Raw genomic sequence first — 57,092 nt, 5'->3', positions numbered from 1 at the left:
GGGCCGGTTGCCGGAGCAGGGGCCGCTGCGGCGGGGGCAGCGCTTGCAGCCGGGGCGGCCGCGGCTTTCGGCGCTGCGGTGGCGTTCTCCACATCGGCTTTGATGATCCGCCCGCGGGGGCCGGAGCCGGTGATTGCGGCCAGATCAAGCCCTTTGTCCGCCGCGATGCGGCGCGCCAGCGGAGAGGCAAAGATGCGGTTGCCATCTGCGGCCACAGGCGCGGCTGGGGCAGGGGAGGCAGGGGCTGCGCTCGACGCAGGAGCCTCCTTGGGGCCGCCATTGTCGTTGCCGACGCCGTTTGCCGGTGCAGACGCCTCCGGTTTCGGGGCAGGCTCTGCGGCCACATCATCGGCGCTCTCGCCATCGGCCAAGAGCACGGCAATGGGGCTGTTGACCTTTACCCCTTCGGTGCCTTCGGCCACCAGGATCTTGGCGATGACGCCTTCATCTACGGCTTCGAACTCCATGGTGGCCTTGTCGGTTTCGATCTCGGCCAGAAGATCACCGGAGGAGACGGTGTCCCCCTCCTTGACCAGCCATTTGGCCAGGGTGCCTTCCTCCATCGTCGGAGAGAGGGCGGGCATCAGGATTTCAGTGGGCATCGCTGTCTCTCCTTACCGGTAGGTCACTTGTTTCACCGCCGCGATCACCTCGTCGGTGGTGACCAGCGCGTGTTTTTCGAGGTTCGCGGCATAGGGCATGGGCACATCCTTGCCGGTGCAGGTGACCACAGGCGCATCGAGATAGTCGAACGCCTGCTGCATCACTTCGGAGGCGATGTAGCTGCCGACCGAGCCCTGCGGCCAGCCTTCTTCAACCGTCACAAGCCGGTTGGTCTTCATCACCGATTTGATCACCGTGGGCAGGTCCATCGGGCGCAGGGTGCGCAGGTCGATGACCTCGACCGAGATCCCCTCTTCGGCCAGCTTGTCCGCCGCTTCCAAAGCGTAGGTCATGCCGATCCCGAAGGAGACGATGGTGACATCGCGGCCTTCCCGCCAGATGCGGGCCTTGCCGAAGGGCACGGTGTAGTCGTCCACATCCGGCACATCGAAGGAGCGGCCATAAAGGATCTCGTTCTCAAGGAAAATCACCGGGTTGGGGTCGCGAATCGCCGATTTCAGCAGGCCCTTGGCGTCAGAGGCCGAGTAGGGCATCGCCACCTTGAGGCCGGGGATCTGCATGTACCATGCGGCATAATCCTGGCTGTGCTGGGCGCCGACACGGGCGGCCGCGCCATTCGGGCCGCGGAAGACAATGGGACAGCCCATCTGACCACCAGACATATAGAGTGTCTTGGCAGCCGAGTTGATGATCTGGTCAATCGCCTGCATGGCAAAGTTGAAGGTCATGAACTCCACGATCGGATGAAGGCCGCCAAAGGCAGACCCCACCGCGATCCCGGCAAAGCCGTGCTCGGTGATCGGGGTGTCAATCACGCGCTTGGCGCCGAATTCATCCAGCAGGCCTTGGGAGATCTTGTAGGCGCCCTGGTATTCGGCGACTTCCTCGCCCATCAGGTAGACTTCTTCGGTCCTGTGCATCTCTTCGGCCATGGCATCGCGCAGCGCTTCGCGCACGGTCTGCTGCTTGAGCGCGGTGCCTTCGGGCCAATCGGGTGTTTCATCCACTTCGGGAGCGTCTTGGGGCGCGGCAGCAGCGGCGGCCGGAGCGGGCGCCGCAGGTGCCTCTGCGGTCGGCGCTTCCTTGACTGCGGGCGCAGCGGCTGCGACATCATCGGCGCTTTCGCCCTCGGCCAGTAGGACGGCGATGGCGGTGTTGACCTTCACGCCGTCAGTGCCTTCGGCGATCAGGATTTTGCCGATCACGCCTTCGTCCACGGCCTCGAACTCCATCGTGGCCTTGTCGGTTTCGATCTCGGCGAGGATATCGCCGGAGTTCACGGTATCGCCTTCCTTGACCAGCCATTTGGCCAGGGTGCCTTCCTCCATGGTCGGCGACAGGGCGGGCATCAGAATTTCAGTTGCCATGATCTTGGGTCCCCTCAGGCGCTTTTCTGTTCTGTTGCTTCGGCGTAGACATCGGTCCACAGCTCATCGAGATGTGGCTCGGGGCTCTCTTTCGAGAATTCGGCCGATTTGTTCACGATGTCCTTGATTTCCTTGTCGATTGCCTTGAGATCATCTTCGGTGGCGTGTTTGCCGGTCAGCAGCATCTCGCGGACCTGTTCGATCGGGTCGCGCTCGCTGCGCATCTTTTGCACTTCTTCCCGGGTGCGGTATTTCGCAGGGTCCGACATTGAGTGGCCACGGTAGCGGTAGGTCTTGACCTCAAGGATATACGGCCCCTTGCCAGACCGGCAGTGGGCGACGGCGCGCTCACCTGCGTCCTTGACCGTCAGCACGTTCATGCCGTCCACCGCTTCACCGGGGATGCCAAAGGCCTCGCCGCGGGTGAATAGCTCGGGCGTGGAGGTAGACCGCGCCTGGGCGGTGCCCATGGCATACTGGTTGTTCTCGATCACAAAGATCACCGGCAGCTGCCAGAGCGCGGCCATGTTGAAGGTCTCGTAGATCTGCCCCTGGTTTGCGGCGCCATCACCGAAATAGGCAAAGGTCACGCGGCCATTGCCCTTGTATTTGTCCGCAAAGGCGAGGCCCGCGCCCAGAGGCACCTGCGCGCCAACGATGCCATGGCCGCCGTAGAAATGCTTCTCTTTCGAGAACATGTGCATCGAGCCGCCCTTGCCCTTGGAGTAGCCCCCTTCGCGGCCGGTGAGTTCGGCCATCACGCCGTCCGGGTCCATCCCGCAGGCCAGCATGTGACCGTGGTCGCGGTAAGAGGTAATGCGCTTGTCGCCTTCCTCGGCGGCGGCTTCCAGGCCGACGACGACCGCCTCCTGGCCGATGTAGAGGTGACAGAAGCCCCCGATCAGACCCATGCCATAAAGCTGGCCGGCCTTTTCCTCGAATCGGCGGATCAGAAGCATCTCCCGATAATGACTTGTCAGCTCTTCGGCAGAAACGTTTGGTTTCTTGGTGGTTTTCCTCGTGGCCATAGTGGCGGACTCCCCCTAAATGCCAGATAGTTTAGCGTTAAACTAATTCATATTCCATTTTCCGGCCTGTGGCGAGCGATTTTCTGGTCGCGCTTCGTTGCGATGCAGAAAATCCCCATAAAACCGGATGAATGCCCAATTCGAGGCGGTTCGAGGCAGGCTTGCATGAGGGCGCGCGCGCCACAAGCCCAAAGGATGTCACGCTTTGGCGAGGGGCGGTGGGCCTTGGGTGAGGTTTTGGTGTAGTCTTTCAGGGGAGGCTAGTGGATGACGATCTCATCCGCGCGCAAAAGGCCAAGGACCGAGCGCGCCTGCTGATCCAGCAGATCAAGATCAAGAAACTCGTCCGACAGGCGGCGAGTCTTGTTTTCCATCTGGCCAATATGCTGCTGCAGCAGAGCGAGATCCCGGCGAAGCTCTTCGGCTTCTGCCTGGATCTCGACCCTTCTGAACAACCCGAAATCGCCCTGCACCGCCGCAAAGGTGAAATACGCACTCAGTGCGAATGCGATGGAAAAGAAGACGAATGCGCCAATGGATGACGTGTTGCTTCGGGTCACGTTGAGATTGCCTGTATGCTACTGCTCAAGATATTGTTTTTGCACCGATTGTTTCGATGTCTTGGATGTTTATGCCACAAGCGAATCGCTCTGTGAATCCCCTAATGGGCTATTCGCGCAAGTTTCTTGCATTCGCCCTCACCTGTGATCTGATCGCAACGCTGTGACACGCCGTGACGCAACGGCGCGGCTGGCCTGTGGCCGCGCGCTTGGTAGGTTGGCGCCCGGATGGAGGAGAGAGCATGCAAAACGAAACGATTGACGCCCCCGCAGAGCGTGAGACCCGCTTCAGCGCGCCCCGGAGCAGTCTGGGCACCCATATGGTCGAGAACCAGCCCTCCCCCCGCAAGGACTGGCCGATTTGGAATGGCGACACGGCCCTGCGCGAGCAGGTGACCCGCTACGGTGGAGACACATTTGCCCTGGCACAGGCAGGTGAGATCTATGGCAGTGCCGAGATCCTGCAGGCGGCAGAGGATGCGCGCCGCGATCCGCCGCGCCTTACTCTCTTTGCGCGCTCGGGCCATCGGCTGGATGAGGTCCAGTTCAATTCGGGCTATCATCGTGTGATGGCGGCGGCCAAGGCGCAGGGCTATGCCCATAGCGCCTGGAGCGGGAAGCCGGGCGGTCATGTCACCCATGCGGCCCATGTCTATATGCTCAACCAGGTTGAGCCGGGCATCTGTTGCCCGATGACCATGACCTATGCCGCCGTGCCTGCGCTACAGGCGGATGCGGGCCTCGCGGACACCTGGGTGCCACGGCTTCTGAGCCCCGAATATGACGGCTCGACCCGCCCTGTGGAGCAGAAGGCTGGCGTGACCCTTGGCATGGCGATGACCGAGAAACAGGGCGGATCGGATGTCCGTGCCAACAGCACCCGTGCGCTGCGCGATGGCGACCATTACCGGCTGACCGGCCACAAGTGGTTCTGTTCGGCGCCAATGTCGGATGGTTTCCTGACGCTGGCCTATGCCGAAGGTGGCCTGACCTGCTTCCTGGTGCCGCGCTGGCTGGAAGGGGAGCGCAACGGCATCCGCCTGCAGCGCCTCAAAGACAAGCTTGGCAACCGGGCCAATGCCAGCTCGGAAATAGAATATGTCGATGCTCTGGCCTACCGGCTGGGCGATGAAGGGGCTGGGGTGCGCACCATCATCGAGATGGTCCACCATACCCGGCTCGATACGGCGCTGGCCCCAGCGGGCCTGATGCGCGCAGCGCTGGCAGAGGCTGCATGGTGGGTGCAGGGGCGTTCGGTGTTTCAGAAGAAGCTGATCGACCAGCCGCTGATGCGCTCGGTTCTGGCGGATCTGGCACTGGACACCGAGGGGGCACTGGCCTCTGGCATGGCGATGGCGGCGGCGTTTGATCGCCAGGATGACGAAAGCCGCGCGCTGGCCCGGATCGGTGTGGCGTTGGCCAAATACCTCAACAACAAGCGCTGTATCCCGGTGATCGGGGAGGCGATGGAGGTGCTGGGCGGCATGGGCTACATCGAGGAAACGCCGATGCCCATGCTTTATCGTGAGGCGCCCCTCAACGGCATCTGGGAAGGGTCCGGCAACGTGATCTGCCTTGATATCCTGCGCAGCCTGGCGCGGGAGCCGCGTGCGGGTGAGGCCCTGAACGCGATGCTGGATCGGGCGCGCGGCGGGGATCGCCGCTATGATGAAGCCCTCGCGGCGCATCAGGCACGCTGGCCTGGCCTCCCTGCGGAAGGAGAGGCGCGCTGGTTTGCCGAAAGCCTGGCGACCTTGATGACAGCTGCCTGCCTGATGGAAACCGCGCCCAATGCGGTGGCGGAAGGCTATGTCACCAGTCGCCTGTCGGGACTACGGGGATCGCTTCCGGGGTCCGTCGTGGGGCTCGATGAGAGGGCGATCCTGGAACGTCTTACCGGGTGACGCAGTGGAGGTCTCCCTGCCCGGAGAAACCGGTCGGGCAGGGTGCAAGCATGCAGGTCAGTTCTGTTCCAGGGCGGCCACGCCGGGCAGGGTTTTCCCTTCCATCCACTCAAGGAAGGCGCCGCCTGCGGTGGAAATGTAGGTGAAATCCCGAGCTGCGCCCGATGCATTGAGGGCTGCAACGGTATCGCCGCCGCCGGCCACCGAAGTCAGCTTGCCAGCACGGGTCAGCGCCGCTGCCTTTAGCGCGGTCGCATTGGTGGCCGCATCAAAGGGTTCCATCTCAAAGGCCCCCAACGGGCCATTCCAGATCAGGGTGCGGCTTTGCTCAAAGATCTCGTTGATCTTGGCAATGCTATCGGGGCCGGCATCCAGGATCAGACCGTTTTCGGGGCACTGGTCCGCAGGCAGCACCTGATGCGGCGCATGGGAGGCAAAGGTTTCCGCGACGACCACATCTGAGGGCAGGATGATCTTGCAGCCTGCGCCCTCGGCCTTGGCAATAATCTCGGCGGCGGTGTCTTTCATGATCCGCTCCGCCAGGGATTTGCCGACGTTCAGCCCCTTGGCTACGAGGAAGGTATTGGCCATACCGCCGCCGATCACCAGGTAGTCGACCTTGGTGATGAGGTTGCTGAGAAGCTCCAGCTTGGTCGAAACCTTGGCGCCGCCCACAACCGCCGTCACCGGACGGCTCGGCGCGCCAAGGGCGCTTTCTAGGGCCGAGAGTTCCGCCTGCATCAGACGGCCTGCGCAGGCGGGCAGCAGGCGGGCAATGCCCTCGGTCGAGCTGTGCGCGCGGTGGGCGGCGGAAAAGGCATCGTTGCAGTAAACATCGCCGAGGCGTGCCATCCCGGCAGCCAGCTCTGGGTCGTTCTTGGTTTCAGCTGCGTGGAAGCGGGTGTTTTCCAGCAGGAGCACTTCACCCGGTTGCAGCGCGGCCGCTGCGGCCTCGGCGCCGGGGCCGACGCAATCGGCGGCAAACAGCACACGGGTTTCAAAGGCACGCTCCAGGGTCGGGATCAGCTGGTTGAGCGACAGGTTCTCGCGGCGTTCTCCGCCGGGGCGGCCAAAATGGGCCAGCAGGATTGGTTTGCCCCCTGCGGCCAGGATGTCACGCACGGTCGGCGCGATGCGGCGGATGCGCGTGGAGTCGGTCACCACCCCATCCACGATCGGCACGTTGATATCCACGCGCACAAGGACGCGCTTGCCGCTGAGATCCATGTCATCAAGGGTATTCCAGCCCATGCTCAGGCTCCTTCCGGTCTTTGGCAAATGTCTTTTCTCGCTGTTTCGGAGCTTTTGCGCCCGCAGTCAATGCTCACGCTTGGCAATCCGGGCCTCTGGCCTTAGGTATCGGGCAAAGGATTGACGACAGGAGAGCCAGATGGCCGAGATCAAAGACCCGGAAAACACCATCATCATCGAGCTGAAAGACGGCAAGGTGGTGATCGAACTGCTGCCCGACGTGGCCCCCAAGCACAGCGAACGGATGAAGGAACTGGCCCGTGCCGGTGAATACGACAACGTCGCCTTTCACCGTGTGATCGACGGTTTCATGGCGCAGACCGGCGATGTGCAGCACGGCGATATGGAAGACGGTTTCAACCTGCGCATGGCGGGCACTGGCGGCTCCAGCCTGCCGAACGTTCCGGCCGAGTTTTCCAAACTGCCCCATGACCGCGGCACGCTGGGCGCGGCGCGCTCGGCCAACCCGGATTCGGCCAACTCGCAGTTCTTCATCAACTTCAAGGACAACCACTTCCTGAACGGTCAGTACACCGTCTATGGCCGCGTCATCGAAGGGATGGAGCATGTCGACGCCATCACCCGCGGCGAGCCACCCGCGAACCCCGACCGCATGATCAGCGTCAAGGTGGCCGCCGATGCTTAAACTAGCCGCAGCCCTGACCCTGGTTGCCGGGTCCGCCTTTGCCTCTGGCCTTGAAATCCAGATCGAGGGCGAGGGCGCCAATGGCACCGTCAAGATCGACCTTTTCGAGGATGTCGCCCCGAAACATGTGGAGCAGATCACTGCACTGGCTGGCGAAGGTCAGTATGATGGCGTGGTCTTTCACCGCGTGATCGAAGGTTTCATGGCGCAGACCGGCGATGTGCAATACGGCGAATTGGGCGGTGACATGAGCATGGCTGGCATGGGCGGGTCTGATCGCCCGGATCTTCCGGCCGAGTTTTCGGACGTGCCTTATGATCGTGGTGTCGTTGGCATGGCGCGCTCGCAGAACCCCAACAGCGCCAATTCGCAGTTCTTTATCATGTTTGCGCCCGGGTATTTTCTGAACGGCCAGTACACCGTGGTCGGAGAGGTCACCGAAGGTATGGATGTGGTGGATGCCATCAAGCGCGGCGCCGGGCCGAACGGTTCGGTGATCGGCCAGCCGGATGTGATGACCAAGGTCACCGTGACCGAGTGATCCGGCGCCCCGCGACCGGTATGCACAGTCTCAATACCGCCCGTGTGGTTCCCGCGCGGGCGGTTTTCTTTGGTGAAGAGAAATAGGTGGAAAACAAAAAACGCCGCGTGGTCGCGGCGTTTTCAGTTGTTTCTGATCCTCGAGGCTGGTGCCTCGGCCGGATTAGCCTTCGGCCTTTGCGGCTGCCGGAGCCGATGCAGCAGCCGGTGCGGCCTTCTTGGCGCCGGGGTTTAGAGGGTCGTCCTGACGCTGTACGGAGCCTTCGAAATGGGCGCCGCTCTCGATGGCGATGGTCTTGTGGATGATGTCGCCTTCAACCCGCGCGGTGGAGGTGAGGCGGACCTTGAGGCCTCGTACGCGGCCCACGATACGGCCGTTGATCACGACGTCATCGGCAGTGACTTCACCCTTGATCGTGGCGCTTTCGCCGATGGTCAGAAGGTGGGCGCGGATGTCGCCTTCGACGGTGCCTTCGACCTGGATGTCGCCGGTGGTTTTCAGGTTGCCGGTGATGTGCAGATCAGAGCTGAGCAGCGACGCGGGCGGTTTTGCCTTAGGCGGGGAGGCCTTGAAGTCGCTTGACGGTGCGGCGGGCGGTGCGCTTGGCGTCGCGGACGCAGGGGTTGCATCGGCCTGCTTGGGCCCGGGCTCGTTGATTTTGCTTTTAGAAAACATTTCTTGCAGCCTTGATGTAGATCATAGGGTTTACTGGTTTTCCGTTCACCCGCACCTCATAATGAAGGTGGGTCCCGGTAGACCGTCCGGTGTTACCCATATCAGCAATGTGATCCCCGCGCGAGACCCTTTGACCGACCTTCACGCGGAGTTTGGAGTTATGGGCATATTTCGTCTCGATTCCAAAGGCATGGCGGATCGTGACCAGCTTGCCATAGCCCGATTGCCAGCCTGCATGGGTGACAACACCGTCGGCGGTGGCATAGATGTCGGTGCCGGTACGGCCGGCAAAATCGGACCCTTTGTGGAGGCGACGCCCCCCCGTTTTGGGATCGCGGCGATAGCCAAAGCCTGACGTCTGGCGTACCAGCCCCAAGTTCACGGGCGTGGCAAAGGGCGCCTGTTGCGCTGCCATCCGGTAGAGATTGAGCTGGTCCAGCTCATTGAGAATCCTGTTGGCGCGCAACTCTTCGGCGGTGGGTTCTTCACCGCGCGTTGACAGGGCCAAAGGGGTCAGCGGACCGCCCTGGCCGTTATAGCCGCGCCGGACCTGCTCCAGAATGCGGTCGGGGGGCATGCCTGCACTGCGGAACATCTTGTCCAGGGGGGTGACGGATACGGTCACCGCCTCTTCAAGCTGGCGGAAGATCTGGTCGTTGCGCTCATCCATCAGCTTGAGTTCCATCTCAAGCGAATCTCGTTGTTCAAGCGCCGATTGCGCGTCGGCGCGCACCTGGTCACGCTCCGCAGCGGTTTCGGCAAGCGCGCTGGACAGAAACTCCATCTGCACCGGAGCAACGGACGCCAGCGATTGTGTGCCGCTGTCCTGAGCGGCCTCCTTGCGCAGCTCGGCCAGTTCGGTGCGCGCCGCATCGCGTTGGCTCATCGTCTCGCGCAGGGTGGCCTGAATGACTTCGATACCGGTTTCAAGTTCACGGCGGCGCGTTTCAGAGGCCAGCAGTTCGGATTGCATGTCAGAGATCTGCGCCAAAGCTGCGTTGAAACGGTTCTGCGCGGCCAAAGCCTCTTCTGCGCGGGCATCGCGTTCCAGGGAGAGCGCGTTGAGCCGTTCACGGTATGTGATCTGATCCCGTTTGGCCTGCTCCCGGAAATTACCCGCGCCGATGCTGTCCATCAGCACCACCGCGGTTGCAATCGCCGACCACCCCACAAACAGGGTCACGCCGATGAATGCAACAAGCTGGGTTTCCGAGCGCAGGCGGATGAACCTGGTGTCGTCATCCGATTTGAGGAAAACGCGCCGTTCGGGAAAGTGGCGTTCCAGAAAGGCGTGCATTCTAATAGTCAGACGTCTGCGCACGTGCTGATCCTTGTTCCATCCCATCAAGTCTGGCGCCTGTTGTTCCACCAGTGGACCGGGTGCGGAGCGCCATAGCCCATTTGAATAGCCAGAGGCTACCGTTTGGGCAAGTGCGTTGACCCATTGGAAACGAATTGCGGCCGGTCAGCCGGGTGATTGGCGAAAACTTGCCTGCACCGGGCGCGGCTCAACCCTCCGGGGCCTGCGCGCCGGTTTCGGTCAGGGGCCAGTAAAAGTCCGGCGGCAGTCCGGCCTCGGCGCGTTTTTCTTCGTTGAAGGGGGGCTTCAAGGCCCCATGGAAGTATTTGCGCACCAAGTCATGGAACACGTCCTTTGGATCGAGGTTCTCGCGCCCGCACAGGAAGTGAAACCATTTTGAACCGTAAGCCACGTGACCGACTTCCTCGGCATAGATCGTCTCGAGCGCCTCAAAGGCCTCGGTCAGCTTTGCCTTGCGAAATATCCCGATCATGCCGGGCGTCACATCCAGACCGCGGGCTTCAAGAACCATGGGAACCACGGCGAGGCGCCCCATGAGGTCTTCTGCGGTATCTTCCGCGGCACGCCACATGCCCGCATGAGCAGGCAGGGCGCCGTAATGGCTGCCGAGGCTTTCAAGGCAGTCGCACATCAAGTTGAAATGCTTGGACTCTTCATCTGCCGCTTTTACCCAGTCGTCAAAGAATCCCATGGGCATCGGGACATGCGAGAACCGCGCAATGATGTCCCAGTGAAGATCCACGGCATTGAGTTCGATATGAGCGACCGCATGTAGAAGTGCGATGCGTCCCGCTTCGGATCCGGGCTTGCGTTTGGGCACATCGCGTGGGTCGAGCAGTTCCGGGCGCTCAGGGCGGGCCGGTTGCAAAGGCGGGTTTGCGGTGCCGATCGGGATTGCCGGAGTTTCGCCGCGCCTAGAGGTGAACCAGCGTGCGGCGTGGCGCCGGGAAAGCGCCGTCTTTTCACGCCCATCGGCCGTGACGAGCACCTCGGTGGCCATTTCTGCAAGTGAGTGCGGGGTGTCGGTCATTGCGTGTCGGCCTCTGTCGTCCTTGATTTGCCTGTATTTGCCCTGCTGACGTAATGTTAGCAACCGGGAGATGCGCCTGAACCGGAAGGCAGGCTCCCGCCCGTCGTCGATCATTGAAAGAATGATCTCTTCCCGTTGGGCCCGGCGCCGCGCCAAGCGCGGCGCCGGGCCCAAGGCCGCCAGGGGCAGGCCCGAAAAGGGGCTGTTCCGCGGGCGCGGGAGGTCCCCCCCCGCATATCGTGAACAGTCCCGTCCGCACCTGTTTGCTCCCTTGGATCAGAGTGCCTTTACCGCCTCCAGCACCTCTTCGACATGGCCATCGACCTTTACCTTGCGCCAGATCCGGGCAATGCGCCCCTCGGCGTCGATCAGGAAGGTGGAGCGTTCGATGCCCCAGTGTTTCTTGCCGTACATGTTCTTTTCCTTCCACACGCCATAGTCCTCGCAGGTGGTGCCATCGGCGTCGGACAAGAGCGGGGTGGTCAGCTCATGTTTGGCGACGAATTTGTCGTGTTTGGCGACGGTGTCCTTGGAAATGCCAAAGACCTTGGCACCGGCATCGGCAAAAGCCTGCAAAGAGCCTGAAAATCCAATGGATTCCTTGGTGCAGCCCGGCGTATCATCACGCGGGTAGAAAAACAGCACGACGGCCTCTCCCTTGAGGTCGGCCAGCGAGACCTCGCCGCCGCCATCGCGGGGCAGGGTGAACAGTGGCGCGAGATCGGATGGGGCAAGATCGGATGGTTCGGACATGTATAGTCTCCGCTTGGTTTTGCAGTGTCGGGTGCCATAGATAGACTATGGCGGACAAAGGGAAAGAACAGATCGACGCGGAGGCGGACCACGTGCGACCCGATCCTGCCGACAGGCCGGATGCCAGTGCCAGCGTATCGGCAACTTCAGTGCCGGGGCCGAACAGGGCCGCCGAGACTGCTGTGGGCGGGTTCAAGGTCGCGCGCCTGCGGGGGCGGAAATGGCTCAGGTACTTTGTGTATCTGCTTTTGGCAGTGTCCCTGCTGGTCGGTGGTGCGCTCTATTTCGGGATCGGCATGCGGCTTTCGGTGCCGGACTGGGTACGGCAGCGCGTTGAGACCCGGCTGGAGCAGAACCTTGGCGGTCTGGAGATCGAGTTCGGACAGGTCCACATGGTGGTCAACCGCGGGTGGCGACCCACAATCGGTTTGCGGGATGTGATATTGCGGCAAGCAGATGGCGCTGCGGTTGCACGCCTCGCCGATGCCGAGATCTCGCTCGCCATGCGTCCCTTGTTGCGCGGGCGTTTTCAACCAAAGAAAGTCTGGCTCAGCGGCCTTTTCGCAGCCCTTCGCAGGGATGCTGATGGTAACTTTGCGATCAGCTTTTCGGACACGGGCACCCCGCTGCGATCGGCGTCCGATTTGCCGAAACTGATCGAGACCTGGGACAGTCAACTGGAGCGCCCTGGGCTTCTGGCGCTGAGCGAAGTCACGACTGAGGCTGTCACCCTGCGGTACGAGGATGGTCGGATCAATCGCGTCTGGACCCTGGACGGTGGCTCGGTCCGCCTCCTCAGAGATGGCAGGCGCCTGTCGCTGTCCAGCGGTTTTTCCGTGCTGAGCGGACGTCAGTATGTTGGCAGCATGGAGGCCAACTACAGATCCGACATCGGGGATGCATCCGCCGAATTCGGGTTTCTGTTCAACGATATTGCAAGCGAGGACATCTCAGCGCAGGCGCCCGTCCTTGGATGGCTGCAGGCGCTTCGGGCACCGATCTCCGGCTCGCTGCGTGGCGGCATCGGGAGTACGGGCGAATTGCTGAGCTTGGCGGCAAGCCTGCAGATCGGACAGGGTGTCATCCAGCCGTCGCCGGAAACCCTGCCGGTGCCGATCAAGAGCGCCCATAGCTATTTTACCTATTTCCCGGCGGAACAGGCGCTGCAGTTTGACGAGCTCAAGATTCAAAGCGGCTGGGTGTCCGGCATGATGGAAGGGCGCGCCGAGCTGAGCGGAATCCAGAACGGCAGGCTGACCGAACTGGTCGGGCAACTCAGGGTGTCGGACCTCGAGATCAACCCGGGCTACCTTTATGACGCACCGCTCAAGTTTGCGGGCCTGCGGGCCGATTTCCGCCTGCATACCGAGCCGTTCCGCCTGGAGGTGGGTGAAATGCTGGTGCGCGACGGCGAGACCCGCGTGCTATTGGATGGGAGTGCTGCGGCAGGCCCCGAGGGTTGGACCTATGCGCTGAACGGCAAAGTGGACGAGATTTCGGTTCAGCGCGTCAAGGAACTCTGGCCGGCGGCCGCGCCGCCAAAGCCCCGGGAGTGGGTCCGGGAGAACCTGTTCACGGGAACCTTCAAGGATGGCGAGGTCGCCTTGCGCGGTGAGGGCCGAGGGCGGCCGTTCCTGCATCTGGACACGAGCTTTTCCGATGTGAACGTCCGGTTTCAAAAGAACCTGCCTCCGCTGCAGGGCGCATCCGGTCACTTCAATCTGCATGGTACGCGTCTCGTCGCGATTGCTAGTTCAGGACATGTGACAGCGGATGAGGGAGGTCGTATCGATGTTGCCGGCACCTCGTTCATCATTCCTGACACTTCGGTCAAGGGGGGCGCTCCCGGGATCGCACGGGTTGAGGCGTCAGGGCCCATCACAGCGGCTCTGTCCCTGCTGGATCGTCCCCCCCTTGAGGTGATGTCAAAAGCCGGGTTGCCGGTGGACCTGGCACAGGCGGCGGTGCGTCTCGCCGGAACGTTGTCCGTACCGTTGCGCACTGGCGTCGCGCCAGAGGAAATTCTGTATCACTATTCCGGAGAGGTCACGGATGTGACCAGCCGCGTTCTTGTGCCGGGTCAGGAGGTCCGTTCAGAGCGCCTGACCATCCGCGGAGATCAGGGCCATGTGGAGCTTTCCGGAGAGGGGACCTTGTCGGGTGTGCCGTTGACTGCAACCTGGCGCCAGGAGATCGGAGCCGGAGTGGATCCGACGAGTTTTGTGACCGGCGACGTCGCCCTGTCCGAAGATGTGGTCACGACCTTCAATATCGGTCTGCCGCCGGGAACCGTGTTTGGTGCCGGGACAGGGCGCTACAGTCTGCGGCTGACGCCCGGGGTTCCGCCCGAACTCAGCCTGACCTCTGTGCTTGCTGGCATTGGTCTGCGTATTCCCAGCCTCGACTGGCGCAAGCCCCCTGAGGCGGAAGGGGTGCTCGATATGATCGTGACCCTGCGCGCTCAGCCCTCTGTGGACCGGTTGCGCATCGATGCGGCGGGGCTGCGGGCCGAGGGGACCGTGACAACGCAAGAGGACGGCGGTTTGGACCGCGCTGTTTTCAGTTCGGTATCCCTGGGAGGCTGGATGGACGGGCCGGTTTCGCTGATCGGGCGCGGCGCGGCGCCGCCAGAGTTGCGCATGGACGGCGGGCGGATCGACATGCGCGCGGCGCCGTTCACAAGCAGCAGCGGCGGCAGTGGCAGCAGCGGCACGGGTGCTGGCGGCATTGGTCCCGTCACGCTCAACCTCGACCGTCTGCAGGTCACTGACAGCATTGCGCTGACCGGGTTTGCCGGGCGTTTCTCTGTGGCGGGCGGATTTCGCGGTGAATTCAGGGCCAGTCTCAATGGTCAAACGCCCCTGAGCGGGATCCTGTTGCCGGAAGGCGGGGGCACGGCGACGCGGATCAAGTCGGCCGATGCGGGGGGGATCTTTCGGTCTGCCGGAGTGCTGCGGCACGGGCAGGGCGGCAGCTTTGACATGACGCTGGTGCCGGCCGCGCGGGCGGGCGAGTACGATGGCCGCATGACAGTGCGTAACACGCGGATCAAGGACGCGCCCTCCATGGCGGCGCTGGTCAATGCCATCAGCCTGGTCGGATTGGTCAACGAGCTGTCGGGACAGGGTATCCTGTTCGCGGAGGTGGAGGCAAAGTTCAGGCTTGGCGCGACCCATCTGATTGTCCACGAAAGCAGCGCCGTGGGACCGTCGATCGGCCTGTCCATGGATGGAAACTACAATCTGAACACCACGGCGCTGGACATGCGCGGGGTGATTTCTCCGCTCTACATGCTGAATGCGATCGGTAGTGTTCTTACCCGCAAGGGAGAAGGGTTGATCGGTTTTTCCTTCCGCCTGCGCGGCACTGCGGATGATCCGGCTGTGCAGGTCAACCCGTTGTCTGCCTTGGCGCCGGGGATGTTCCGCGAACTGTTCCGGGGGCGCACGCCCCAGGTTCCGGGGCAGACACCGGCAGCCGAGGTGCCTTCCAGCGGGCCGCTGGCCCCGGAAAAGCCGTCGGCGCCACCGGAAAACTCGCAGGCGGGCGAGCGCTAGGCAAAGGATGTGCGCTTTGCCGTGGTCAAGGCGTTGCGAAGCCACTATATGGCGCGGCATGAAACTGAGTGACTTTGATTTCGACCTCCCCGAGGATCTGATCGCGACCCGACCTGCCGTACCGCGCAGTTCGGCCCGTCTTCTGGTGGCAAATGGCACCGAAATTTCGGACGCCCATGTCCATGATCTGACGCAGTGGCTGCACCCTGGTGATCGCCTTGTGTTGAATGACACCAAGGTTATCCCTGCGCGTCTTTCGGGCCTGCGCCACCGCAGCAGCGCCCAGGGGCAGACGGAAGCGCGGATCGAGGTCACGCTGTTGGAGCCGGGGGCCGACGGAACCTGGGCTGCCCTGCTCAAGCCGCTCAAGAAAATCAAACCGGGCGAAGAGATCGTTTTTGCCGAGGGTTTCAGCGCCACGCTGGAGCGCGTGGAAGAGGGGCAGGGTGCCTTGCGGTTCACTCTTGAGGGGGATGACTTCGAGGAGGCGCTTGCCGAAGCGGGGGCGATGCCCTTGCCGCCCTATATCGCCGCCAAACGCGCCGCGGACGAGCAGGACAAGACCGATTACCAGACCGTCTGGGCCAGAAACTCTGGCGCGGTGGCGGCGCCCACGGCGTCGCTGCATTTTGACGAACCGCTCCTGAAGGCGCTGGCGCAGCACGGTGTGACCTTCACCTATGTGACCCTTCATGTTGGCGCGGGCACCTTCCTGCCGGTCAAGGTGGACGATGTGACCACCCACAAGATGCACGCCGAATGGGGCCGGGTGAGCCCCGAGGCGGCTGCCGAGATCGCCGCGACCAAGGCGGCGGGCGGACGGGTGATCCCGGTGGGCACCACCGCCCTGCGCCTGATCGAAAGCGCGGCGCGCAGCGGCGAGATCACCCCGTGGGAGGGAGAGACGGATATTTTCATCTACCCCGGCTTTACCTTCCAGGTGGCAGACGCCCTGATGACCAATTTCCACCTGCCCCGCTCGACCCTGATGATGCTGGTCTCGGCCCTGATGGGGCAGGAATGCATCCGCCAGATCTACGCTCATGCGGTCGAAAACCGCTACCGGTTCTTTTCTTACGGCGATGCGTCGCTTTTGATCCCGCCTGCGGCGGGCGCGGATCAGACGTGAATTCTTTGAGCGCGCTAAGGTCCTCTTAGCAATAATCAGGGCCTATTGGTTGCATTCAAGGCGCTGGAATGAAAACGATCACGCAGTAAGCGACTGTTCCGGTCCGCGGTCTCAGGATCCGCACCGGCCCGGGCGGCGGTTGACATGAAACACTGGCCACCCGGCACCGGGCGGCCGACGACAGGCAACAAAGGTAATTCGAGCGATGTGGCAGGTACTGTCGAGCGCATGGGCGCTGCTTTTGGGCATGGGCATGCTGATGGTCGGAAACGGCCTGCAGGGCACCATTCTGGGCGTGCGCGGCGATCTTGAAGGCTTTTCGACGCTTGAGATGTCCTTTGTGATGTCGGCCTATTTCGTCGGCTTTCTGGGCGGCTCGCGCATGGCGCCCGAGATGATCCGGCGGGTTGGCCACGTGCGGGTCTTTGCGGCACTCGCCTCGCTGATTTCGGCGGTGATGATTCTCTATCCCGCGATCACCAACCCCTTTGCCTGGATGTTGGGCCGGGTGCTGATCGGGTTCTGCTTTTCCGGCGTGTATGTGACCGCCGAGAGCTGGCTGAACAATGCTGCCGACAATGCCAACCGCGGCAAGGCGCTGTCGCTCTATATGCTGGTGCAGATGCTTGGGATCGTGACGGCCCAGGCCTTGATGCTGGTGGGCAACCCGTCGGGCTATGAGACCTTCGTGATCGCCTCTGTCGTCATCTCGGTCTCCTTTGCGCCCATTCTTTTGTCGATCTCGCCCACGCCAGCCTTTGACACCACCAAACCGATGAGCCTGTCCAAGCTGATGGAGGCCTCCCCTCTGGGCTGTGTCGGTATGTTCCTTCTGGGCGGCGTATTCTCAGCACAATTCGGCATGAGCGCGGTCTATGGCGCCTCTGCCGGGCTGACCCTGCCGCAGATTTCCCTGTTCGTGGCCACATTCTATGTCGGCGCATTGGTGCTGCAATACCCGCTTGGCTGGGTGTCAGACCGGATGGACCGCCGTGTAGTCATCCTGTTTGCCGCTGCCTGCAGCGGCGCGGCGGCGGTTCTGGGCATGGCGCTTGGCGGGAATTTTGTCTTTCTGCTGGTGGCGGCCTTCCTGATCGGGGGCATGACCAACCCGCTGTATTCGCTGCTCATCGCGCATACCAACGACTACCTCGACTATGATGACATGGCGGCAGCTTCGGGCGGGCTGGTGTTCATCAACGGCCTTGGCGCCATCACCGGCCCGCTGATCACCGGTTGGTTGATGGGGGACGGCATTTTGGGCCCGCCGGGCTTTTTCCTGATCATGGCGGTGCTGACCTTAGCGCTGGCTGCCTATGCGCTCTACCGGATGACTCAGCGTGCATCGGTTGCTGTTGACGAATCGGGCACCATTGCCCCGATGGCGCCGACCGGCTCTCCGGTTGCGGTGGAATTTGCCCAGGAATATGCCATTGAAACCGAACTGGAAGAGCAGGAAACCGCGCAAGAGGTGCGCTGATGGCGCTAACGTGCCGAAAACGTGAGCAATATTTCACCGAATGCCGCTCTTGTTGCAATTCGTGACGCTCCCGTGGCTTGAAATGCGTTGGCCAAATCTTTGAAGGTGGAGGGGCGTGTTACAAGTGGAGAAGGCAAAATGGTTCGCCCCGAAGACATCCTGGAGTTCTGGCTGGATGAGGTCGGAGAAAAAGGGTGGTACCTGCAAGACGACGAATTGGATGAGCGTGTTCGTCAAAAGTTTCAATCCACCTGGGAGGCGGCGTGTGAGGGCCGGTTTTCCCTGTGGCTTACCTACCCGAGCGGAACGCTGGCCTACATTGTGCTGACTGACCAGTTGCCGCGAAACATGTTCCGTGGGTCGGGTCGCGCTTTTGCCTCTGACGCAATTGCACTGGCTGCCGCCAAGAACGCACTTCACAAGAAATGGGACATGAAGATCGACGAGCCCGCGCGGCAGTTCTTCTACCTGCCGTTGATGCATTCCGAGAACCTATGCGATCAGGAGCGGTGCGTGCGGTTGATGAAGGAACGGATGCCGCAAAGCGGCGAGTCGAACCTGCTACATGCCCGTGCCCATCGTGCCGTGATCCGCGAGTTCGGACGCTTCCCCTATCGCAATGAGGCGCTGTTGCGCCACAGCACCGCGCCCGAGATCGCCTATGTCCAGGAAGGCGGGTACGGCGAGACTGTTCGGATGCTGCAACAGGCAAGCTGACTGACAACAGCCAGTCAACAAGGCCCCGTTTGGGTCGTGCGTCGGTGCTAAACGTCTGACCGGGGCGTGCGCCCAAAGGTCTCTGCGATACCCCGCACCAGACTTGCGGCAAAGGTTTCGGCAGCGGTGATGGCGATTTGGTCTATGGAACCCAGTTTTTCGCCAAGGACGCGTTGTGCGTCGGCAAGACGCTGATCGAGTTTGATCAGAGCATCAGTGACCTCGGGGCCATGGGGTGTCCCGGACGTGAGGGTGGCTTTGATCTGCCCAAGGTCATTTTTCAGACCGCGCAAATCTTGATGGATGGGTGCCAGGCTGTCACGTGTGTCCACAAGCTGGTCGGTCAAACGCCCTACGGACGCAAACAGCTGCCAGCCCAGGAACAGGCACAGGGCCGCAAGCAGAAGTGTCGCATTGATCATGGCTTTTGCCAGATCCCAGAAGGCTTTGGTCATGTTTTCCGGCTCCATATCCTGTGGCGTGCTGCGCGCATCCGAACCTGGGGCGATTTTATTGGCGCGCCGGTTTTACTGTGCCTATGGTTGGCTGAGGACGCAATCGCCGGTGTGCTTTGGGGGTCCAGACTGCCACAGGGCTGATTGCGCATGGCAGGATCCCGGAAACCGAGATTGCAGTGTTTGGAGAACTAGTTTAACGGTAAACTAGTTTTAGATCCAGTTTGGCGAGGGATACCATGGCCGCACAAACCTTTGACGTGATCGTAATCGGCGCAGGGCCGGGGGGCTATGTGGCAGCCATCCGCGCCGCACAGTTGGGGCTGAAGACTGCGGTGATCGAGCGTGAGAACCTTGGCGGCATCTGTCTCAACTGGGGCTGTATCCCGACCAAGGCCATGCTGCGTTCTTCCGAGGTGTTCCACCTGATGCACCGCGCCAAGGAATTCGGGTTGAAAGCCGATGGCATCGGATATGACCTTGATGCGGTCGTCAAACGCTCGCGCGGGGTGGCAAAACAGTTGTCTTCGGGCGTTGCGCATCTGTTGAAGAAGAACAAGGTCACCGTGATCATGGGAGAGGCGACGATCCCGGCCAAGGGCAAGGTGACGGTCAAGACCGACAAGGGGACAGAGGATCTGACGGCGAAGAGCATCATCCTGGCCACTGGCGCCCGCGCGCGCGAACTGCCGGGCCTGGAGGCGGACGGTGATCTGGTCTGGACCTACCGCCACGCGCTGGTGGCGCCGCGGATGCCGAAAAAGCTGCTCGTTATCGGATCGGGTGCCATCGGCATCGAATTTGCGAGCTTCTTCAACACGCTGGGCGCCGATACCACCGTGGTCGAGGTGATGGACCGGGTACTGCCGGTCGAGGATGCCGAAATTTCGGGGATGGCCAGGAAGGCCTTTGAAAAGCAGGGCATGAAGATCATGGAGAAATCCATGGTGAAACAGCTCGATCGCGCAAAAGGCAAGGTGACAGCCCATATCGAAACCGGCGGCAAGGTCGAAAAGATGGAGTTCGACACGGTGATCTCTGCCGTGGGGATCGTCGGCAATGTCGAAGGTCTGGGGCTTGAGGCGCTTGGCGTCAAGATTGACCGCACCCATGTGGTGACCGACGCCTACTGCCGCACAGGTGTCGATGGTCTCTATGCCATTGGTGATATCGCGGGTGCCCCGTGGCTTGCCCATAAAGCCAGCCACGAAGGCGTCATGGTTGCCGAGCTGATCGCTGGCAAACACGCCCACCCTGTCAAACCCGAAAGCATCGCGGGCTGCACCTATTGCCACCCGCAGGTCGCAAGCGTCGGCTATACCGAGGCCAAGGCCAAGGAACTGGGATACGAGATCAAGGTCGGCCGCTTTCCCTTTGTCGGCAACGGCAAGGCAATCGCGCTGGGTGAACCCGAGGGTATGATCAAGACGATCTTCGATGCCAAGACCGGAGAGCTGCTCGGCGCGCATATGATCGGGGCCGAAGTGACCGAGCTGATCCAGGGCTATGTGGTGGGGCGTCAGTTGGAAACCACCGAAGAAGACCTGATGAACACGGTTTTCCCGCATCCGACCCTTAGCGAGATGATGCATGAAAGCGTGCTGAACGCTTTTGACCGAACCATTCATTTCTGAGAGTCCGATACCGCAAAACGGAACCGCCCAAGGCTCTGGCTTGCTTTGGGCGGTTTTTCTTTGCTTGTCTGGTGGTGGCCTTCTTTTCAGGATATTAGCCAGTGGCGCCCCGGCGCTTTTTGATTGAACAGATTTCACTGGGTTTCGTAATGGCGGCGAGCGGACAGACACGCTGGGGGCTGATCCTCCTTATCTGGTGCGCGGGTCTTGGGGCGGCGGCCCAATACGGCAAGGTCAGCGTCGTTTTCGATCAGATGACGGACTTGTATCCTGATGTCGGCAGCGCGATTGGATTCACCGTGTCGCTGGTCGGGTTCCTCGGTATCCTTCTGGGGATCATAGCGGGAATGGTTGTCTCGGCCGTCGGGTTTCGTCGCACGCTGGTTGCTGCGCTTGCCAGCGGCGCGCTGATGTCGGCCCTGCAGGTTCTGGACCTCCCGTTCTCCGCCTTCCTGCTGACCCGCGTGATCGAAGGTCTGTCGCACCTTGGCGTGGTCGTGGCGGCACCGACGCTGATTGCGCAGATCAGTTCGAACCGCCATCGTGGTGTCGCGTTGACCCTGTGGAGCACCTTCTTTGCGGTCGCCTTTGCGCTTCTGTCCTGGTTGGGCGTGCCCTTGGCGCGGGCGGGGAGCGTTCAGGCGTTGTTCGCGGCACATGCCGTGATTATGGCGGTGCTGGCGCTGGTGCTGGCGCGGAGCCTGCGGGATGTGCCGGTGCCGGAGCGCCAGCCGATGCCCACCCTGTCCGATCTGCCGCGCTTGCATATTCAGATCTTCCGTTCCCCCTGGCTGGCCGCACCCGCGGCGGGCTGGTTGTTCTACACGATCTGTTTCGTTGCCATCCTGACCGTCCTGCCGCCCTATCTGGATCCTGCCTGGCGGGGTTTCGTGATGGGCGCGATGCCGCTGACCTCGATTGCGGTTTCGATGACACTGGGCGTGGGTCTGCTGCGTCGGTTCAGCGCCGTGACCCTGGTGCAGGCCGGTTTCGCTTTCAGTGCTTTGTCGCTGATATGGCTCTGGTTGGAACCCGGTGCCCCGCTTGGCTGTCTCGCCCTGGCGGGGGCCTTGGGGCTGGTGCAGGGGCCTAGCTTTGCCGCGGTTGCGCAGCTCAACGCCCGCGCGGCGGATCAGGCCAAATCCAACGGGGCGATGGCCATGGCCGGAAACCTGGGCAATACCATCGGGACGCCTCTGATGGTCTCTGTGCTGGCGTTTGGGGGCTACAATGCGATGCTGCTGACGGCCTCAATCACTTTTGTCTGCGGTGGCGCAGCACATGCGCTGTTGGCGATACGCCGCAGAAATCAAAATGTTCTCTGAACGTTCTTCATTTTGGGTTGGAGACTCGCGCAGCTTTGCCTATCTCTAGGGGCAAGCGCCGGTGTCCAGACCGGGCGCGGGTATTGGGGGCTTTCATGGCTGAGCTGAAAACCATCGAGGTGCGCGGCGCGCGCGAGCATAACCTGAAAAGCATCGACGTGGATATTCCGCGCGATGAGCTGGTGGTGATCACCGGCCTTTCGGGCTCGGGCAAATCTTCGCTGGCCTTCGATACAATTTACGCAGAGGGGCAGCGCCGCTACGTGGAAAGCCTGAGCGCCTATGCGCGCCAGTTCCTGGACATGATGGAAAAGCCCGATGTGGACCACATCAGCGGCCTGTCCCCCGCGATTTCGATCGAGCAGAAAACGACCTCCAAGAACCCGCGCTCAACTGTCGGCACGGTGACAGAGATCTACGATTATCTCCGCCTGCTCTTTGCGCGCGCGGGCACGCCCTATAGCCCTGCGACCGGCCTGCCAATTGAGGCACAGCAGGTACAGGACATGGTCGACCGCATCATGGCGCTGGAGGAAGGGACGCGCGGCTACCTGCTGGCGCCCATCGTGCGAGACCGCAAGGGCGAGTACCGCAAGGAGTTTCTTGAGCTGCGCAAGCAGGGCTTCCAGCGGGTGAAGGTCGACGGTGAGTTCTACGAGCTGGATGAGCCGCCGACGCTGGACAAGAAGTTCCGCCATGACATCGATGTGGTGGTGGACCGGATCGTCGTGCGCGAAGGGCTGGAAACGCGCCTCGCGGACAGTTTGCGCACCGCGCTGGATCTGGCCGATGGCATTGCCATCCTTGAAACTGCGCCGCGCGAAGGCGACCCCGAGCGTATCACCTTCTCGGAGAATTTCGCCTGTCCCGTCAGCGGCTTCACCATCCCCGAGATCGAGCCGCGCCTGTTCTCCTTCAACGCGCCCTTTGGCGCCTGCCCCGAGTGCGACGGGTTGGGGATGGAGCTGTTCTTTGACGAACGCTTGGTGGTGCCGGACCAAAGCCTCAGGGTCTATGATGGGGCGCTGGCCCCTTGGCGCAAAGGCAAGTCGCCTTATTTCCTGCAGACCATTGAAGCAATCGCCAAGCATTACGAGTTCGACAAGAACACGCCCTGGAAGGATCTGCCCGCCCATGTGAAGCAGGTTTTCCTATACGGCTCCGGGGATGAGGAAATCGCCTTCCGCTATGACGAGGGCGGGCGGGTCTACAACGTCACGCGCGTCTTTGAAGGCGTGATCCCGAATATGGAACGCCGCTACCGTGAGACGGACAGCAACTGGATCCGCGAGGAATTTGAGCGTTACCAGAACAACCGCCCCTGCGGCGCCTGCGGCGGCTACCGGCTGCGGGAAGAGGCGTTGGCGGTGCGCATCGCAGATCTCCACGTGGGGCAGGTGGTGCAGAAATCCATCCGCGAGGCGCTCGCCTGGATCGAGGATGTGCCCAATCATCTGAGCACCCAGAAACAGGAAATCGCCCGCGCCATCGTCAAGGAAATCCGCGAACGGTTGGGTTTCCTCAACAATGTGGGCCTTGAATATCTGACCCTCAGCCGCAACTCGGGCACGCTGTCGGGCGGGGAAAGCCAGCGGATCCGGTTGGCCAGTCAGATCGGCTCGGGCCTCACCGGCGTGCTTTATGTGCTGGACGAGCCTTCCATTGGCCTCCATCAGCGCGACAACGACCGGCTTATCACCACGCTCAAGAACCTGCGCGATCAGGGCAATACGGTGATCGTGGTGGAGCATGACGAGGATATGATCCGTCAGGCCGACTACGTCTTTGACATCGGCCCCGGCGCGGGCGTGCATGGCGGGCAAGTGGTCAGCCACGGCACACCGCCGCAGATCGCGGCCGATCCGGCCTCGATCACCGGGCAGTATCTGTCCGGCGCACGGGAAATCGAGATCCCCGCCACCCGGCGCAAGGGTAACAAGAAAAAGATCAAAGTGGTCAAGGCCACGGGCAACAACCTGAAAGAGGTGACCGCCGAATTCCCCCTGGGAAAATTTGTCTGTGTCACCGGGGTGTCGGGCGGCGGGAAATCGACCCTGACGATCGAAACCCTGTTCAAGACCGCCTCCATGCGTCTGAACGGCGCGCGCCAGACCCCTGCGCCCTGCGAAACCATCAAGGGGCTGGAGCATCTGGACAAGGTGATCGACATTGACCAGCGCCCCATCGGGCGCACGCCGAGGTCGAACCCGGCCACCTATACCGGCGCCTTCACCCCGATCCGCGATTGGTTCGCGGGCCTGCCCGAGGCCAAGACGCGCGGCTACAAACCCGGGCGTTTCTCCTTCAACGTCAAGGGCGGGCGCTGCGAGGCCTGTCAGGGCGATGGCGTCATCAAGATCGAGATGCACTTCCTGCCCGACGTCTACGTGGAATGCGAAACCTGCAAGGGCAAGCGCTATAATCGCGAAACGCTGGAGGTCACCTTCAAGGGCAAAAGCATCGCCGATGTTCTGGATATGACCGTCGAAGAGGCGCAGGGCTTCTTTGCCGCCGTGCCCTCGATCCGGGACAAGATGGATGCGCTGATGCGGGTGGGCCTTGGCTATATCAAGGTTGGCCAGCAGGCGACGACCCTGTCCGGGGGCGAGGCACAGCGGGTGAAACTCTCGAAGGAACTGTCCAAACGCTCTACGGGCCGTACGCTATATATCCTCGATGAACCCACCACGGGCCTGCATTTCGAGGATGTGAAAAAGCTATTGGAAGTGCTGCATGAATTGGTGGAGCAGGGCAATTCGGTGGTGGTGATCGAGCATAACCTCGACGTGATCAAGACCGCCGACTGGATCATCGACATCGGCCCCGAAGGCGGCGATGGCGGTGGAGAGATCGTTGCGACCGGCACGCCGGAAGATGTCGCCAAGGAACCCCGCAGCCACACCGGGCGCTACCTCAAACCTATGCTGGAAGCGCAGTAGGTCGCGGCGGAATAAAGTGGCAGGCCCCTACGCCGCTTCGGCGGCTGGGGCCACGCCGGGCTACTTCTTCATCGGGCAGGTGTTGAAACCCAGGATCGAATAGAGCGGGCAGGTGCCCATGAGGCCTGTCACCAGCGGCACGATGCCGATCCACATCCACCATCCATAGCCCATCAGCGCGCCGACGATCAGCAAGGCACCGACGACGATCCGCAGGATCTTATCCAGACCCCCAACATTGTTTGCAAACATGGTAATCCCTTTCCTGATAAACAGGGCAAGGTTACAACGGACCCGGACAGAAAAACATGATGTGGGTCAATGAAAGGGGGCGGTACCGTCTGGCCCGCCCCAGTCTTCGCGTATCCGCTTGGCCTTAGTCGCGGCCGCGTTTTTCGAACCGGGGCAGCATGGCAGAGAAATCCATGCCCATGCCATCCTCATTCTCGACGAACTGTGCATAAAGCGCCTCGGCCAGCTGACCCATCGGGGTATCCGCATCGGCGCTGCCTGCGGCCTGCTGCGACAGGCGCAGGTCCTTCAGCATCAATTCGGCCGCGAAACCGGGCTTGTAGTCGTTGTCGGCGGGCGACTGCGGGCCGACGCCGGGCGCCGGGCAATAGGCGTTCATGGTCCAGCTGTAGCCCGAGGAGGTAGAGACCACGTCGAACATCTTTTGCCGGTCGAGGCCCAGTTTGTCAGCCAGCGCAAAGGCCTCGCAGGTGGCGATCATGGTGACACCAAGGATCATGTTGTTGCAGATCTTCGCGGCCTGACCGGCGCCTGCGTCGCCGCAATGCACGGCTTTCTGTCCCATGATGTCAAACAGCGGCTTTGCCTTCTCAAAGGCCTCGGCGGATCCACCCGCCATGAAGGTCAGCGTGCCACCCGCAGCGCCGCCAATGCCGCCGGAAACCGGCGCATCCACCGGCAGCAGGCCAGCGGCAGCAGCCTTTTCGGCCACGGCGCGCGCTGAATCCACATCCACGGTGGAGCAATCCACGAAAGCCGCGCCCGCTTTCATTGCCGGGATGATCTCATCGGCAACGCTGCGCAGGATCTGGCCGTTGGGCAGCATCGTGATCACCACATCGGCGCCTTCTGCGGCTTCAGCGCCGGAGGCCGCAAGGGTGACGCCGTCGATGCTGACCTCTGCCATGTCAAAGCCGGTGACATCGTGACCTGCGGCGGCCAGGTTGGCAGCCATCGGGCCGCCCATGTTGCCAAGGCCGATAAATCCGATTTTCATGGGGTTACTCCTCCTCAAATGTCAGTGCGTCGGCGCCGAGCGGCATCAGCATCTGGCTGACGGCCACGGCGGGCACGATACGATCCGCATATTGCCACTTGGGCTGCCGGTCCTTGTCAATGATCTGGGCGCGGATGCCTTCCAGAAAGTCGCCCTTTTCCATCGACCGATAGGTAAAACGATATTCCAGATCCAGTGCGCGCTGGATGCTGAGCGTTTCGCCACGCAAACGGTGCAGGATTTCCACCGTGGAGGCCATGGAAAGCGGCGAGTTGCGGAAAAGGGCCTTTCTGGCACCTTCTGCAAACTCCGAGCGGTTCAGGTTCAGGTCGGTCAGGATATCGCCCAGGGTTTCGCCGGCAAAGAGCCGGTCGATATCGCCCTGCATGGCTTCGAGCGTGGCTTCCGGCGCGCCCTCTGCGGCGTTCTCCAGAATGCCGGGGTTTCCGTCCTGCTCAAGGGCGGCGATCAGCCCGGCCCATTTGTCTTTCGGGATGTAGAGATCGGCGAACCCGGCATAGATCGCGTCAGCCGCCTTCATCCGGCCTGCGGTCAGGCCCAGGTATTCGCCCAGACGACCGGGGGCCAGTGCCAGGATCAGCGTGCCGCCCACGTCCGGGATCAGGCCGATACCAACCTCGGGCATTGAGATCTGGCTGCTTTCGCAGACGATCCGGTGGGTTCCGTGACAGCCAATGCCGACACCGCCGCCCATGGTGAACCCCTGCAGGAAGCTGACCACCGGTTTCGGGTAGCCGAAAATGCGCGCGTTCAGACGGTACTCATCCCGCCAGAAGGTGCGCCCATAGCCGTAATCGCCGGCCTTGCCGGTGGCATAAAGCTCGGCAATGTCGCCGCCTGCGCAGAAGGCTTTGTCGCCCGCCGCATCGATGACGACCACCTTGACGGCATCGTCTTCGGCCCAGTCTTTCAGCGCCGCGTCAATGGCCATGCACATGTCGTAGGACAGGGCATTCAGGGCCTTTTCACGGGTCAGGGTGATCCGGCCTGCGCAGCCGGTCACGCGGATGTCGATATCGCTCATCCCCGGCCTCAGCGGTTTTCAGAGAGCATGTGCCGGGCAACGATCACGCGCATGATCTCGTTGGTGCCCTCAAGGATCTGGTGGACGCGAAGGTCGCGCACCAGCTTCTCGATCCCGTAGTCCGCCAGGTAGCCATAGCCGCCGTGCAGCTGAAGACACTGATCGACCACTTTCGATCCTGCCTCGGTCACGAATTTCTTGGCCATGGCGCAGAACTTGGTCGCATCCGGCGCGCCCTGATCCAGTTTCCAGGCCGCCTGGCGCAGGAAGGTGCGCGCGGCCTGAAGCTCGATCTCCATATCCGCAAGGCGGAATTGCAGCCCCTGGAACTGGTCGATGGATTTACCGAAGGCCTTGCGCTCGCCCATATATTGCAGGGTCATGTTGAGCGCGGTCTGCGCCGCCCCAAGCGAGCAGGAAGCGATGTTGAGGCGCCCGCCATCGAGACCCATCATGGCGTATTTGAAGCCCTGACCCTCTTCGCCCACAAGGTTGTTCGCGGGGATCTTGCAATCGTCGAATTGCACCTGCGCGGTGGGCTGGCTTTTCCAGCCCATCTTGTCCTCAAGGCCGCCAAAGGACAGGCCCGGTGTGCCATCCTCGACATAAACGGTGGAGATCCCCTTGGGGCCATCCTCGCCGGTGCGCACCATGCAGACATAGGCATCGGAGTAGCCGCCGCCCGAGATGAAGGCCTTGGTACCATTCAGGGTGTAGCCTTCGTTGGTTTTCTCGGCGCGGGTTTTCAGCGCGGCCGCATCCGAGCCCGATCCGGGTTCGGTCAGGCAGTAGGACAGCACCGTGTTCAGGGTCAGAACATCCGGCATCACCCGAGCCTTCATTTCGTCGCTGGCAAAGGTATCCAGCATCTTGGCGCACATGTTGTGGATCGACAGGAAGGCGGCAACCGACGGGCAGGCCATCGACAGAGCCTCAAAGACCAGCGTCGCGTCCAGGCGAGACAGGCCCGAGCCGCCGCCCTCTTCGCTGACGTAAAGGCCACCGAAGCCCAGCTCGCCCACCTTGGGCCACAGATCCTTGGGAATGGTGCCTTCCGCTTCCCACTGACGTGCGAAGGGCGCGATGTTGTCCTGACCAAAGGCATAAGCCATGTCGAAAATGGCGGCCTGTTCTTCTGTCAAAGCGAAATCCACGTCGTGTCCTCCCTGGCGCGGTGTGAATTGAACGGTTGTTTATTTATTTATCCTGACGATCCCCCCAGAGCAAGCTGCGCAATTGCAAAGTCATGCTGCAGGAATGGCGTGGCACACCGCCAGGTGGAGCCGGGTGGTTGGAAACGAAATCTTAGGGAGCACGGCGATATTGTTCATCCCAGCCCGTGTACCGGCGAACGGTACATAAACCTGTCAGAACTTCGGAAGTGATCCATGTCAAAATTCGATTTCCAACTACAGAAAAACGCCCGGAACATCTCGGCATCAACCGCAGGTGCGGGGGGCGGGCAGGAAAATGCGCTTGGGTCGTTTCAGAACCCGCAGGATGTTGGGGCCCGAAGCGAAGAGAAGCTCCTCGATGACGCCATGGCCCTGGTGGTGGCTGGCGATTTTCCAGGCGCGCGCGAATTGGTAGACGCCGGTCTGATATCGTATCCTGACAACTATGTTCTGCACCGCCTTTCAGGTGACATTTACCTGCGTCAGAACAACATGAACGAGGCGATGAAGGGCTACATGAACGCCATGGGGCTCAACCCCCTGGACACCAGAACGCTGAACTCGATCGGCAGCTGGCTTTCGATCATGAAGAACTATCATGATGCCAAGGGGTTCTATCTGGCCGCCCACAATACGAACCCGATGGACGCCTGTGCCGGCTACAACTGGATCCACTGCTGCATGAAAGATGGCGACTGGAGCTTCTTTGAAAAGCTGCCGCAGATCCTGCGTTTGGGCGACAAGCATCCCATGGAGGTTCAGCCCTTTGCGCTATTGGGGGTAACGGACAATCCGGCCCTGCACAAAATACGTGTCGAGGCGCGCAGCAAGCTCATGATGAAAACGGTGAAGGAGAACAAGCGTTTCTCCCGCACCAGCGTTCAGGGGCGCAGAATCAGGCTTGGGTTCTTCTCAGATGATTTCAGAGAGCATGCCACGATGCTCTTGATGGGGCGTTTCTTTGATCTCATTGATCGAGAGCGTTTTGAGGTCTGCATCTACGACTACGCCACCTCTGAGGATACCGCCTCTGTGCGAGAGGACCTGAAGAAAAGCGCGGACATCTACCACAATGTGCGGGATATCAGCGATCATGAACTGGCCGAACTGGCGCGCAAGGATGGGGTCGATGTCGCCATCGACATGAAGACCTTCACCAAGGGCGGACGACTGGCCGTCTTTGCAGAGCGGGCCGCACCGGTGCAGGTGGCCTTCCTTGGCTACCCGGGAACAAGCGGCTTGCCGACGATGGACTATTTCCTGGCGGATGAAATCACGGTGCCCCCATCGCAGCGCCAGCATTTCAGTGAAAAGATCCTTAATATGCCTAACTGTTATCAGGTGAATGATAATACGCGCAAAATGGCGACTGAGATTCCGACACGCGCTGAATTCGGCTTGCCAGACGACGCGTTCGTTTTCTGCAGTCTCAATAACCCGAACAAGATCACACCCGCAGAATTCGACGTCTGGATGAAACTTCTGCGCAATGTGCCGGACAGTGTGATCTGGCTCTTTGCGCCGTCAGAAACCCTTCGGGAGAATCTTCTGCGTGAGGCTGCCGCGCGTGGGATTGGTCCTGATCGCGTGGTCTTTGCAGGGCAGGTGACCATGGCCATGCATCAGGCAAGGATGAGCCGGGCGGATTTGTTCCTGGATGCGTTCAACTGTAACGCGCATACCACCGCAAGCGAGGCTGTCTTTGCGGGGCTTCCGATCGTGACCAAGGCCGGGAAACAATTCGCGGCACGGGTTGCCGCCAGCATCGTGACAGCCATCGGTTGCCCGGATCTGGTGACCGAAACCGTGGAAGAGTATTACGATCTCGCCTACAAACTGGCAACGGACCGCGAGGCTCTGAACGAGGTCAAGCAGCGTCTCAAGGATAACCTCTGGACCACGCCGCTTTATGATTCCGAACAGTATGTGCGTGACTTTGAGAACCTGATGGAAAAGGCGATCCTGCGCTATGAGGAAGGCTCAAAGCCCAAGCACATGTCCTTGAAATGACAAAAGCCGTGCGGATCCTAAAGGATCCGCACTTTGGTGCCGATTTCAACCATTTCATAGAGCTCTTCAACGTGCTGATTATAAAGCCCGATGCACCCGGATGAGCTCTGACGGCCAATCTTGCGGGTGTCGTGGGTGCCGTGAACCAGATAGGCAGGCCAGCTCAGGTACATGGCGCGGGTGCCCAGCGGGTTTCCGGGGCCGCCCTTCATGAATGCAGGCAGGCTTGGATCCCGTTCCCGCATGGAAGGGGTCGGGGTCCAGCGCGGGTTCTTGGCCTTGCGCACGACCTCTGTGTAACCGCGTTTGGTCAGCTCTTCGCTCATGGGGACCGAAGAGGGGAACAGCCGGTAGGTTTCGCCGTCACCGCCCCAGTAGTGCACTGCGCGGGACGTCACATCCGCCAAGAGACATCCGACTCCCAGCTCGTCGAAATGGTCCTGCCAGTTCTGTTGGGTGAAGGCCGAGATATTGCGTTTTACGGCCTCTGTGTCGCGGATCGGTGCCTCATCCGTGGGAAAGGCATCCGTCGACTGTGCGCGCAGAATGGCGGGGCTGGCAAAGGTGCCTGCCAGGCCAAGAAGTGTCGCGCGGCGTGTGATCCGGGGTGCCATGTTGCCTCCTGTGGTGTCTTTGTTTCTGCTCATCGATTTTCGGAACATATTCGCTTTGGTGAATTTGGCCAGAGGGTAACCGGTGTATTCGCGGGTGCCTCACGCAGATGTGTTTGCCACAGGACCCTTTCGCAAGGTCGTGCTGGAATTTTTGCGGAAACGAAAAAGCCCCGGCGCGCGGGCCGGGGCTTTCGATGGAGCGTTGATGGGCTGGATCAGTCCATCGGCTTGAAGTTGAACTCGCCGCCTTCGCGGATGCCCGAAGGCCAGCGCGAGGTGATGGTCTTGGTGCGGGTGTAGAATTTGAACGCATCCGGGCCGTGCTGGTTCAGGTCGCCGAACGCGGATTTCTTCCAGCCACCAAAGGTGTGATAGGCCAGCGGCACCGGGATCGGAACGTTGATGCCGATCATGCCGATGTTGATCCGGTTGGCGAAATCACGGGCGGTGTCGCCATCGCGAGTAAAGATCGCGGTGCCGTTGCCGTATTCGTGGTCCATGGCATAGCCGAGGGCCTCTTCATATGTCTTGGCGCGCACGGTGGACAGAACGGGACCAAAGATCTCTTTCTTGTAGATATCCATGTCGGTGGTCACGTTGTCGAACAGGTGCGGTCCGACAAAGAATCCGTCTTCATAGCCTTGCAGGTTGAAGTTCCGACCATCGACCACCAGTTTCGCGCCTTGCTCAACACCGGATTCCACCAGGCGCAGGATGTTTTCCTTCGCCGCTGCGGTCACAACCGGGCCGTAGTCCACGTCATTGCCCGCGGTGTAGGGGCCGACCTTCAGCTTTTCGATGCGGGGCACCAGCTTTTCGATCAGGCGGTCGGCGGTTTCCTCGCCCACCGGAACCGCAACCGAGATCGCCATGCAGCGTTCGCCTGCCGCACCGTAACCGGCACCGATCAGCGCGTCTGCGGCCTGATCCAGATCCGCGTCGGGCATGATGATCATGTGGTTCTTGGCGCCGCCAAAGCACTGGACGCGCTTACCCTGAGCACAGCCGGTGCCGTAGATGTATTCGGCGATCGGGGTGGAGCCGACGAAACCGACCGACTGGATGGTGTCGTTGTACAGGATCGCGTCCACCGCTTCCTTGTCGCCGTTGACGACCTGCAGGATGCCCTTGGGCAGACCGGCTTCTTCCATCAGCTCGGCCAGCATCAGCGGCACGGAGGGGTCACGCTCGGAGGGCTTCAGGATGAAGGCGTTGCCGCAGGCGATGGCGGGCGCGAACATCCACATCGGGATCATGGCCGGGAAGTTGAACGGGGTGATGCCCGCGGTCACGCCCAGGGCCTGACGCATGGAGTACATGTCGATGCCGGGGCCGGCGCTGTCGGTGAATTCACCCTTCAGCATCTGCGGCGCGCCGATGCAGTATTCCACCACCTCGAGGCCACGCTGCACGTCACCGGCGGCGTCGGGCAGGGTCTTGCCGTGCTCGCGGCTCAGCGCCTCGGCCAGCTTGTCCATGTCGCGGTTCAGCAGGTCGACGAATTTCATCAGCACGCGGGCGCGGCGCTGGGGGTTGACGGCGGCCCATGCGGGCTGCGCGGCTGCAGCGATGGCAACGGCCTGCTCCATCTCGTCCTTGGACGCGAGCGGCACCTTGGCCTGCACTTCGCCGGTGGCCGGGTTGAACACATCGGCAAAACGGCCTGATGTGCCTTTGACGTGTTCGCCGTTGATATAATGCGTCAGCTCTTGCATCGGATCTCTCCCTCTACAGTTTGGCGGCATCCTAGGCTTGCAAAAAACTCTGGAAAAGGGGAAAGATTTCAAAGAGGCTTTGCAGGAACGCAGGTGCCCGCCGTGCCAGGTAAAGTGCGTGTCGAGGGCATCATGGCAGCTAGACAGTCGAGGAGGACCCCGGCATGGACCCACAATGGGATGATATGAAAGTGTTTCTTGCGGTTGCCCGCGAGGCGAGCCTGTCCGGCGCCGGACGTATCCTCAAGATGGATCCGGCTACGGTGGGGCGGCGCGTTGCCCGTTTTGAGGCTGCTCTTGATACGCCGCTCTTCGTGAAATCCCCGCAAGGTTATGCCCTCAGCGCCGCCGGAGACCGTCTTTTGGCCCATGCAGAGGCCGCCGAGCAGGCCATGCGCGCAGGTCAGGAGGCGCTGAGCGGGCCAAGCGATACCCTGTCGGGCCAGATCCGCATCGGTGCCCCGGATGGCAGCGCCAACTACATCCTGCCGCAGGTCTGCGCCGCAATCGGCGAGGAACACCCGGATCTGGACATCCAGATCGTTGCCCTGCCGCGTGTCATCAACCTGTCGCGGCGCGAAGCGGATATGGCCGTCACGGTCAGCGCGCCGACCGCCGGGCAGCTTCTGGTGCAGAAAATCACCGACTACAAACTGCACCTCGTCGGCTCCCGCCTCTACCTGCGCGATCATCCGCCCTTGGAAACCCTGGAGGACCTCAAGGGCCACCGCATGATCGGCTATATTCCCGATATGATCTTTGACCGGGAACTCGACTATCTCAGCGATCTTGGCGTACAGCGGGTGGCGCTGGCCTCCAACTCGGTCTCGGTGCAGATCAAACTGGCTGCCGAGGGCACCGCGCTGTGCGTGGCGCATGATTTTGCGCTGCCCGCGCACAGGGTTTTGCGCAAGGTGCTGACCGACAAGATCAGCCTGACGCGCAGTTTCTACCTGGTCCGTCATCAGGGCGATCAGCGCAGCGAGCGCCTGAACCGCTTTGCCGAGGCCCTGTCAAAGGGCATTCGCGAAGAGGTTGCTCGGCTTGAGGCGCTGACCTGAGGCGCAGGCCGTGGCCGTCGCGTTGCTATCGCTGCGAACACATAAGGCGCTTTTGAACCTTACATTTTCTTGACTTGTGCCTACATTGCGGCAACGCTTGGTTTTACGCAATAAAATTACAAGTTGGAGGGTTCATGCTGGTTCAATCGATTTTGAAATCCAAGGCGGAAGCCGGAGTGGTCACAATTGCCCCTGGCGCTTCGGTCTCGGAGGCGGCGCAGCTTCTGGCTCAGAAGGGGATCGGTACGGTGGTCGTCTCGACAGACGGTCAAACGGCCGAGGGCATCCTGTCAGAGCGCGACATCGTGCGTGAACTCGGCAAAAGCGGATCCGGGTGTCTGTCTCGGCAGGTCAAGGACTACATGACCGCCAAGCTCGTAACCTGTACCAGCCAATCCAATGTCGAAGACATCCTGAAACAGATGACCGACGGCCGCTTTCGCCATATGCCTGTTGTCGAGGACGGCAAGATGGTCGGGCTGATCTCCCTTGGTGATGTGGTCAAAGCCAAATTGGCCGAAGTGGCGATGGAAAAAGATGCGCTTGAAGGGATGATCATGGGGCATTAAGCGCCGCAGCGCCCGTTTTTGTGCGAAGGCGGGCGTTTATGACGCGCCGGAACGGGCTGTTCCGTATTTCCACCCTCTTGCCTTGATGCGGGCAAATATGTTTGCGTGCGCGCGAATTCCAAGGCGGCAGGAGGAGCCCCATGCGTATTGGCTTGTACCCAGGCACATTCGATCCCATCACCCTGGGCCATATCGACATCATCCGCCGCGCGAGCGCCCTGGTGGACAAACTGGTCATCGGCGTGGCCATCAACCGCGACAAGGGGCCACTGTTTACCCTGGAAGAGCGTGTTGCGATGATCGAGGCGGAATGCGCCAAGCTGACCGAACAGACGGGCACCGAGATTGTCGCGCACCCGTTTGAGAACCTTCTGATCGATTGCGCCCGCGATGTGGGGGCCCAGATCATTGTCCGGGGCCTGAGGGCGGTTGCCGATTTCGAGTATGAATTCCAGATGGTTGGTATGAACCGGGCACTCGACAGTTCAATTGAGACTGTGTTCCTGATGGCCGAAGCGCGCCATCAGGCGATCGCCTCAAAGCTGGTCAAGGAAATTGCCCGTCTGGATGGCGATGTGTCGAAGTTCGTAACGCCCCTCGTCAATGAGGAACTGCGCAAGCGGCTGGGCAAATAAGGCTGGCCAACCAAAGTTCGCAATCTGCTTTTATGATACGGAAAAGCCGGGCCACGTGCCCGGCTTTGCTCTTTGGGCACGAAAAGCGTGCAATGGGGCGCAGATCGTTCCGCTAGCGCCAGAACGCGACCCAGTCGAGCAACTCAAAGAACCGTTTGCCCAGAAAGATCATGTGTTCACTGCCAAAAAGCGCCACATCAACCAAGATGGCCGCGATGATGATCAGCCCCAAGACGATGGCGATGGGATTTGTCATGTCTGGCCTGTTTCCATGAAAATGCCCGCCCAGATAACCTGAGCGGGCGTAAAACCTCAAGAGGCGGATAGGCTTAGGCCAATGACTTAGACAAGGCGGCCCATTGCGGTGGCGACGTCTGCCATGCGCACCGAGAAGCCCCATTCATTGTCGTACCAGCACAGGACGCGCACCATTCGGCCCTCGACCACGCGGGTCTGATCCGGTGCGAAGATCGAGCTTTCACTGGAGTGGTTGAAGTCGGTGGAGACCAGCGGTGCGGGTTCATAGCCCAGAACGCCTTTCATCCGGCCTGTTGCGGCCTCGGCGACGAGGGCGTTGATCTCTTCTGCAGTCACGTCCTTGGCAGCGCGGAAGGTGAGGTCCACGGCGGAGACATTCGGAGTCGGCACGCGGATTGCGGACCCGTCAAGGCGACCTTTGAGGTTCGGAAGAACCTCGCCCAATGCCTTGGCTGCGCCGGTGGAGGTAGGGATCATCGACATGGCCGCGGCGCGGGCGCGGTAGAGATCCTTGTGGCGGCGGTCCAGCGTGGGCTGGTCGCCGGTGTAGGCGTGGATCGTGGTCATGATGCCGCTTTCGATCCCGACGCCTTCGTCAAGAACCTTGGCGATGGGCGCCAGGCAGTTGGTGGTGCAGGAGCCGTTGGAAACCATGCGGTCAGCCGCGGTCAACTGGTCATCGTTGACGCCAAAGACGATGGTCTTGTCGACGTTCTTGCCGGGGGCAGACAGCAGAACCTTGCCCGCGCCGCGCTCCAGATGCGCCTTGGCCTTTTCGCCGTCGTTGAACTTACCGGTGCATTCCAGAACGACATCGCAGCCTTCCCAGTCCAGCTCGTTCATGTCGTAGGTAGAGAACATCTGCATGTCACCGCGACCCAGATTCATGGTCCGGTCGCCGATGCTGACCTCGCCGGGGAACCGTCCATGCACGGAGTCGTATTTGATCAGATGCGCTGCGGTTTCCAGTGGCCCGGTCGCGTTGACCTTGATCACTTCGATATCGTCACGGCCGGATGCCGCGATGTGGGACAGGGTGCAGCGTCCGATACGGCCAAAACCGTTGATCCCGACTTTGATGGTCATTGGTATCTCTCCTGGCGAGCAAAACTTGGGCCGGATATAGACGGCTTCGTTAAATCTCTAAAGGGGCAAAAAGGGAGAAAAGCCAGAGTGTTAGCGCAAAACCCTACCGGTGGCGTTAACGGTATGGGGCCGGTGGCGATAACGATTTTGGAGGGTGCTGCCGCAATGCAGCAGGGAAGAATCGTACTTCGGCTTGTCTGCGCCGGGGGATCGTTTAGGCTGCAAGAAAAGCGGTGTGAACGAGGGGATACCGATGAGTGGTCTACTGGCTTTGCTGGACGATGTGGCGGGCATTGCCAAAGTGGCCGCGGCTTCCGTGGATGATGTTGCAGCCCAGGCGGCCAAGGCGGGGGCCAAGGCTGCGGGTGCGGTCATCGACGATGCTGCCGTGACCCCGAAATACGTGCACGGCTTTGCCGCCGAGCGGGAGCTGCCGATCATCTGGAAGATTGCCAAGGGATCGGTGAAGAACAAGCTGTTGATTTTGCTTCCCATTGGCCTCTTGCTTGCGAATTTTGCGCCTTGGCTGATTGCCCCGCTATTGATGCTGGGCGGCGCCTATCTGTGCTTTGAGGGCGCCGAGAAGATCTATCACGTCCTAGTGCCCCATGATGAAACCCATGTTTTTGCCGAGGATGTGCCGGGGGATCCGGCGCATCTCGAAGAGCAGAAGGCAGCTGGCGCGATCAAAACAGACTTTATTCTCTCGGCCGAGATCATGACCATCGCCCTGGCGGCAATCCCCGAGAGCAACATCTGGATGGAGGCGGCCACCCTGGCCACCGTGGGCCTGGGGATCACTGTGGCCGTTTATGGATCTGTCGCACTGATCGTGAAGGCAGATGATGTCGGGCTTTACCTTGCGCAGAATGGTGCATTGGGGATGACGCGCGCGCTGGGACGCGGGCTGGTTCAGGCCATGCCTGGCTTCATGAAGCTGCTGACCATCGTCGGAACCGCGGCGATGCTGTGGGTAGGGGGCTCTATCGTCATTCACGGGTTGGAGGAACTGGGTTTCGGGTGGCTTGGCCATCACATTCACGACTGGGCCTATGCGGTGGGCCATGCGGTTCCGGCTTCCTGGACCGGGTTCGCTGAATGGCTGGCAAAGGCCGGGATGGACGGTGTGTTCGGTGTGGCTTTGGGAATGCTTCTGATCCCCGTGGCAACCAAACTGATCGCTCCGGCCATTGCGGCAGTCACCGGAAAGACAGCGTCGCATTGACCCCCAGGCCGGATAGCCCGCCGCTGGTGGTCTTTTCCGACCTGGACGGAACGCTTCTGGATCACGAGAGCTATTCCTGGGCTCCGGCAAGACCGGCCCTTGATCGCCTGGCAAAAATGGGAGCGGCAGTAGTTCTGGCGAGCAGTAAGACCGCAGCAGAAGTATCTGTCTTGCAGAAGGAAATGGGGCTGTCTTGCTGGCCTGCTATCGTGGAAAACGGGGCCGGAGTGCTTGGGCAATCGCGCGAGCCGATCTACGACAGGCTGCGCGAAGCACTGGACACTCTCCCGGAGTCATTGCGGCGACGTTTTGTCGGGTTCGGCGACCTTTCGGTTGAGGGGATTGCCAAGGCGACGGGGCTGTCCCTTGAGGCTGCCGCGCTGGCAGCGCAGAGGTTGTTCTCTGAGCCAGGCACCTGGTCGGGCAGCGATGAGGATCTGCTGTTGTTCCAGCAGCTGCTTGCGAAACAGGGGATTACTGCGCGGCGCGGGGGGCGGTTCCTGACGCTTTCTTTCGGCGGGACAAAGGCGGATCGTATGGATGACATCATTGCCGGTTTGCGCCCGACCCACACGGTTGCCCTGGGGGATGCGCCCAATGATATCGAGATGCTGGAAACTGCCGATTTCGGTGTGGTGATCGCCAATTTTCATAGCAAACCTCTGCCGCAGCTCAAAAATGAGGCATCTGGCCGGATCATTCGCACCAAAGAGGCTGGGCCTTTGGGGTGGAACCGGGCCATTATGGACCTATTGGATCGTCTTGAGGGCGAGGCGCAAAAACAGGGATAGCCATGGTTGATTTTCATCAGAACGGGAACATCACAACGCTGCATAATTTGCGGACCCGCTCGCTTGAGGAAATGAACTATGAGCTGGAAACATTTGCCCAGTCCCGAAAAATCTCTCTGATCCTGCCGTGCCTCTATTCCGAGCTGGAGACAGAGGCAATGCCGAGGATCGTCTCTGAGCTTTCAAAGGTGCGCTATCTGCATCGCATCATCGTTGGGCTGGACCGGGCCGATGAGGCACAGTTTCGCCATGCGCAGGCGTTCTTCAAGGATCTCAATCAGAACCACGTGGTGATCTGGAACGACAGCCCCCGGATGACGGCCCTGGGAGCGCGCCTGGACGAGATGGGACTGGCCCCAAATGAGCAGGGCAAGGGAAAGAACGTCTGGTCCTCGATCGGGTATCTTTTGGGGTGCGAGGACAGCGCGGTCATGGCGATTCATGACTGCGATATCCTGACCTACACCAACGAACTTCTGGCGCGTCTTGTTTACCCGGTGGCCAACCCAAGTTTTCCCTATCAGGTGGCAAAGGGGTTTTATGCGCGGGTGGGGCAGGATCGGCTCAATGGCCGGGTGACACGGCTTTTGGTCAGCCCCTTGCTGATCGCCCTCAAGCGGGTGATCGGGGATCGCGACTACATCGACTACCTGCGTAGCTTTCGCTATCCCCTGTCGGGCGAATTTGCCATGCGCACCAGCATTCTGCCGGACCTCAGGATCCCATCGGACTGGGGGCTTGAGATCGGGGTCCTCTCAGAAGCCTGGCGCAACCTGGCGCCCAAGGCCGTCTGTCAGGTCGAGATTGCGGACTCCTATGACCATAAACATCAGGATCTGAGCCCAGAGGACGCGCAGGCCGGCCTTAACCGGATGTCGGTGGACATCTGCAAGGCGATCTTCCGCAAACTTGCCGCGGACGGGACCATATTCACCACCAATGTCTTTCGGACCCTGAAAGCCACCTACTATCGCAGCGCGCTCGACCTCTTGGAGGCGTACTATGCAGACGCCAAGATGAACGGCCTCAGCATCGACCGCCACAGTGAGGAACGGTCGATCGAACTGTTCGCCGAGAATATCATGCGGGCCGGGCAGTTCTTCCTCGACAACCCCCATGAAACGCCCTTCATCCCCACCTGGAGCCGCGTGCACGCTGCCGATCCGGCCTTCCTGCGGGACATGCAGGCGGCCGCCGTCGCTGATAGTAAAGAGTATCGCTAACGCAAGGCGTTAGGGGGTGTTGGTGATCCAGCGACACTGATATGGGGCAAGGGTAATCGTGCCGTCCATCATGGCCAGGTGTTCTCCTGTCAATACATCGACCCAGGTTTCATCCTCGATAAGGTTCAGGTGATAGGACGGCAGGGCGACCTCATCCTTGCTGACATTGTGAAGTGCAAAGATCGACTGGCTGCGATCAAGGCTCTGCCGCCAGATGGTGAACACCCGGTCATCATCCGAATTCAGCGTGAACTGGGTGGCGTTGGGATGAAAGGCGCTTTGCTTCTTTCGCAGTTCCAGGCGCGCGCGCAGGGCCGCCAGGACCCGGGCCTGCAGGCTGCATTCATCGTCCAGAAGCGCGCGCAAGTCACCGTAATCCCAGCGATGGCGGTTGATGGCCCGGTTCATGCCGCGCTTTTCGACGGCTTCGTGATCATTTGGCGTGGCCAGCAGCGAGTGGATGTAGAAGGCCGGAATGCCTTCAAGGCTCATGACGATGGTTTGCGAGCATATGAACCGTTCGAAATGGTAGGTATCTGGCCCGTCAAAGGTTTCGGTCAGCGCCTCATAGAATGTTGTGTTCAACTCATACGGGGACTCTCCGCCGCAGGGCAGCGCCCGCATGGAAACCATCCCGCCGGAATGGTGCACTGTTTCGATCATGCGCTGCTGTTCCTCGGCGCTCAGCAAACCCTCGGCAGGACGCATCCCGATCCCGTCGTGGCTGGCGGTGAAGTTGAAATAGGCGCAGCCCAGGGGCGCAGGCGGCATGGCCTTTTGCCATTCAACCAGATGCCGGGCATCCCCGGACAGCATCGCATGCAGGATCAGTGGTGGCAGCGGGAAGTTGTAGATCATATGCGCCTCGTCCCGGGCGCCGAAATAGCTGAGGTTCTCTGCCTTGGGGACGTTGGTTTCGGTGATCAGCACCACCTTTTCCGCCGTGTTGTCGCAGAGCATGCGCATCAGCTTGATGATCTCATGGGTCTGGGGCAGGTGGATCGACGGCGTGCCGACCTCCTTCCAGATAAAGGCCACCGCATCGAGCCGGATCATGCGTACGCCATTGTCGAGATGCAGGCGGATGATACGCAGGAACTCGAGCAGAACCTCCGGGTTGCGGAAGTCGAGATCGATCTGGTCGTGGGAAAAGGTGCACCAGACATGGCGCGGGCCCATGCTGGTTTCTACCTCCTGCAAAAGCGGCGTCGTGCGCGGCCTGACCACGGCGCTCAGATCATCTTCGGGGCGTGCCTCGAAGAAGAATTTATCATACGGTGCCTGGCCTTGGCGGTAGGCGTTGAACCACGCACCCTGACTCGATACGTGGTTCAGTACCAGGTCGGACATCAGCGTGAACTCATCCGCGATCCGGTTGATGTCGCTCCAGTCCCCCAGCTGAGGGTTGACGCTGCAGAAATCGGAAACCGCGAACCCGTCATCCGAGGTGAAGGGAAAAAACGGCAGGATGTGGACGCCATTCAGCCAGCCCTTGCAGTAGCGGCGCAGAAAATCATTCAGAAGGTCCAGCGGTTTGTGCTGCCCGTCGATGAGAGAGTTGCCATAGGTGATGACCACCGCATCAGCCTCGCTCCACATGCGGTTTCCCGGCGTGCGGGTCCGTTTGCGCCTTTTGGTTGGGTCAGGCCAGAAGGCGGTGTTGATCTGCGCGGCATAGGCGGCTGCGTCGATATCCGGGTAGATCCGCGCAATGCGGTTCATCAGGGCGCGGTGAAAGGACTGAGGCGGTTTTGTCATGCTTTGCAGTCAATCATGTCTGTGTGGACAAGGCCAATCCCATCCTGCAACAGGTGTGGGCAAATGAAGGGGGGCTGACTGATTTTTCGGCAGTCCGGCGATGGCGCGACTGCCGTTGCTACGCTCAGTCGTAGAATGCGGGGGCTTTGCGAAGCTGTGGCCATTGCTGAGGGCAGTGGCCGTAGATCACCATCATGTCCTGTGCGGCGGCCAGATCCATCAAACGGCTGGCGCTTTTTGCAGCGAGCAACGGATCGGGCGCGCTGTCAAAGCCTTCATCGATTTCAGCAGGGCGAGAGATCGCGTCCGAGGTCAAAAGAACCGGACCGGTGCGCGGCAGGTCAACCTGCAGGGCGATCTGTCCGGCGGTATGACCCGGAGCCATCAACAGCTGAATGCCCGGCGCGACGCGGGTATCCTGATCGACGGTCAGATACTCCCGGTCTGGCCATTCCATAGGCTGAACCTGGCCCCAATAGAGCGGCCGTGACAGATCGCGTTCGGCCTTTGACAACAGCAGGGGCGCCTCGCGAAATTCCGCAATGCCCCCGACGTGGTCGATATGCGTGTGGGTCAGAAGAAAGAGATCGATGTCTTTGGCCGATAGACCGATCAGCGCCAGTTGCGCCTCGGGAACGTGGCCGGGGCTGCACTTCAGAACCTCCCCGAAGGCCTCCAGTCCGTCCTCTTCAGCCGCGCCTTTGGGATCTGTGGCATATTTGGCCGGGAAGCCTGAATCGACAAGTAGGTTTTCACCATGATCCGTCTGGATCAGGTAGCCGCAGATGCCGATTGTGCGGCCATTGGAATGAACGCGAAAGAGGCCAAAATCCAGCACATACAATCGCTTGGGGTGGCCTTTTAACACATCTGGCCCCAGGTCTTGTCCAGGACGCGTAGCCAGTTCTTGTGGCAGAGCTTTTCGATCAGGGCGTGATCGTAGCCGTGTTGCTGCATCGCCGCACATAGCTTTGGCAGCCCGCCCACGTGCTGGATTTCGGCCGGAACAATGGCGCCATCAAAGTCAGATCCAAGGCCAACCCGATCCTCCCCGACTTCCTTGATCAGATAGTCGAGGTGGGCGATCATCCGGTCGATAGAGGTGGCGGCGTCCATGCGACCGTCTTCGCGCAGGAAGGCCACGGCAAAGTTCAGCCCCACCATCCCGTCGCTGTCTCGGATCGCATGGAGTTGCCGGTCTGTGAGATTGCGACTATGCGCGCACAGAGCATAAGCGTTGGAGTGGGTGGCCACGAGTGGAGCATCGCTGTGTTTGGCCACGTCCCAGAACCCTGCCTCGTTAAGGTGAGACAGATCGATGAGGATATTCAAATCATTGCATTTTTTTACCAGCCGCAATCCATCGGGTGTCAGGCCCGGTCCGATGTCACCGGTTGAGGGAAAGCGGAATGGCACCCCGTGACCGTAAATGGTTGGCCTGCTCCACACCGGTCCCAAAGAACGCAGACCCGCCGCGTAGAGCACTTCCAGCGCGTGAAAGGCCGGATCGATCGCTTCGGCGCCTTCCATATGCATCACGGCGGCAAGGATGCCGGCCTCCATGGCGCCTTTGATGTCTGCGGTGGTGCGGCAGATGCGGAGGGCGCCTTCGCGTTCAAGCCGCATCAGGATGGAGGCTTGGGACAGGGCAACGCGGCTGGCGGTGGGCCAGTCGACCGGACCGGGCAAGGGCAGATCATAGGCGGGCTTGTTCATCTCCTCGAGATCCATCGAGGCATCTTCACTGGGCACGAAAATGGCAAAGAAACCACCAGCAAACCCGCCCGCGCGCGCCTTTTGCAGATCGACCTGATGTCCGCCGCCGCCCTGGAAACCATCGCGGCCAAATGGGACGTTGCCAGTATGGACGCGAAGCAGAAGATCGTTGTGGCCATCAAAAACAAGTGGGGTTTGCATGGAATACCTGCGTGCTGCTGTATGAATTGGATCCAATGGAGGGCAGCCTCCGGTGGCAGGGAGACAATGTCCAGCGAAATCGACCCGCCATTGTCGCGGCGGCGCGGCTCAGGCGTCCTTTAGCCCGTAGTCCGCAAAGGCGGCTTTGACCTCCGCCATTTCTTCAGCGTTCAGAATATGGGGCATGCCGACGGACAGGCTGGTGACATATCCCTTGGCCAGGGTTTCCAGTTCCACCATGCGCCAAAGGGCGCGTTCCAGCGTATTCCCTGTCACAACGGCACCGTGGTTCGCCATCAGGCAGGCTGAGCGGTTTTCGAGGGCATTCAAGACGATATCCGAAAGATCCGATGTACCGAACAGGGCATATCCCGCAACGGGCACCGTATCGCCTCCGAAGGCGGCCACCATGTAGTGGCAGGCCGGGATCTCCATCCTGTTCATGGCCAGTGCCGTGCAGTTGACGGGGTGGGCATGCACCACGGCGTTGACCGCCGGTTTGCCCAGAAGGATCGCCTGGTGAAACCGCCACTCGGAGGAGGGTTTCATCTGCCCCGGCGCAGGATCACGGCCATCCAGCGGCATGGCGACGATCATATCGGGCGTCATGTGGCCATAGTCGATGCCGGACGGGGTGATCAGCATCTGATCGCCTATGCGGACCGAGATATTGCCGGAGGTGCCCTGATTGATCTGCTGGCGCTCCATCGACAGGCAGGCGTCGATGATCGCCTGGCGCAGCTCCTGGCTGTCTTCGTATGAAGGCTTGCTCATCACCGGGGCGCGCGGGAGGCGTGTTCGGGAAACAGGCCGGCCAAACCCTCGGCGCTTGCGTCGCAAACGCCGCGTTCGGTGATCAGCCCTGTCACAAGACGGCTGGGTGTCACGTCAAAGGCCGGATTGCCGACCGGGCTGCCCTCGGGCGTTACCTGCACACGTCCAATGCCCCCATCGGCAAGGCTGCCCTGGATGTGGCTGATCTCTTCGCCCGAGCGTTCTTCGATCGGAATTTCGCGGACACCGTCGCAAACGGTCCAGTCGATCGTGGGCGAGGGCAGTGCGACGTAGAAGGGGACCCCGTTGTCCCTGGCGGCAAGCGCCTTGAGGTAGGTGCCGATCTTGTTGCAGACATCGCCGCTGCGCGTTGTGCGGTCGGTGCCGACGATCACCATATCGACCAGCCCATGCTGCATCAGGTGGCCGCCTGCATTGTCGGTGATGTAGCTGTGCGAGATCCCGTGGCTTCCCAGTTCCCAGGCCGTCAGCGCGCCCTGGTTGCGCGGCCGCGTCTCATCCACCCAGACATGGATTGCAAGACCTGCGTCATGGGCCTGATACATGGGGCTGGTGGCGGTCCCCCAGTCCACGGTTGCAATCCAGCCCGCATTGCAGTGCGTCAGCAGCCGGACAGGTTCGCCTGCGGGCTTTGTTGCGGCAATCTTCTTTATGATTTCAAGGCCATGAAGCCCGATCTTTCGGTTGATCTCCACGTCTTCATCGGCAATTTCATGGGCCAGGTTCAGGGCCACATCTGCGCGGTCTGCCGTGGGTGTCGTCAGTAAGGAAGTGCGGCACCGATCCAGCGCCCAGCGCAGATTGATCGCCGTAGGGCGCGTGGCATGCAGCGCCTCCCAGGCGGCATCCAGAGCGCGGTCAGAAGGATCGATCCGTGCGGCCAGTGCCATGCCATAAGCGGCTGTCGCGCCGATCAGGGGCGCCCCCCGCACATGCATTCCCTGGATCGCTTCACGGTAGTCGTCCAGCGTATCCAGCTGCTCGATGCGGAAATCATGTGGCAGCCAGCGCTGATCGATGATCTTCAGGGCTGATTGCGCTTCGTCCCACCACAGGGACCGATACGGGGTGCCGTTGACCTTCACGGGGGAGGTTCTCCTTCGAAAGCGACTGACCAGGGTTGTGAAAGATTTATCCGTGCCGTGCAAGAGGCTCTGCCGGGAATGGCTGCCTGGGAGTGGCCCTCGTTTGGCAGGCTGCGATGACGTGACCGGTTGAGGCCGAATGGTGTCAGGGGTTTGTGGACCGCGCCCGTTGGCCGCGCTCGAAAGCGGAAATGAGGATCAGCTGCCATTTTCGCGGTGTGTCGCGAAACTCTGGCACGACGTCGCAGTTCAAGAAGGCAGGAATGGACTGATCCGGGCGCTGCAGCGTAGCGGGGTCTCCAGCGTCGAAAATGTGCCGGGGCGGGGATGCCATGGAGCGCGCGGCGATCGAAACGCAGCGCTCCAATGCCCAGAAGGTGTTCAGCTCGGGCGCAGTTTCCAGGATGTCACTAAGCCGGATCATCGTTTCAGCATCCAGTTGGGCACAGGGGTCTGTTTGCGGCGCGACTCCATTCCCGCTGCACCGGAAAAGCCCGATGCATGGAAGAATGAGATCTGCCATGAGAGAGGGTACAGTCGCGACCCTGCTTTCGATTCTACCCTCCGGAACAGCTGTTTGTCACGTATTCGAATGTTGTGATGTTCCGATTTTGCGCCCTTCTTGCGTTCCTTGATGGGGTGGGGTGTTGCCCGACCTGCCGGGCGCAGATCTGGGGGGCAAGCGACATTTGGATCTTTGGAAACGGAGGCGAATTGATCAAGTCGTCCAGAAGAGTCATGTCGACCTTCACCGTTGAAAAATCTTTGGCTGATGTTCGATTCCGGCCTTGCAATCCACTGCGTCATTCTGACACAGTTCGGCACATCCGGGAGATGCGAGGTCAGAAGGGGAAAATCCACGTCTGAACAGCAAATATGCCGAAATGGCGGGGTTTCCACTGCATTCGCAGACGCTGCAGTTGACAGGCTGTGATATCGCCTGAAAGGCTGGCGAAGTCTCAAGCAATCACGGGTCTCGGCAGCGCCGGACGAAACTTACCCTGCCGTTGGTCATCGATGGCCCGGATTGTTTTTTTAAAAGGTGGCTTGCGCTGGATTCGGCAGGTGGTCACCAATCATGAGAAGACCAGAGAGAATGGGAGAAATGACAAAATGAAACACGCAAAGTTGTCGATCGGCGCCTTCTTGGCCGCCGCCTTCATGGCGCCTGCGGCGCAGGCGCAGGAGTTTATCACCATCGGCACCGGCGGTGTCACCGGCGTCTACTATCCGACCGGCGGTGCGATCTGTCGTCTTGTCAACAAGGACCGCAAAGAACACGGCTTCAAATGCGCGGTCGAATCCACCGGCGGGTCTGTCTATAACATCAACACCATCCGCGAAGGTGAACTGCAGTTCGGTGTGGCCCAGTCCGACTGGCAGTACCACGCCTACAACGGCACCTCCAAGTTCGAAGAACAGGGCGCCTTTGAAGGTCTGCGCGCGGTATTCTCGGTCCACCCCGAGCCCTTTACCGTTGTCGCACGTGCCGACGCTGGCGTGACCAACTTTGACGATCTCAAGGGCAAGCGCGTCAATATCGGCAACCCCGGTTCCGGCCAGCGCGGCACCATGGAAGTGCTGATGGAAGCCAAAGGCTGGGGCATGGAAGACTTTGCCCTCGCGACCGAGCTGAAAGCGGCTGAACAGTCGGCCGCTCTGTGCGACAATCAGATCGATGCGATGGTCTACACCGTGGGTCACCCCTCTGGCTCGATCCAGGAAGCCACCACCGCCTGTGACTCGGTCCTGGTCACGGTTGATGGTGAAGCGGTCGAAAAACTGGTTGCAGACAACTCCTTCTACCGTATGGCCACCATTCCCGGCGGCATGTATCGCGGGTCGGACGCCGACACCCAGACGTTCGGTGTGGGCGCGACTTTCGTCTCCTCCACCGCTGTCTCCGAAGACGCGGTCTATGCGGTTGTGAAGTCGGTCTTTGAAAACTTCGATGCCTTCAAGAAGCTGCACCCCGCTTTTGCGAACCTCAAGCCGGAAGAGATGATCGCAGACGGCCTGTCGGCACCGCTGCATGACGGCGCGGCAAAATACTACCGCGAAAAAGGCTGGATCAAGTAAGATCCGTCTGTCGCAAACGGGAGGGGCAGCAGCGTTGCCCCTCCTTCGCGCCAAGGGGCATTTCCTCTGTTAGGGCGCCAATCACAACAGGCGGAGCCTGATACCAGGTCGTCCGCAGGGGAGATTATCCATGACATCCGATGCGCAAGGAAATCGACCGCTTACCGAAGAAGAGCTGCAGGAAATGGTCGCATCCTCGGATGCCGGCGCGCGCAACCCGGTCGGGTCCGTGGGTCTGTTTCTTGCCATTGTTGCGGTAATCTGGTCCCTGTTTCAGGTCATTCTGGCCTCGCCCTTATCCAACGTGATCCTGCCGGGCAGCGTTGTGAACAATTCCCGCCAGATCCATCTGGCCTTTGCCATTTTCCTCGCCTACGCGGCCTATCCGGCGCTCAAGACCAGCCCGCGCGGCCATATCCCGATCCAGGACTGGCTGTTTGCGATAGTTGGCGCCGTCATCGCGCTTTATGGCTACATTTTCTATCAGAAGATCGTGAATTCCGGCGGCCTTGCCGATGACGTGGACAAGTGGTTCGCGCTTGCGGGCCTTGTGCTGCTGTTCGAGGCCGCGCGCCGCGCCCTTGGCCCGGCCATGGCGATCATCGCGACGATCTTCCTGCTTTATGTCTTCTTCGGCTCGTCCGAGCTTGTCCCCGAAGTGATCCGCTGGAAAGGTGCGAGCCTGAAGAAGGCGATGAGCCACATGTGGATCACTTCCGAAGGGGTGTTTGGCATTGCCCTTGGCGTTTCGACCAAGTTCGTCTTCCTCTTCGTGCTGTTTGGCGCACTGCTCGATAAGGCGGGGGCCGGCAACTACTTCATCAAGATGGCATTTGGTGCCCTTGGCCACCTGCGGGGTGGCCCCGCAAAGGCTGCCGTTGTCGGCTCGGCTGCAACAGGCCTGATCTCCGGCTCTTCCATCGCCAATGTGGTGACCACCGGTACATTCACAATACCGCTGATGAAGCGGGTCGGCTTTTCCAATGAACAGGCCGGTTCGGTCGAGGTAGCCTCATCCGTGAACGGTCAGATCATGCCACCCGTGATGGGGGCTGCGGCCTTCCTCATGGTGGAATATGTGGGGATCTCCTACGTCGAGGTGATTACCCACGCCTTCCTGCCGGCTGCGATCTCCTATGTCGCGCTGGTCTACATCGTTCACTTGGAAGCCGTGAAACGGAACATGCCGACGCTCGGGAACCGGGTGGTTTCCATGGGCCGGACCATTGGCGGCATGGCGGCCTTCTTCGCCGGTTTTGCCGCGCTGTGCTATGGCGTGCAGTATCCGGTTGGTTGGGTTGTGGCGCTGATGCCCGAGGCATCGGCTATCACTTTGTCCCTGCTGGTCGTTGCAGCCTATGTCGTGCTGCTGAAACTTGCGGCAGGCGTCGAGGATCTGGTGCCGGATGATCCCAATGCCGAAGTCGTGGAGCTGCCGGAGGTCGGCAAGATCTACAAGGCGGGCCTGCACTATCTTCTGCCGATCATCGTGCTGGTCTACTTCCTGATGATCGAGCAGAAATCCCCCGGCCTGTCGGCTTTCTGGGCCACCGCGCTGCTGTTTGTGATCCTGCTGACGCAAAAGCCGCTCAAGGCGCTGTTCCGGGGTCAGTCGAACCTAACGTTCAACGTCTTGGACGGGGTAAACGACCTTTGGCACGGAATGATTGATGGTGCCCGCAACATGATCGGTATTGCTCTGGCGACGGCCACCGCAGGTGTAATCGTCGGTACCGTGACGCTGACCGGTGTGGGGCAGGTGATGTCCGAACTGGTGGAATTCCTGTCGGGCGGCAACCTGATCCTGATGTTGATCATGGTCGGCCTTTTGTCCTTGGTTCTTGGAATGGGCTTGCCGACAACGGCGAACTACATCGTTGTCAGCTCGTTGATGGCGGGGGTCGTGGTGGAACTCGGCGCGCAATCGGGACTGATCGTGCCGCTGATCGCTGTGCATCTCTTTGTGTTCTATTTCGGGATCATGGCCGATGTGACACCGCCCGTCGGCCTTGCCAGTTTTGCCGCGGCAGCCGTGTCTGGCGGGGATGCGATCCGCACCGGGTTCGTGGCCTTCTTCTACAGCTTGCGGACCGTGGCGCTGCCCTTCGTGTTCATCTTCAACACCGATCTGTTGCTGATCGATGTGACATGGTGGCAGGGGATACTGGTCGCAATTTCCGCGACCATCGCGATCCTGGTCTTTACCGCGGGCACCATGGGCTACTTCCTGACCCGCAGCCGCATCTATGAAAGCGTGCTGCTGGTGCTGGTGGCCTTTACCCTGTTCCGGCCTGATTTCTTCATGAACCGGATCATGCCGCCTTTTGCCGATGTGGCGCCAATCGAACTTGTCGAAGCACTGTCTGCATCGCATGAAGGTCAGGAGATCCGCCTGCGCATCGAAGGGCCAGATTTCGACACGGGCGGGGCCGCCTCGACCACTCTGGTGATCCCCTCTGACGGGTCGGGCGACGGTCAGGCGATGGCCGAAGGCATCGGATTGGTCCTCATGCCCGAAGACGGGCTGATGATGCTTGACGCGCCGGGATTTGGCACGCTGGCCGAAGAATCCCTTAGCAGCTTTGATTTCTACGGCGACGATCCGGTTCTGGTGACCGCCATCAAGGCCCCGCAGGATCAGCTCCCGAAAGAGCTGGTCTTTATCCCGGCGCTGCTGCTTCTGGCTCTTGTGGCCATGATGCAGCGCAGCCGGGCCAGCAAGGAAGGAGTACCGGCATGAGTAAATCTGTTCTCTGTGCGCTGGAACTGGGCGATCCCGCACTGGATCGCAAGGTTCTGACCGAAGCCGCCCGTCTGGCCGCGCTGGACGATGCCCAGCTGGATGTTGTGAACGTCCTGCCGGACTTTGGCGAGAGCTGGGTGTCGGGCTTTTTCGAGGAGCATCACCACGACAAAGCGGTGAAGGATACCGCTGCGCGTCTGAGCGACTTGTGCGAAGAGGTTCTGGGCGCGGAACGCAACGCCAAGGTGCGCCATCTGGTGGCCACCGGTACCGCCTATCAGGAGATCCTCAAAGTGGCCGCCAAGGCAGGCACCGATCTGATCGTGATTGGCGCGCATAAGCCGGATCTCAAGGACTACTTGCTGGGTCCGAATGCCGCGCGGGTCATCCGCCACTCAGACTGTTCGGTCTATGTGATCCGTTAAACCTGACAAAGGCTGGCCGACACTAAAGGGCGTCTCCATCGGCGCCCTTTTCTTAGTCCGGCTCGTAGCCGGTCATTTCCAGATATCCCATTCCGCTGTGGCTGCCATTGATGCGCACCGGACCTTCCCAATAGGGGAAAGACGTTCCCATCCACGCGTGCGGATAGATTGCATCTACCGTAACTGAAAGTTCGCGCTCGGGCAGGTTGATCTGCCATCGGGTCGGCACAGATCGCCCTTCAACGATACTGTTTTCCAAAGGCGTGGCGGCAAAATGACCGGGTTCCAGCGCCGTCGCTGTACCATCTGTTGCGATCCAGGTGCCTGATGTGAAATCCCGGTCGCCGCCGCGCAGGACAAACCCCATCAGCTTTTCACCGTTGTCGAAGGAGAGCGAGAACCAGTCCCAGCCGCTCTGGTCCTCATCCAGCGGTTGGCTGGACCATTCCCGGTCAAGCCAGGCCTGCCCGGTGACCGCAACCGGCCCAGTGGGCAGCGTCAGCGTTCCGCTCACCCGGTAGCGGGGCTGTGAGTAGTAGTAGCTGGCCTGACCGCTAGATGATTTCACCGAATACCCCCTGTCCCCATGCAGAACGAGCGGCCCCTCTGCCGAAAGGTCTAGCACATAAGCGAAGTCGTCGGCCTGCGCTGAAAGTGTCAGCTGATCAATGCCTTGGCCGGTGCCTGTCATCTCCCAATCGTCGATCCGGGCCGAAAACGGAGTGGCGGTGACACCTGCCTGTCCGATCCCGCCGCGCGCCAGCCGCTCTGCGAAAAAATGCTTGTTTTCAGTTGTCAGGCCCGCATGACCCATCCAGACTTGGGGGCTGTCCCAGCCGGGTTTCTCTTCGGCCCCCAGAGCCGAGCGGAACAGCGTCCATTGAATGCCATAGTCGCGCCCGTCTTCGCCTTTCAGGTTCGCGGTCAGATACCACCATTCGATGCGGTATAGCGGGTGGGGCCCATGATCGCGCGGGAAACGCAGCGCTGTGCCGCGCTGGGGAATGGCAAAGCCGGTGGCCTCGGTCCCAAGGCCTGCAAACCCCTGCGCGGATGTGCTGGCCGCGGGCGCCACCAGGGCAAAGCAGAGAATCCACATGCGGATGAAAGAGCCTCTAACGTTCATTGGCAAAGACCTTGAGCAGTTCGGACGGTGACAGGCGCGCCAACCTGCGGGCGGGCAAAATCGCGGCCAGTGCGGCGGCGAGAAGGGCAAAGACAAAAAGGCGGGCCCAGTCCCACGGGAACAGGTACATTGGCAGACGCCAACCAAAGGCCTCGACGTTGATCACTGCCAATAGCGTCCAGGCCAGAGCCAGCCCCAGGGGCAGGGCCAGACAGGCGGTGAGGGCAGCCAGCAAGAGACTGCGCAGGATATCGAGCCGCGCCAGATGTTTGCGGGTGATCCCCATGGCCCAGACTGGTGCCAACTGGGGCAGGCGCTGCCCCCAAAGCGTCAGAAGGCTCGTCAACATGGCAAAGGCGGCGACACCGAGGGTCAGTACATTCAGCGCATCTGTGACCACAAACGTCCGATCAAATACGGAAAGAGACTGTGCCTTGATCGTTGATTGATCGGCCACGCGTTCGGTCGGCAGGTCGTAGCGGGTCCGGATCTCCTGGATCAGCGTTGCGGCACGGTTTGGCGCGACACGAACTCCGAACTGCCGGTTCGGGACGGTATCCGAACGCTCCAGCAGCAGGGGCAGGGACAGGATTGCCTGCCCGTTGGGATTGCCATAGTCGGAATAGATGCCCGCGATGGCCATCTGCCAATCCTCTGTCAGCCTCAATGTGTCACCGGGGACATAGCCATGCCTTCGGGCCAGCTGTTCGTTGATCAGTATGCCGCGCTGCTCGGCAACGCTGTCCCAGACGTCGGCAACGGAGGACAGGATCGGCCAGTTGTCACGGTACGTTGGATCGTCGAGGATCCCGTAGATCCTTAGCGGAGCGTCTTGGTGCCTGATGTCATGCCAGCGGATCGGCAAGGCGCGGGCGGCTTCGCGTTGCGTGATCCAGTCCATGAGATCAGCGCCCTGTTCGTCGGAATCCACGGTTACATATATCTCTGCCGCAAGCCGCTGGTCCAGCCAGCCCACAAAGGTCATGCGAAAGCTCGAGACCATGGTGCCGACCCCAACATTGGCGGCCAGCGCCAGCATCAGCGCCATCAGCGCGAGGGAAAGGCCCGGAAGCTGCGCGCGGGTGTCGGCCCAGAGCCACTCTGCCACCGGGCCTTTGGCTGTTCGTGCGCCGAGCCGTAGCAACAGTGCAAGGCTCAGCGGCAGCAACAGAGCCGCGCCCAGCATGACCCCGCCCAGAAACAGGAACCCGGCAAGAAGGCCATCGAACTGCCAGATCATCAGAACCGCACCAAGGACCATGACCACGCCGATCGCGGCCAGAAGGGTAAAACTGCGCTCGGCGCGCATGATCCGCCCCCCTGCTGTCGGGGCGGTCAGAATAGGCATCGACCAGAGCGCGTAAAAGGCACGAACCCCGGCCAGCGCGGTGCCGCCCAGCGCCATGGCGAGACCCGACAGAACCCAGGCAGGACGCAGGGTCAGGCTACCATCCACGCTGGCGCCGTAAAGGCCGGACAGGGTTGCGCTCACGTCCGGAAGCAGCGCTGCTGCAACCCCATAGCCCAGAACCAGGCCGAGCGTTCCGGCCACAAGCGCCATCAATACCAGCTCGGCGGCGAGCAAGGCCATCAGAGCAGGCACCGGCAGACCCAGGCTGCGAAGCGTTCGGAAAAGCCCGCGCCGCTGCTCCATGCCAAGGGCGACGCTGCCCTGCACGATGAACAGACCCACGGCAAAGGACAAAAGCCCAAAGGCGGTGAGGTTCAGATGGAAGCTGTCGGTCAGCCGTTCGGTTGCAGTCCCGGCCTCGGCGGCGGCAATGCGCACCAGGTGTGGTGCGATGTCGGCAAGTGGCCTGCGATTGAGGGGCTGACCGGGAAGGATTACCAGCCGGGTCAGCCGCTCTGGCGCCCCAAGCAGCCGACTGGCCAGGGCGATATCTGCGATCACCGTACCGCGGGGAATATCCGGCGAGGTGACGACAGGCGGAACATCTGCTGCGGGATCGATGGTCGCGGCAGTGTCGGGGTGGAGAAAGATCTGGCCCGGCGGCAGCAGTGTGACTGAGATGTCAGATTCACCGTTTTCGTTCGTATTCAGTGGCGCTGTGTTCATCAGGGACAGGGGGGGCGGGTTCAACAGATCGATCCCCATCAGATCGTATCCCTGCGCGCCGAACCTGACGCGCCCCTCCAGGACTGGTGCCAGCAGCCAGCCACCACGGCGCAGGGATACGTAGTCGCTCAGCGTGATCTGCCCGTCTGCGCGGGGCGCCAGATGGTCTGCCTGGGTCTGGCCCAATTGCTCGGCCGCGCGGGCGTAAGAGGCGCGTGCCTCTGCGTTGATCGCCTGAACGGCCGACCATAGCCCCGTCGACAGCGCCAGTCCCACGAGGATTGCAATCAGTTGGAAGGGATGCCGCCGCCAATGAGACAGCAAAGTCAGGAAGGCTGCCCGGATCATGAAACGCGCCCTTGGCGCAAATGCAGGCGCCCATCCAGCCGTCCCGCGATAGCGTCGGAGTGGGTCACCAGGAACAGAGCGGCACGGCTTTCTTTCACAAGATCCAGCATCAGCCCCATGACCGCCTCACTGGCGGTTTCATCCAGATTGCCGGTGGGCTCATCCGCCAGAAGAAGGACGGGGCGCAGGGCCATGGCCCGCCCGATTGCAACCCGCTGCTGCTGACCGCCCGACAGCTGATCCGGAAAACGATGCAGCAGATCCTTAAGGCCCAGCTGATCCACCAGACGTTGCTCCCAGGCTTGATCGCGCCGCTTTGCAATCCGGGCATGAAGGGAGAGGTTGCTCTCCACGCTGAGAGAGGGGATCAGGTTGAACTGCTGAAACACGATCGACACCTGGCTTTGTCGCAGCCTGGCCCGGCCCGCCTCGCCCAGCGTCGAAAGGTGGGTGTCACCAATCGTGATTTCGCCGCTGTCAAACCCCTCCAGCGCGGCCGCGAGATGCAACAGCGTGCTTTTGCCGGAGCCGCTGTCCCCGGTCAGGGCCAGGCTTTCTCCGGCGCCAAGCGACAGGGAAATCCCGCGCAGAACCGGGGTTTTGCCGTTGCGGGACAGGTAGCTTTTGGTGACGTCGCGGATCTCGAGGACCATGGGGCAGGCTCTTGTATGTGTTTTCTGTGCGCTGACATCTAGCGGAGTTTGCTCTGGCGGACAGGGGAAAACCCATCGTCACAGGACCGGCGCCAGAAGACGGGCCACCGGTGCAAAAAGACGGATCGCTGCCCCATGCTCATCAAGACCAAGCTGGAGCCTGCGGGAGCGTCGGAAATCCTCCTCCAGCATCGCGGCAACGGCCTGCGCTGCGCCCCGGTCGAAAAACAGCGCCATGGTCTCAAAATTCAGCCGGAAAGAGCGGTTGTCCATATTGGTGGTGCCGACGGCGGCCAGGGTATCGTCCACCACAAAGGCCTTCTGGTGCATGAAACCACCGGAATACTGCAGCACCTTTACCCCAACGCGGCGCAAATCGTCGAAATAGGCAAAGGAAGCAAGCCACGGCAGGTAGTGGTCCACGACATCGGGCACCAGAATGCGCACATCCACCCCCCGCAAGGCGGCGTTTTTCAGAGCGGCCACAACGTCGAGGTCGGGCACGAAATAGGGCGAGGCAATCCAGACCCGGCTCGTGGCCGCCGAAATGGCGGAAAAGAACATCATGGATCCGTTCTCGGTTGTATCACCCGGTCCAGTTGGAACGATCAGGGCCGCGCGATCCGCCTTTGCCGGTGTGGGTGTCCAGTCGAGCAGATCCAGAATGGGCTCTTCGGTCAGCCAGTGCCAGTCCTGCGCATAGGTGAGCTGCAACTGCTGAACCACGGGGCCGGTCAGTTTGACGTGAGTGTCCCGCCATTGGCCAAAGGCCTTGGTTGGGCGGATATATTCGTCCCCGACGTTCAGCCCGCCCGTAAAGGCGATCCGCCCGTCAGCGATGACGGTCTTTCGGTGATTGCGGAAATTCAGCGTGAACCGGTGTTTGGGCCCGCGTTGCGAGCTGCGATCGACCAGGTTGATGCCGGCCGCCGCAAGCTCGCGCAGATAGGCGCGCGGCAGGCGATGGCTGCCAATTGCATCGGCCATGAACCAGATGGTGACCCCCCGCCGTGCTGCCTCGATCAGGTGTCGTTTCAACCGCAGCCCGAGATCGTCGTCCCGGACGATATAGAATTGGATCAGAATATAGTCGGATGCCTGATCGATGGCCTGGAACATGGCGTCAAAGGCGGCAGCGCCATTGATCAGCAACTCAAAGTCATTGCCATCGCAGACCTTCAGGCCCGAGACCGCCTCGAAAGGCGCGGTGGGGATCGTGGTTCTTACCGCGCCGCGGGCGCGGACATCGGCCATGGCCTGCAGATCCTCAACGGCGCGATGGGTGGCCTGGCGAGAGGCCCGGTAACGCTCGAACCGGTGATGGCCAAAGAGCATATAGGCAGGCAGCGCGATCAGGGGAGAGGCCAGAAGGAACACGACCCATCCGATCGCCCCCTGCGGCGTGCGCGCGGTGCGCGCAGCATTCAGCGCGCCCAAAGCCGCAAGCCCCCACATCACGACGATGGCAGCCGAGCTGACAACGACCCAGAATGTCACCGATCCAGTCCCGATTTCTGTTGCATTTTCAGGCAGTATGGCCGGATGCGCAGCCGGGCGCCAGTCGCTTGCTGGTGTCACAAGGCCACAGATGCCGGGCAAAACGTACCGGCGGGAGGATTGACAGGGTTTGCCGCCGCATCGCCTCTCGCCAATTCGGCCAGCCTGTGGAAGGTTCGGACCATGACTGCCTCATCCGATCCCAAATTCATCCTGCGTGCCGTCGTGCGTGCCCTCTCTGCCTTCAGCCGCAAGAACGGCTGGGTGATGAGCAGCCACATTGCAATGTCGATGATGCTGGCGCTTTTTCCGTTTATCCTGTTCACGGTGTCCTTGTCAGGGGCCATCGCGTCGGTCCTCGGGCAGGATGTGGCGATTGGCGATCTGCTGGATCCGGTATTTGGCAGCTGGCCAAAGGAGGTCTCGGGACCTATCTTGCGCGAGGTCTATGCGGTGCTGGAAACCTCGAGCACCAGCCTTGCGACCTTTGGGGGCGTTCTGACGCTCTATTTTGCCTCGAACGGTGTGGATGCGGTGCGCATTGCCATGGTCAATGCCTATGGCGACACCGACCTGCGCCCTTTTTGGAAGGCGCGCCTGATTTGCCTTGGGCTTGTCATTGTCGGGGGGATCGGGGTGATGGCAACGGCCCTGTTCGAAGTGATCCTGCCGCTGTACCTGCGGTATATCGCTGACCTGCTGCCTTACCCGGTGGTTGGCGCAGGCTGGGAGCAGGGGCTGCGCGGCGGATTGTTGATTCTGGTGCCGCTGGTGGCGGTGCTGCTGTGCCATCTGTTGTTGCCGGGACAAAGGCATCGGCTGACCCAGATCCTGCCAGGGGCCTGCCTGACGCTGGTGCTGTGGTGGGCTGCAGGGGTGGGTTTTGCCGTCTATGTCGGATCTTTTGCGCAGTATTCAGCGACCTACGCGGGATTGGCCGGGGCCATGGCGGCGATGATCTTTCTTTATGTGAATGCGGCCATTCTGATTCTGGGCG

Annotated in this window: 49 protein-coding genes (2 of these 49 cut by a window edge); 21 read left to right on the top strand and 28 right to left on the bottom strand. The window is 61.1% G+C overall.

Annotated elements, in window-relative coordinates:
- From AADA15_RS16280 to AADA15_RS16265, 4 genes are all read right to left on the bottom strand, one after another.
- Positions 1-602, bottom strand: the start of a protein-coding gene (locus AADA15_RS16280) for a pyruvate dehydrogenase complex dihydrolipoamide acetyltransferase (RefSeq protein ID WP_341642617.1). 727 nt of this gene lie to the left of the window's left edge; only the first 602 of its 1,329 coding nucleotides appear in the window; the start codon lies at positions 600-602; its stop codon lies beyond the left edge, outside the window.
- 12 nt (positions 603-614) lie between these two features.
- Positions 615-1,991 (bottom strand): pyruvate dehydrogenase complex E1 component subunit beta, encoded by a 1,377-nt coding sequence (locus AADA15_RS16275; RefSeq protein WP_341642616.1) that lies wholly within the window; start codon positions 1,989-1,991, stop codon positions 615-617.
- Positions 1,992-2,005: 14 nt separating this feature from the next.
- Positions 2,006-3,019: a pyruvate dehydrogenase (acetyl-transferring) E1 component subunit alpha gene (pdhA, locus tag AADA15_RS16270; RefSeq protein WP_341642615.1), complete on the bottom strand. Its 1,014-nt coding sequence runs from the start codon at positions 3,017-3,019 to the stop codon at positions 2,006-2,008.
- Positions 3,020-3,279: 260 nt separating this feature from the next.
- Entirely contained in the window at positions 3,280-3,579 is a 300-nt protein-coding gene (locus AADA15_RS16265) for an FtsB family cell division protein (protein ID WP_341642614.1), read from the bottom strand.
- A gap of 242 nt (positions 3,580-3,821) precedes the next feature.
- Between AADA15_RS16265 and AADA15_RS16260 the strand changes: the two genes are divergently transcribed.
- The gene (locus AADA15_RS16260) at positions 3,822-5,483 is read left to right on the top strand and encodes an acyl-CoA dehydrogenase family protein (RefSeq protein ID WP_341642613.1); all 1,662 of its coding nucleotides are present in this window, start codon (positions 3,822-3,824) and stop codon (positions 5,481-5,483) included.
- A 57-nt stretch (positions 5,484-5,540) separates the two neighbouring features.
- On the opposite strand, the gene AADA15_RS16255 is transcribed toward AADA15_RS16260, so the two are convergent.
- On the bottom strand, positions 5,541-6,734 hold the full coding sequence (locus AADA15_RS16255) for a phosphoglycerate kinase (RefSeq protein ID WP_341642612.1): 1,194 nt from the start codon (positions 6,732-6,734) through the stop codon (positions 5,541-5,543).
- Positions 6,735-6,873: 139 nt separating this feature from the next.
- On the opposite strand from AADA15_RS16255, the gene AADA15_RS16250 reads away from it, so the two are divergent.
- Positions 6,874-7,380 carry a peptidylprolyl isomerase gene (locus AADA15_RS16250; RefSeq protein ID WP_341642611.1) on the top strand — a complete coding sequence of 169 codons (507 nt, stop codon included), beginning with the start codon at positions 6,874-6,876 and terminating at the stop codon, positions 7,378-7,380.
- Positions 7,373-7,921 carry a peptidylprolyl isomerase gene (locus AADA15_RS16245; protein ID WP_341642610.1) on the top strand — a complete coding sequence of 183 codons (549 nt, stop codon included), beginning with the start codon at positions 7,373-7,375 and terminating at the stop codon, positions 7,919-7,921. The genes AADA15_RS16250 and AADA15_RS16245 overlap by 8 nt, the downstream gene beginning before the upstream one ends.
- A 162-nt stretch (positions 7,922-8,083) precedes the next feature.
- Here the strand turns inward: AADA15_RS16245 and AADA15_RS16240 are convergent, their stop codons facing one another.
- From AADA15_RS16240 to AADA15_RS16225, 4 genes are all read right to left on the bottom strand, one after another.
- Complete coding sequence (locus tag AADA15_RS16240) at positions 8,084-8,596, bottom strand: bactofilin family protein (protein ID WP_341642609.1); 513 nt, start codon at positions 8,594-8,596, stop codon at positions 8,084-8,086.
- Positions 8,586-9,917, bottom strand: coding sequence for a DUF5930 domain-containing protein (locus AADA15_RS16235; protein WP_341642608.1), 1,332 nt, complete (start codon positions 9,915-9,917; stop codon positions 8,586-8,588). Before AADA15_RS16235 ends, AADA15_RS16240 begins: the two co-directional genes overlap by 11 nt.
- A gap of 187 nt (positions 9,918-10,104) precedes the next feature.
- The gene (locus AADA15_RS16230) at positions 10,105-10,947 is read right to left on the bottom strand and encodes a ferritin-like domain-containing protein (RefSeq protein WP_341642607.1); all 843 of its coding nucleotides are present in this window, start codon (positions 10,945-10,947) and stop codon (positions 10,105-10,107) included.
- 276 nt (positions 10,948-11,223) lie between these two features.
- The gene (locus tag AADA15_RS16225) at positions 11,224-11,700 is read right to left on the bottom strand and encodes a peroxiredoxin (protein ID WP_341642606.1); all 477 of its coding nucleotides are present in this window, start codon (positions 11,698-11,700) and stop codon (positions 11,224-11,226) included.
- Between the two features lie 47 nt (positions 11,701-11,747).
- Between AADA15_RS16225 and AADA15_RS16220 the strand changes: the two genes are divergently transcribed.
- The 4 genes from AADA15_RS16220 (at position 11,748) to AADA15_RS16205 (ending at position 18,583) form a co-directional block, all read left to right on the top strand.
- A complete protein-coding gene (locus tag AADA15_RS16220) occupies positions 11,748-15,257 on the top strand; it encodes a YhdP family protein (RefSeq protein WP_341642605.1) in 3,510 nt (1,169 codons plus the stop codon).
- 58 nt (positions 15,258-15,315) lie between these two features.
- Complete coding sequence (gene queA, locus AADA15_RS16215; RefSeq protein WP_341642604.1) at positions 15,316-16,386, top strand: tRNA preQ1(34) S-adenosylmethionine ribosyltransferase-isomerase QueA; 1,071 nt, start codon at positions 15,316-15,318, stop codon at positions 16,384-16,386.
- Positions 16,387-16,591: 205 nt separating this feature from the next.
- Positions 16,592-17,866 carry an MFS transporter gene (locus AADA15_RS16210; protein ID WP_341642603.1) on the top strand — a complete coding sequence of 425 codons (1,275 nt, stop codon included), beginning with the start codon at positions 16,592-16,594 and terminating at the stop codon, positions 17,864-17,866.
- A 138-nt stretch (positions 17,867-18,004) separates the two neighbouring features.
- On the top strand, positions 18,005-18,583 hold the full coding sequence (locus AADA15_RS16205) for a DUF924 family protein (protein ID WP_341642602.1): 579 nt from the start codon (positions 18,005-18,007) through the stop codon (positions 18,581-18,583).
- A gap of 47 nt (positions 18,584-18,630) precedes the next feature.
- Here the strand turns inward: AADA15_RS16205 and AADA15_RS16200 are convergent, their stop codons facing one another.
- Complete coding sequence (locus tag AADA15_RS16200; RefSeq protein ID WP_341642601.1) at positions 18,631-19,038, bottom strand: hypothetical protein; 408 nt, start codon at positions 19,036-19,038, stop codon at positions 18,631-18,633.
- 239 nt (positions 19,039-19,277) lie between these two features.
- On the opposite strand from AADA15_RS16200, the gene lpdA reads away from it, so the two are divergent.
- The 3 genes from lpdA to uvrA all read left to right on the top strand — a co-directional run bounded on the left by lpdA (position 19,278) and on the right by uvrA (position 24,936).
- Positions 19,278-20,672: a dihydrolipoyl dehydrogenase gene (lpdA, locus tag AADA15_RS16195; RefSeq protein WP_341642600.1), complete on the top strand. Its 1,395-nt coding sequence runs from the start codon at positions 19,278-19,280 to the stop codon at positions 20,670-20,672.
- A gap of 149 nt (positions 20,673-20,821) precedes the next feature.
- Complete coding sequence (locus AADA15_RS16190; RefSeq protein WP_341642599.1) at positions 20,822-21,997, top strand: MFS transporter; 1,176 nt, start codon at positions 20,822-20,824, stop codon at positions 21,995-21,997.
- A gap of 95 nt (positions 21,998-22,092) precedes the next feature.
- Positions 22,093-24,936, top strand: a complete 2,844-nt coding sequence (uvrA, locus tag AADA15_RS16185; protein WP_341642598.1) for an excinuclease ABC subunit UvrA — start codon at positions 22,093-22,095, stop codon at positions 24,934-24,936.
- Positions 24,937-24,996: 60 nt separating this feature from the next.
- Here the strand turns inward: uvrA and AADA15_RS16180 are convergent, their stop codons facing one another.
- The 4 genes from AADA15_RS16180 to AADA15_RS16165 form a co-directional block, all read right to left on the bottom strand.
- The gene (locus tag AADA15_RS16180) at positions 24,997-25,188 is read right to left on the bottom strand and encodes a YgaP family membrane protein (RefSeq protein ID WP_341642597.1); all 192 of its coding nucleotides are present in this window, start codon (positions 25,186-25,188) and stop codon (positions 24,997-24,999) included.
- Between the two features lie 124 nt (positions 25,189-25,312).
- Positions 25,313-26,185: a 3-hydroxyisobutyrate dehydrogenase gene (mmsB, locus tag AADA15_RS16175; protein WP_341642596.1), complete on the bottom strand. Its 873-nt coding sequence runs from the start codon at positions 26,183-26,185 to the stop codon at positions 25,313-25,315.
- A gap of 4 nt (positions 26,186-26,189) precedes the next feature.
- Entirely contained in the window at positions 26,190-27,230 is a 1,041-nt protein-coding gene (locus AADA15_RS16170) for an enoyl-CoA hydratase/isomerase family protein (RefSeq protein ID WP_341642595.1), read from the bottom strand.
- A gap of 8 nt (positions 27,231-27,238) precedes the next feature.
- Positions 27,239-28,384 carry an acyl-CoA dehydrogenase family protein gene (locus AADA15_RS16165; RefSeq protein ID WP_341642594.1) on the bottom strand — a complete coding sequence of 382 codons (1,146 nt, stop codon included), beginning with the start codon at positions 28,382-28,384 and terminating at the stop codon, positions 27,239-27,241.
- A 234-nt stretch (positions 28,385-28,618) separates the two neighbouring features.
- Here AADA15_RS16165 and AADA15_RS16160 point away from each other — a divergent pair, with 234 nt between their 5' ends.
- A complete protein-coding gene (locus AADA15_RS16160) occupies positions 28,619-30,415 on the top strand; it encodes an O-linked N-acetylglucosamine transferase, SPINDLY family protein (RefSeq protein ID WP_341642593.1) in 1,797 nt (598 codons plus the stop codon).
- A 17-nt stretch (positions 30,416-30,432) separates the two neighbouring features.
- On the opposite strand, the gene AADA15_RS16155 is transcribed toward AADA15_RS16160, so the two are convergent.
- Together AADA15_RS16155 and AADA15_RS16150 are read right to left on the bottom strand one after the other, a co-directional pair.
- A complete protein-coding gene (locus AADA15_RS16155) occupies positions 30,433-31,029 on the bottom strand; it encodes a L,D-transpeptidase (protein ID WP_341642592.1) in 597 nt (198 codons plus the stop codon).
- A gap of 215 nt (positions 31,030-31,244) precedes the next feature.
- Positions 31,245-32,744 carry a CoA-acylating methylmalonate-semialdehyde dehydrogenase gene (locus AADA15_RS16150; RefSeq protein WP_341642591.1) on the bottom strand — a complete coding sequence of 500 codons (1,500 nt, stop codon included), beginning with the start codon at positions 32,742-32,744 and terminating at the stop codon, positions 31,245-31,247.
- Between the two features lie 164 nt (positions 32,745-32,908).
- On the opposite strand from AADA15_RS16150, the gene AADA15_RS16145 reads away from it, so the two are divergent.
- From AADA15_RS16145 to coaD, 3 genes are all read left to right on the top strand, one after another.
- The gene (locus AADA15_RS16145) at positions 32,909-33,805 is read left to right on the top strand and encodes a LysR family transcriptional regulator (protein WP_341642590.1); all 897 of its coding nucleotides are present in this window, start codon (positions 32,909-32,911) and stop codon (positions 33,803-33,805) included.
- A 134-nt stretch (positions 33,806-33,939) separates the two neighbouring features.
- Positions 33,940-34,374, top strand: a complete 435-nt coding sequence (locus AADA15_RS16140) for a CBS domain-containing protein (protein WP_341642589.1) — start codon at positions 33,940-33,942, stop codon at positions 34,372-34,374.
- A gap of 140 nt (positions 34,375-34,514) precedes the next feature.
- Positions 34,515-35,009, top strand: a complete 495-nt coding sequence (gene coaD, locus AADA15_RS16135) for a pantetheine-phosphate adenylyltransferase (RefSeq protein WP_192966480.1) — start codon at positions 34,515-34,517, stop codon at positions 35,007-35,009.
- A 112-nt stretch (positions 35,010-35,121) separates the two neighbouring features.
- Here the strand turns inward: coaD and AADA15_RS16130 are convergent, their stop codons facing one another.
- Entirely contained in the window at positions 35,122-35,265 is a 144-nt protein-coding gene (locus AADA15_RS16130; RefSeq protein ID WP_341642588.1) for a hypothetical protein, read from the bottom strand.
- Positions 35,266-35,351: 86 nt separating this feature from the next.
- Complete coding sequence (gap, locus tag AADA15_RS16125) at positions 35,352-36,353, bottom strand: type I glyceraldehyde-3-phosphate dehydrogenase (protein ID WP_341642587.1); 1,002 nt, start codon at positions 36,351-36,353, stop codon at positions 35,352-35,354.
- A gap of 253 nt (positions 36,354-36,606) precedes the next feature.
- Between gap and AADA15_RS16120 the strand changes: the two genes are divergently transcribed.
- The 3 genes from AADA15_RS16120 to AADA15_RS16110 are packed head-to-tail and all read left to right on the top strand — an operon-like array spanning position 36,607 to position 39,592.
- Entirely contained in the window at positions 36,607-37,578 is a 972-nt protein-coding gene (locus AADA15_RS16120; RefSeq protein WP_341642586.1) for a DUF808 domain-containing protein, read from the top strand.
- Positions 37,575-38,369: an HAD-IIB family hydrolase gene (locus AADA15_RS16115; RefSeq protein ID WP_341642585.1), complete on the top strand. Its 795-nt coding sequence runs from the start codon at positions 37,575-37,577 to the stop codon at positions 38,367-38,369. The genes AADA15_RS16120 and AADA15_RS16115 overlap by 4 nt, the downstream gene beginning before the upstream one ends.
- Before the next feature lie 2 nt (positions 38,370-38,371).
- On the top strand, positions 38,372-39,592 hold the full coding sequence (locus AADA15_RS16110) for a glycosyltransferase family protein (RefSeq protein ID WP_341642584.1): 1,221 nt from the start codon (positions 38,372-38,374) through the stop codon (positions 39,590-39,592).
- A gap of 9 nt (positions 39,593-39,601) precedes the next feature.
- Here the strand turns inward: AADA15_RS16110 and AADA15_RS16105 are convergent, their stop codons facing one another.
- From AADA15_RS16105 to AADA15_RS16080, 6 genes are all read right to left on the bottom strand, one after another.
- A complete protein-coding gene (locus AADA15_RS16105) occupies positions 39,602-41,350 on the bottom strand; it encodes an alpha-amylase family glycosyl hydrolase (RefSeq protein ID WP_341642583.1) in 1,749 nt (582 codons plus the stop codon).
- A 124-nt stretch (positions 41,351-41,474) separates the two neighbouring features.
- Complete coding sequence (locus AADA15_RS16100; RefSeq protein WP_341642582.1) at positions 41,475-42,188, bottom strand: N-acyl homoserine lactonase family protein; 714 nt, start codon at positions 42,186-42,188, stop codon at positions 41,475-41,477.
- 23 nt (positions 42,189-42,211) lie between these two features.
- Complete coding sequence (locus tag AADA15_RS16095) at positions 42,212-43,267, bottom strand: dipeptidase (RefSeq protein WP_341642581.1); 1,056 nt, start codon at positions 43,265-43,267, stop codon at positions 42,212-42,214.
- A 108-nt stretch (positions 43,268-43,375) separates the two neighbouring features.
- Positions 43,376-44,041, bottom strand: coding sequence for a class II aldolase/adducin family protein (locus AADA15_RS16090; RefSeq protein ID WP_341642580.1), 666 nt, complete (start codon positions 44,039-44,041; stop codon positions 43,376-43,378).
- Positions 44,041-45,147, bottom strand: coding sequence for an S-methyl-5-thioribose-1-phosphate isomerase (mtnA, locus tag AADA15_RS16085; protein WP_341642579.1), 1,107 nt, complete (start codon positions 45,145-45,147; stop codon positions 44,041-44,043). Before mtnA ends, AADA15_RS16090 begins: the two co-directional genes overlap by 1 nt.
- Before the next feature lie 145 nt (positions 45,148-45,292).
- On the bottom strand, positions 45,293-45,571 hold the full coding sequence (locus AADA15_RS16080) for a hypothetical protein (RefSeq protein WP_341642578.1): 279 nt from the start codon (positions 45,569-45,571) through the stop codon (positions 45,293-45,295).
- A 689-nt stretch (positions 45,572-46,260) separates the two neighbouring features.
- Here AADA15_RS16080 and AADA15_RS16075 point away from each other — a divergent pair.
- From AADA15_RS16075 to AADA15_RS16065, 3 genes are all read left to right on the top strand, one after another.
- A complete protein-coding gene (locus AADA15_RS16075; protein WP_341642577.1) occupies positions 46,261-47,226 on the top strand; it encodes a TAXI family TRAP transporter solute-binding subunit in 966 nt (321 codons plus the stop codon).
- Positions 47,227-47,356: 130 nt separating this feature from the next.
- The gene (locus AADA15_RS16070; protein WP_341642576.1) at positions 47,357-49,966 is read left to right on the top strand and encodes a TRAP transporter permease; all 2,610 of its coding nucleotides are present in this window, start codon (positions 47,357-47,359) and stop codon (positions 49,964-49,966) included.
- Positions 49,963-50,394, top strand: coding sequence for a universal stress protein (locus tag AADA15_RS16065; RefSeq protein WP_341642575.1), 432 nt, complete (start codon positions 49,963-49,965; stop codon positions 50,392-50,394). The genes AADA15_RS16070 and AADA15_RS16065 overlap by 4 nt, the downstream gene beginning before the upstream one ends.
- A gap of 52 nt (positions 50,395-50,446) precedes the next feature.
- Here the strand turns inward: AADA15_RS16065 and AADA15_RS16060 are convergent, their stop codons facing one another.
- The 4 genes from AADA15_RS16060 to cls form a co-directional block, all read right to left on the bottom strand.
- Entirely contained in the window at positions 50,447-51,493 is a 1,047-nt protein-coding gene (locus tag AADA15_RS16060) for a lipocalin-like domain-containing protein (protein ID WP_341642574.1), read from the bottom strand.
- Between the two features lie 16 nt (positions 51,494-51,509).
- A complete protein-coding gene (locus AADA15_RS16055; RefSeq protein WP_341642573.1) occupies positions 51,510-53,945 on the bottom strand; it encodes an FtsX-like permease family protein in 2,436 nt (811 codons plus the stop codon).
- Positions 53,942-54,598: an ABC transporter ATP-binding protein gene (locus tag AADA15_RS16050; RefSeq protein WP_341642572.1), complete on the bottom strand. Its 657-nt coding sequence runs from the start codon at positions 54,596-54,598 to the stop codon at positions 53,942-53,944. The genes AADA15_RS16055 and AADA15_RS16050 overlap by 4 nt, the downstream gene beginning before the upstream one ends.
- A gap of 78 nt (positions 54,599-54,676) precedes the next feature.
- Positions 54,677-56,053, bottom strand: a complete 1,377-nt coding sequence (cls, locus tag AADA15_RS16045) for a cardiolipin synthase (protein WP_341642724.1) — start codon at positions 56,051-56,053, stop codon at positions 54,677-54,679.
- Positions 56,054-56,278: 225 nt separating this feature from the next.
- Between cls and AADA15_RS16040 the strand changes: the two genes are divergently transcribed.
- Positions 56,279-57,092, top strand: the 5' portion of a protein-coding gene (locus tag AADA15_RS16040) for a YihY/virulence factor BrkB family protein (protein WP_341642571.1). It continues 47 nt past the right edge of the window; the window shows 814 of its 861 coding nt (coding positions 1-814); the start codon lies at positions 56,279-56,281; its stop codon lies off the right edge, out of view.

Origin of the sequence: Phycobacter sedimenti, from assembly GCF_038148855.1 — a bacterium.
Taxonomy (GTDB): Bacteria; Pseudomonadota; Alphaproteobacteria; order Rhodobacterales; family Rhodobacteraceae; genus Phycobacter; species Phycobacter sedimenti.
The sequence above is the reverse complement of the archived record's forward strand: the minus strand, read 5'-3'. Positions and strand labels throughout refer to the sequence as shown.

Bases quoted from the DNA above. Each gene is read 5' to 3' on its own strand.
- AADA15_RS16275 (WP_341642616.1), bottom strand. From the start codon at position 1,991: ATGGCAACTGAAATTCTGATGCCCGCCCTGTCGCCGACCATGGAGGAA.
- pdhA (WP_341642615.1), bottom strand. From the start codon at position 3,019: ATGGCCACGAGGAAAACCACCAAGAAACCAAACGTTTCTGCCGAAGAG.
- AADA15_RS16260 (WP_341642613.1), top strand. From the start codon at position 3,822: ATGCAAAACGAAACGATTGACGCCCCCGCAGAGCGTGAGACCCGCTTC.
- AADA15_RS16255 (WP_341642612.1), bottom strand. From the start codon at position 6,734: ATGGGCTGGAATACCCTTGATGACATGGATCTCAGCGGCAAGCGCGTC.
- AADA15_RS16250 (WP_341642611.1), top strand. From the start codon at position 6,874: ATGGCCGAGATCAAAGACCCGGAAAACACCATCATCATCGAGCTGAAA.
- AADA15_RS16245 (WP_341642610.1), top strand. From the start codon at position 7,373: ATGCTTAAACTAGCCGCAGCCCTGACCCTGGTTGCCGGGTCCGCCTTT.
- AADA15_RS16240 (WP_341642609.1), bottom strand. From the start codon at position 8,596: ATGTTTTCTAAAAGCAAAATCAACGAGCCCGGGCCCAAGCAGGCCGAT.
- AADA15_RS16230 (WP_341642607.1), bottom strand. From the start codon at position 10,947: ATGACCGACACCCCGCACTCACTTGCAGAAATGGCCACCGAGGTGCTC.
- AADA15_RS16225 (WP_341642606.1), bottom strand. From the start codon at position 11,700: ATGTCCGAACCATCCGATCTTGCCCCATCCGATCTCGCGCCACTGTTC.
- AADA15_RS16220 (WP_341642605.1), top strand. From the start codon at position 11,748: ATGGCGGACAAAGGGAAAGAACAGATCGACGCGGAGGCGGACCACGTG.
- queA (WP_341642604.1), top strand. From the start codon at position 15,316: ATGAAACTGAGTGACTTTGATTTCGACCTCCCCGAGGATCTGATCGCG.
- AADA15_RS16210 (WP_341642603.1), top strand. From the start codon at position 16,592: ATGTGGCAGGTACTGTCGAGCGCATGGGCGCTGCTTTTGGGCATGGGC.
- AADA15_RS16205 (WP_341642602.1), top strand. From the start codon at position 18,005: ATGGTTCGCCCCGAAGACATCCTGGAGTTCTGGCTGGATGAGGTCGGA.
- AADA15_RS16200 (WP_341642601.1), bottom strand. From the start codon at position 19,038: ATGACCAAAGCCTTCTGGGATCTGGCAAAAGCCATGATCAATGCGACA.
- lpdA (WP_341642600.1), top strand. From the start codon at position 19,278: ATGGCCGCACAAACCTTTGACGTGATCGTAATCGGCGCAGGGCCGGGG.
- AADA15_RS16190 (WP_341642599.1), top strand. From the start codon at position 20,822: ATGGCGGCGAGCGGACAGACACGCTGGGGGCTGATCCTCCTTATCTGG.
- uvrA (WP_341642598.1), top strand. From the start codon at position 22,093: ATGGCTGAGCTGAAAACCATCGAGGTGCGCGGCGCGCGCGAGCATAAC.
- AADA15_RS16180 (WP_341642597.1), bottom strand. From the start codon at position 25,188: ATGTTTGCAAACAATGTTGGGGGTCTGGATAAGATCCTGCGGATCGTC.
- mmsB (WP_341642596.1), bottom strand. From the start codon at position 26,185: ATGAAAATCGGATTTATCGGCCTTGGCAACATGGGCGGCCCGATGGCT.
- AADA15_RS16170 (WP_341642595.1), bottom strand. From the start codon at position 27,230: ATGAGCGATATCGACATCCGCGTGACCGGCTGCGCAGGCCGGATCACC.
- AADA15_RS16160 (WP_341642593.1), top strand. From the start codon at position 28,619: ATGTCAAAATTCGATTTCCAACTACAGAAAAACGCCCGGAACATCTCG.
- AADA15_RS16155 (WP_341642592.1), bottom strand. From the start codon at position 31,029: ATGGCACCCCGGATCACACGCCGCGCGACACTTCTTGGCCTGGCAGGC.
- AADA15_RS16150 (WP_341642591.1), bottom strand. From the start codon at position 32,744: ATGCAAGAGCTGACGCATTATATCAACGGCGAACACGTCAAAGGCACA.
- AADA15_RS16145 (WP_341642590.1), top strand. From the start codon at position 32,909: ATGGACCCACAATGGGATGATATGAAAGTGTTTCTTGCGGTTGCCCGC.
- AADA15_RS16140 (WP_341642589.1), top strand. From the start codon at position 33,940: ATGCTGGTTCAATCGATTTTGAAATCCAAGGCGGAAGCCGGAGTGGTC.
- coaD (WP_192966480.1), top strand. From the start codon at position 34,515: ATGCGTATTGGCTTGTACCCAGGCACATTCGATCCCATCACCCTGGGC.
- AADA15_RS16130 (WP_341642588.1), bottom strand. From the start codon at position 35,265: ATGACAAATCCCATCGCCATCGTCTTGGGGCTGATCATCATCGCGGCC.
- gap (WP_341642587.1), bottom strand. From the start codon at position 36,353: ATGACCATCAAAGTCGGGATCAACGGTTTTGGCCGTATCGGACGCTGC.
- AADA15_RS16120 (WP_341642586.1), top strand. From the start codon at position 36,607: ATGAGTGGTCTACTGGCTTTGCTGGACGATGTGGCGGGCATTGCCAAA.
- AADA15_RS16110 (WP_341642584.1), top strand. From the start codon at position 38,372: ATGGTTGATTTTCATCAGAACGGGAACATCACAACGCTGCATAATTTG.
- AADA15_RS16105 (WP_341642583.1), bottom strand. From the start codon at position 41,350: ATGACAAAACCGCCTCAGTCCTTTCACCGCGCCCTGATGAACCGCATT.
- AADA15_RS16095 (WP_341642581.1), bottom strand. From the start codon at position 43,267: ATGCAAACCCCACTTGTTTTTGATGGCCACAACGATCTTCTGCTTCGC.
- AADA15_RS16090 (WP_341642580.1), bottom strand. From the start codon at position 44,041: ATGAGCAAGCCTTCATACGAAGACAGCCAGGAGCTGCGCCAGGCGATC.
- AADA15_RS16080 (WP_341642578.1), bottom strand. From the start codon at position 45,571: ATGATCCGGCTTAGTGACATCCTGGAAACTGCGCCCGAGCTGAACACC.
- AADA15_RS16075 (WP_341642577.1), top strand. From the start codon at position 46,261: ATGAAACACGCAAAGTTGTCGATCGGCGCCTTCTTGGCCGCCGCCTTC.
- AADA15_RS16070 (WP_341642576.1), top strand. From the start codon at position 47,357: ATGACATCCGATGCGCAAGGAAATCGACCGCTTACCGAAGAAGAGCTG.
- AADA15_RS16065 (WP_341642575.1), top strand. From the start codon at position 49,963: ATGAGTAAATCTGTTCTCTGTGCGCTGGAACTGGGCGATCCCGCACTG.
- AADA15_RS16060 (WP_341642574.1), bottom strand. From the start codon at position 51,493: ATGTGGATTCTCTGCTTTGCCCTGGTGGCGCCCGCGGCCAGCACATCC.
- AADA15_RS16055 (WP_341642573.1), bottom strand. From the start codon at position 53,945: ATGATCCGGGCAGCCTTCCTGACTTTGCTGTCTCATTGGCGGCGGCAT.
- AADA15_RS16050 (WP_341642572.1), bottom strand. From the start codon at position 54,598: ATGGTCCTCGAGATCCGCGACGTCACCAAAAGCTACCTGTCCCGCAAC.
- cls (WP_341642724.1), bottom strand. From the start codon at position 56,053: ATGTGGGGGCTTGCGGCTTTGGGCGCGCTGAATGCTGCGCGCACCGCG.